Here is a 55266-nt window from a genome sequence, read left to right as displayed (position 1 = left end):
GGCGCTGGTGAACGGTGAGATCTGGGACCGTACGCGGGCCGCCAACGGCACCTGGGGCAATTCCACGAAGATCGACGCGGGCGGCGCCATCACGGACATCGCGTCCACCGCGCTGGCTGACGGGACCCTGCACGTGCAGGCGGTCGTGAACGGCGAGATCTGGAACCGTACGCGGGCCGCCAACGGCACCTGGGGCGGCAGCTCCCGCATCGACGCGGGCGGCGCCATCACGGACCTGTCCTCGGCTGCGGGGGCTGACGGGACCCTGCACGTGCAGGCACTCGTGAACGGTGAGATCTGGGACCGTGCCCGCGCCGCCAACGGCACCTGGGGCGGCAGCACGAAGATCGACGCCGGCGGCGCGGTGAAGCAGCTTTCCTCCGTCGGCCTGCCCAACGGTGACATCCACGTCCAGGCCGTCGTCAACGGCGATGTCTGGGACCGGGTCCTCAAGGGCACCACCGGCAACTGGTCCGTCAGCAGCCTGATCGACAACAACGGCGCGATCTTCGACACCTACGCCGCCGCCACCCCGAACGGCACGCTCCACGTCGGCACCAACGCCTGACGGCAGGTCAACTCCTGAGCGCCGTGAGGTGCTCGAACCATCACCCCGGTGCCCGGTACCGCCCGGGCACCGGGGTTTCCCATGCCGTTTTCACCCTCTTGGAGGCCTTCAGTGTCCACTCGCAGACTCACCGCCGCTCTCCTGGTGCCGGCCGCCGCCATGGCCCTGGCCACCGCGCTGCCGAGCCCGGCTCAGGCCGCCTCGGTCGCCACCTGGGACAAGGTCGCCGAGTGCGAGAGCGGCGGCAACTGGAGCATCAACACCGGCAACGGCTATTACGGCGGGCTGCAGTTCAGCCTCAGTACCTGGAACGCGTACGGCGGCGACGCCTACGCGACCTACCCGCACCTGGCGACCAAGAAGGAGCAGATACTGACCGGCGAGAAGGTCCTCGCGGGGCAGGGCGAGGGTGCCTGGCCGACGTGCGGGCCGCTGGCCGGGCTGGGCAGCGACCACGCCGACCCGTACCCGCCCTCCGCTCCGCAGGGCGGCCGGGTGTGGGACCGGACGCGACCCGACGGGGGCCCATGGGACGCCACCGCCGACCTGATCGACGAGGGCGGCGCCGTCAACATGATCTCCGCGGCCGGTCTGCCCAACGGCACGGTCCATGTCCAGACCCTGGCAGGCGGTCAGGTCTTCGACCGCACCCGCGCCGCGGGTGGCGCCTGGGGCAACGCGACGAAGGTCGACGGCAACGGCAACATCACCGACATCGCCTCCGCCGCCCTGCCCGATGGCACCCTGCACGTCCAGGTCGTCGTCAACGGTGAGATCTGGGACCGTACCCGGGCCGCCAACGGCACCTGGGGCGCCTCGTCGAAGATCGACGGGGGCGGCGCGGTCACCGACGTGGCCTCCGCTGCCCTCCCCAATGGCACTCTGCACGTCCAGGCCCTCGTGAACGGTGAGATCTGGGACCGTACCCGGGCCGCCAACGGCACCTGGGGCGGCAGCACGAAGATCGACGGCAACGGCAGCATCAAGGACCTGGCCTCCGCGGCGCTGCCCGACGGCAGCCTGCATGTGCAGGCCCTCGTCGCCGGTGAGGTCTGGGACCGTACCCGTTCCGAGAGCGGCGCGTGGAGCAACTCGACGAAGATCGACGCGGGTGGAGCGGTGAAGCAGATCTCCTCGGCCGGCCTGCCCAACGGTGACCTGCACGTCGAGGCCGTCGTCAACGGCGATGTCTGGGACCGCGTCCGCAAGGGCACCACCGGCAACTGGTCCGTCAGCAGCCTGGTCGACAACAACGGCGCCATCTTCGGCACCTACGCCACCGCCACTCCGGACGGCACCCTCCACGTCGGCACCAACGCCTGAGCCATCGCAGTCACGCGCTTCCGACCCGGCCGTGACCGGGTCGACCGTGGCCTTCTGCCAGTTCTGTGTGGCGAAGGAGATGTCGACCCGGCGGCCGTCCTCGTTGCGCTGGGCGTGCGCGAGCGCGCCCAGCACCTGCCGTCCTCCGACGTGGCGGTGAACCGAACCTTCTCGGCGAGATCGTGGTTGGCGCGGTGGGCGGAGACCTTCTCGATCTGCTCGTACTGCTCATGGCCATGACAGCGGTGGTGCCTTTGTGTGCGTTGATCGGATCGGTCGAGCGACCGCCCGATCAGCATGAGAGGTGACCACCGGGACTGTCGTCAAAGGTGAGTGCACTGCGACTTGGCAATGCGTCTAATCCCGCAGGGGTGACTCCTGGTGCCGGTACTCCCTCGGCGGGACCCCATAGGCGGCGCGGAAGGCACGGGTGAAGTCGGACGCGCGGGGCAGGCCCCAGCGGGCGGCGATCGTGTGGATCGGCGTGGCACCCTGCGTGGGGTCGGCCAAGTCGCCGCGGGCCCCCTCCAGCCGCAGGTGCCGGATCCAGGCCGCGACCGTCTCGCCCTGCGCCTGCTGCTGGAACAGCCGGTGCAGATAGCTGAGGGAGATGTGGTGAGCGGCGGCGATCACCGGCGGTGTCAGCCCCGGGTCGTGCAGGTTCTGCTGGATGAACGCCCGGATCTGTACGGTCAGGGCCTGCTGGCGGGTCTCCGGTGGCAGCGCGGCCTCCGCCTCCAGCGGTTGGGCGAACCAGACTGACACCAGGTCGAGCAGGATCCTGCTGAGGCGGGGTGTGTCGGAGGGCTGGAGGACGGCCGACTGCCGGTCCAGCCCGATCAGGAAATCCGTCAGCAGAGCGCCGCTCCCCTCGCGCCCCGACAGACGTCTGCCCAGCAGTCCCCGGACCTGGTCCGGGGACAGCGGCAGCGACGCCTTGGGTAACTCCACTGCCACCCCCGTGATGACGTGACGGCTCTCGTCCCTCGGCGGTCGTACGTCGTAGGGCCGTGAGCTGTCGGACACCCACAGATCGCATGGGCCGTACGTGTCGGTTCGCCCGACGTGGTCGAGGCCGAGCCCGCCTCCGAGCAGCAGTTGCAGGTGGTACTGCTCGGGGTCGGACTGCCGGATCAGTCTCGGGCTCCGTCGGTAGCGCGTCGGCAGGAGCCCCCCGGACCACACGATCACCGGACCCAGCTTCACCAGTCGCTGCTCCGCCCAGAAGTCGGCGGAGTGGTGGCTGCTGATCTCACTGGGTGCGATCGTCCGGCTCATCAACTCCCGCCAGTACTCGAACCGGTCCTCCGCCGCCACGTCCGTAGTCCGGAACACCGTTCTGATCATCCTGCTCCCCACACTGATTCCCCACCCGTGCTGTCGCCGGGCCACACCTCTGCATATGACTGCTTCCGCTTCCGCGTGGTTGCGTCGTGCGGGCAGTGATGGGAAGGGGAAAATCCGAGGCAGGGGCAGGGGCAGGGGCAGGGGGTGGTGTCAGGCGGTGGCGACCGTCTCGCCCGGCAGCGACAGGTCCAGGGCGACCGCGCTCTCGTCGCCCGTGTGGGTTGCCGACGAGGCGAGCGGCCCGTGGCCGGTGGCGCGGGCGGCCAGGACGTACGCGCCCTGGGCCGGGACCGCGAGGGCGTAACTGCCGTCCTCGTCGGAGAGCGTCGCGCCGGCCTGGCGGCCACGGCGGTCGATGAGGGTGACCTTGGCGCGGGGGACCGGGGCGCCCTCGGCGTCCAGGACCCGGCCGCGGAAACCGCGCAGGGCCTCCTCGGCGCGCGCCAGGTTGTCCTCCTCCTCGCTGCTCGCCCGCAGCTGGGGCGCACGGTTCGGCTTCGGCAGGAACAGGGCCATCAGCAGACCGACCGCCACCGCACCGGTCGCGATGAGGAAGGAGACGCGGAAACCGTGCATGGTCGGGATCGCGACCCCGTTCACGGTGTTCGCCGTGTTGGCCAGCACCATGCCGATGACGGCGCTCGACACCGACGTACCGATGGACCGCATCAGCGTGTTGAGACCGTTCGCCGCGCCCGTCTCCGAGGCCGGGACCGCGCCGACGATCAGGGCGGGGAGCGAGGAGTAGGCGAGGCCGATGCCCGCACCGAGGACGACGGCGATGACCAGGCTCTGCCAGGCGGCGCTCATGAGGCCCAGGCCCGCTCCGTAGCCGATCGCGATGATCAGCATGCCGAGGATGAGGGTGGTCTTGGGGCCGTACTTGGCGGAGAGGCGGGCGTAGACGGGCGCCGTGAACATCATCGTCAGGCCCAGCGGGGCGACCAGCAGGCCGGCGACGACCATCGACTGGCCCAGACCGTAGCCGGTGGCCTTCGGGAGCTGGAGGAGTTGGGGAAGGACCAGCGAGACGACGTAGAAGCTGACCCCGACCATGATCGACGCGAGGTTGGTGAAGAGGACCGCCGGGCGGGCCGTGGTACGCAGGTCGACGAGCGGCGCCTTGGTGCGCAGCTCGAAGACGCCCCACAGGAGCAGCACGAGGGCGGACGCGGCGAACAGGCCGAGCGTGGTGCCCGAGGTCCAGCCCCAGTCGCTGCCCTTGGTGATGGGCAGGAGGAAGAGGACCAGGCCGGTGGAGAGACCGAACGCGCCGAGCACGTCGAAGGAGCCCCCGGCGCGCATGGGGGATTCCGGTACGACGAGGAGGGTGAGGACGATGGAGAGCGCGCCGAGGCCCGCGGCACCGTAGAAGAGGGCGTGCCAGTCGGCGTGCTGGGCGATCAGGGCCGCGAGCGGCAGGGCGAGGCCGCCGCCGACGCCGATCGAGGAGCTCATCAGGGCCATCGCCGAGCCGAGCTTCTCGCGGGGCAGCATGTCGCGCATCAGACCGATACCGAGGGGTATCGCACCCATCGCGAAGCCCTGGAGGGTACGGCCGACGATCATGACGATCAGGTCGCTGGTGAGCGCGCTGACCAGCGCGCCGACCACCATCACGGACAGGCTGGCGATCAGCAGCCGGCGCTTGCCGTACAGGTCGCCGAGGCGGCCCATGATCGGCGTGGCCACGGCGCCCGAGAGAAGCGTGGAGGTCAGGACCCAGGTGGCGTTGCTGGGCTCGGTGTCGAGGAGCTGGGGCAGGTCCTTGATGACCGGGACGAGCAGGGTCTGCATCACCGCGACGACGATGCCCGCGAAGGCGAGCACCGGGACGAGGGCGCCGCTCGCCGGGCGGCTGGGCTGATCGGTCGGCGTAGATCTCATGTCAGTGGCCAACCCGGTGTGCTGGGGCAACTATTCCGATGCTTTGGCCAGCTAACGAATTCTTTATCTTCTCTTGAAGAAGAGGCAGGCCCAGGCCCAGGCCCGGCCTAGGTCCTCCTGCCGGGGCGGACTGGGCCGAAATCCCGATGCCGGGGGCATCCGGCGGTTGAGACCATGACGGCCATGCCGGAAGCCGCCGCAGTAACCCGCGCCCCCCGTCCACGCACGAAGCCTCCCGTCTGGCTGGTCGTGGCGCTCGCGTGCGCCGGACAGTTCCTCGTCGTGCTCGACATGTCCGTCGTCAACGTGGCACTGCCGTCGGTACGGGCCGATCTGGCCCTGAGCGAGCAGGGCCTCCAGTGGGTGGTGAACGCGTACGCGATCGCCTTCGCCGGGTTCATGCTGCTCGGCGGGCGGGCCGGCGACCTGTACGGGCGCAAGCGGATGTTCCTGGTCGGGCTCGGCCTGTTCACGCTCGCCTCGCTGGGCGGCGGACTGGCCCAGGACGGCTGGCAGCTGCTGGTCGCACGGGCCGTGCAGGGGCTGGGCGCGGCGGTGCTGGCGCCCTCGACGCTGACGATCGTCACGTCCGCGGTGCCCGAGGGGGCGGCACGCGCGCGTGCCATAGCGACCTGGACGGCGGTGGGCGCGGGCGGCGGAGCGGTCGGCGGGTTCGTCGGCGGGGTGCTGGTGGACGTGTGGTCGTGGCGCTGGACCCTGCTGGTCAACGTGCCGGTCGGCGCGGTCCTCCTCCTCGGCGCCCTGTGGTGGCTGACCGAGAACCGGGCCGGGGACGGGCGCCGGCTCGACCTGCCCGGCGCGGTGCTGGTGACGGCGGGACTGGCGGCTTCGGCGTACGGCATCTCGCAGACGGAGGCCGAGGGGTGGACGTCGGCGGCGACGGTGGTCCCGCTCATGGTCGGGGTGGCGCTGATCGGGGTGTTCCTGCTGGTGGAGGCGCGTACGGCGGCCCCGCTGATGCCGCTCGGACTGCTGCGGCGGCGCTCGGTGGCGTCCGCCAACGTGGCGATGTTCCTCAGCGGCTCCGCGATGTTCTGCATGTGGTTCTTCATGACGCTGTACGCCCAGAACGTGCTCGGCTACTCCCCGACCGAGGCCGGCCTCGCACTGGTGCCGAGCTCCCTGGCGATCGTGCTGGCATCGAAGGCGGCACCACGGTTCATGCGGGTGCTCGGCGAGCGGAACGTGGCGGTGCTGGGGACGCTCGTCGCGGTGTCCGGGTTCGCCTGGCAGTCGACGATGAGCGTGGACGGGGACTACGTCGTCACGATCATGATCCCCGGCATCCTGATGATGCTCGGAGCCGGTCTCGCCACGACACCCCTGGCCGCGCTGGCCACGTCCGGGGCGGCGCCCGGGGAGGCGGGACTGGTGTCGGGCCTGGTCAACACCTCCCGCACGATGGGCGGCTCACTGGGACTCGCGGTGATGTCGACGCTGGCGGCGGCACGGACGGCGGGGAGCACGGGGCGCGAGGCGCTGACGGAGGGGTACGCGCTGGTGTTCCGGACCGGGGCCGGGGTGTTGGTGGGTGGGGCGGTGGTGATGTTGGTGTGGCTGCCGCGGAGGGTTCCGGCGGCGGTGGCCGTTCCGGTGGTGGCTCCGGTGTCGGGGAAGGCGGAGGACGAGATGGGGGAGGGGTCAGTGGCGGAGGCGGAGGCGGGGGCAGAGGCGGAGACGGGTGGGAAGTTTTCCGGGGAGTGAGACGGGAGGCGGGAGCCCCCCGTCGGTGAAGGCCTCGAGGGCGGCGGCCAGGTGGGCGGTGGTTGCGGTGCGCAGGGCCCGCTCGGCGAGGGTCTCGGCCTCGTCGGCGTCGATCCACACCGTCTCGTGCGCCGGCCGGAGCAGTGCGCCCTCGCCGACCAGGTACGAGGAGGGGGTGCGGGCCGTCAGCTCCGGCTCCAGGGCGCGGCGGGCGGCGAGCGGGGCGACGCGGAGGCTGCCGAGGGCGGCGGGGGTGCCGGCCGTGTCGGCGTCGAGTCCGGCTCGGTCATCGGCCCCCGAGGGCCGGCACTCCGGCTCGGCGTCGGCGGCGGGGAGCGCGGGGTGGCGTGCCGGGGCGGCTCTTCCGGGGCCGGCGGGAGGATTCCGGCGGGCGAAAAGATTTCCGCCGACTGAGGCAACGGTCTGGGCGGCCCATGGACTCCTTTAGACATCTAGGAGGTGGGAGGTGCCCATGGGGGATCGCAAAGAGGCTCGGGACGAGGAGTTCCAGAGCTTCGTCATCGGCCGCTGGCCGCGGCTGATGCGGACGGCATTTCTCCTTACGGGGGAGCAGCACGGCGCGGAGGACCTGGTCCAGTCGACCCTGGAACAGGTCTACGTGGCCTGGCGCAGAGTCGGCTCGGCCGACGACCCGGAGGCGTATGTACGGCGGGTGATGATCAACGCACACGCACGAAAACACCGTCGACGGCTCCGGGAGTTCCTGGCGCCCAAGGACGACTCGGGCCTCGTGCGCGAGATCGCCGACACCGGCGACCGCATCGCCCAGGCCGAGGACCGCAACGCCTTGCTGAAGGCGTTGTCCCAGTTGCCGCCACGGCAGCGCGAGGCGGTCGTCCTGCGCTACTGGGAGGACCTCACCGAGACACAGACCGCCGAGGCGATGGGCTGTTCCGTCGGATCGGTGAAGAGCAACGCGGCCAAGGGAATCGCGAAACTCCGCGCCATACCGGGGCTGGCCGACGTCGTGACGCAGGGAGGGCGGAAGTGATGAACGCGGACCGGGAGACGAACCACGACATGACGAACGGTGACATCGCCTCCATGCTGGCCGGAGCCGCGGACGAGGTCGAGATCGGTATAGCCCCCTACGAGGCCGTCATCCGCGGCGGCCGTCGCCGCAAGGCCCGCCGCTGGGCGGTCGCCGCGGCCACGGCCCTGGTGCTCGCCGGTTCCTCGGCGACGCTCGCGGTGGCGGGACTGCCGGGCGGGGACGGGACGGTGGCACCGGCGGCGACCCAGTCGGCGACGCCGGCACCCGACCTTTTCACCCCCACCCGGACGACCCTCGCGACCGGCACGGAGGACGGCAAGGAGTGGCGGGTCGCCATCGATGTCTGGGCCGCGCCGCGGACCGAGGCGCAGGCTGCGGGTCAGTTTGCGGCGATGGGTGAGTACGGCGATGCGCCGGCCGGGACCAAGCCCTCCGAACTGATCGGCAAGAGGTCGTACGTCGTGTACTTCAGCAACGGCGACGAGCGGCGGAAGACGTTCGAGGACCTGTTCGGGAAGGACGACACGATGTCGGGCACGGACCTCCAGTCCGCCTCGACCCCCTTCGACGCCGACCCCGACGGTCCGGAACGCCTGGTCATCGGCATGGTCGGCAAGAACGCCCAGCAGGTCACCTGCGCCTGGAGGAACGGCACGGCGACCAAGGTCGACAGGGCCCCGCAGAACGAGGACACCAGCACCGATGTCCCGGCGATCCGCCCGGCGGAGGGCTCCCCGGTGGACTGGTTCGTCTGCCTGGCCCCGGAGGGCACGGCGGCGCAGTCGGCGGAGGTGACGAGGGTGAGGTAACGGGGCGCGGGGTGGGGGCGGTTCTGCCCAGCACCGGGTTTGGACGGGGGCAGCGGCGGTGGCGTGGGCGTCGAGGGACTCCCGTCACACCCACCCCTGCTGTCGCGCCTCCCGCAGTGCCTCCATCCGGTTGCGGGTGCCGGTCTTGCCGATGGCGGAGGAGAGGTAGTTGCGGACGGTGGACTCGGAGAGGTGGAGGGCGGCGGCGATGTCGGCGACCGTCGCCCCGTCCGCCGAGGCGCTCAGCACGTCGCACTCGCGGGAGGTGAGGGGGTTGGGGCCCGCGCTGAGGGCGGCCGCGGCGAGGGCGGAGTCGATGACCGTCTCGCCGGTCAGGACGCGGCGGATGGAGGAGGCCAGTTCCTCGACGGGGCCGTCCTTCACCAGGAAACCCGCGGCGCCGGCCTCCATGGCCCGGCGGAGATAGCCGGGGCGCCCGAAGGTGGTCAGGATCAGGACCCGGCAGTCGGGGGCCTCGTCACGGAGCTCGGCGGCGGCGTCGAGGCCGCTCTTGCCGGGCAGTTCGATGTCGAGGAGCGCGACGTCCGGGCGGTGGATCAGCGCCGCGTCCACGATCTCGTCACCGGCCCCCACCTGGGCCACGACCTCGATGTCCGCCTCCATGCCGAGCAGCAGCGCGAGCGCGCCCCGCATCATCCCCTGGTCCTCGGCGAGCAGAACCCTGATGGACTTGGCGGGCCGGTAATCCCGGGGCATCTCGTTCACGGCCCAAGGGTAGGGCGCGGGGGCCGGGTGCGCTCGGCGCGGAGTCGTGCGGGTGTGCCTTGCACCTAACATGCTCCAAGTGATGTCGGCAGATGACGTGTTGTCCGTGCTCGCCCTGCTGCGCCGGGCGCGTGTTGAGGTCTGGGTCGGTGGAGGCTGGGGCATCGACGCGCTGGTCGGTGAGCAGACCCGGGACCATCGCGACCTCGACCTGATGCACCGTCTGGAGCAGGAGCCCGCCGTCACGGCGGCCCTGTCCGAGGCCGGGTACGTGGAGAGCCTCGACCGGCGCCCCGTCCGCTTCGTCGTGACGGCCCCGGACGGCAGGGAGATCGATCTGCACCCCCTCGTCTTCGACGAGGACGGCTCCGCGACGCAGGCTTCCTTCGACCCGGAGAACCCCTTCCCCTACCCCGCCGACGCCTTCGTGACCGGCACCATCGGATCCACCCCGGTCCCCTGCCTCTCCGCCGCCCAGCAGGTCCACTTCCACCAGGGCTACGAGCCGACGCCCCGAGACCGCCACGACATGGCACAACTCCGCCGCGTCTTCGACATCCCCACGCACTTCTGACCCGCCCCACCCCGCAGATCGGCGACCGGCAGATCCGACCCGCCTCCAGCCCGCCCGACCTGCGCTTGTCCGCTCCAGGCCTGAGACACATCTGCCAATCACTTCCGTCCCCCGCCCGCCCTTCATCCCGGGCCGTCCCCTGGCCCGCCTTTCATTCCGGGCCGTCCGCTGGCCCGCCGTTCATTCCGGGCCGTCCCCTGGCCCGCCCTTCATCCCGGGCCGTCCCCCGGCCTGCCTTTCATTCCGGGCCGTCCCCCGGCCTGGCGTTTACCCCGGGCCCTCCCCCCCCCGGCCTGGCGTTTACCCCGGGCCGTCCCCGGGCCGGCGTTTACCCCGGGCCGCCCCCCCCGGCCCGGCGTTTACCCCGGGCCCTTCCCCCCGGGCCCTTCCCCCCGGGCCCTTCCCCCCGGGCCCTTCCCCCCGGGCCCCTCACCCCGGGCCCTTCGCCCCCGGCCCCTCACCCCACCGTCGCCACCTCCCGCTCCAGTGCCTCCACCGGGAGCTCCGCCGTCACCACGAACCCGCCCCTCGGGCCCGGGCCCGTCTCCAGTCGCCCGCCCGCCGCCGCGAGACGCTCCGCCAGGCCCTTCAGACCGGTGCCGGCGGAGCCCACCGCATCCACCGGTCCCCGCCCGTCGTCCACCACCCGCAGCCGCACCCGTTCCGCCGACCCCTCCACCGCGATCTCGCACCGTGAAGCCCCGCTGTGCCGTACCGCGTTGGTCACGGCCTCCCGTACGACCCAGCTCAGCAGCGTCTCCGTGTGGGCTGCCAGGGGTGGGCCGGAGTGGCGTACGACGGGTTCGATGGACGCGGCCTCCAGGGCCGAGCGGGCGCGGTCCAGCTCTGTGCTGAGGCTTCCCTCGCGGTAGCCCGTCACCGCCTCGCGGATCTCGGTGAGCGCCTGGCGGCCGACGGACTCGATGTCGGTGATCTGGGCGAGGGCCGCGTCCATGTCGCGGGGGGCCAGACGGCGGGCGGCCTCGGACTTGACCACGATCACGGACAGGGTGTGGCCGAGGAGGTCGTGGAGGTCGCGGGAGAAGCGCAGGCGTTCCTTCTCGACCGCGCGCCGGGCCAGTTCCTCGCGGGCGGCGCGCAGTTCCCGTACCGCCTCGGAGAGGGACAGGATCGCCGCGGTCACCATCGTCGACAGGAAGGTGGCGTACCCGATGTTCACCGCGTCCCAGCCGTCCTGGACCGCGGAGACGGCCACCGCGAGCGCGGTGAGGCCTAGCCCGGTCCGGCCGAGCCAGGGGCCCCGGGTCACGGCGCCCGTGGCAAGGCCGAGCAGCGGGAAGAAGAACAGCCAGTTACCGCCGTAGCCGATGGCCAGGGCGCAGGTGACCACGCCCATCAGGACGAGCGCGACCCGGGTCGAGCGGGCCTCGCGCTTGTCCTTCACGAAGGCGCGGAAGACAACGTAGATGTAGAGGGAGTTGAAGGCGAGCAGACCGAGGGCGCCCAGCCACGGCTGGGGCGTTCCGGCCTGGAAGATGTTGGAGAAGGCGCCCATTCCCATCAGCAGCCAGGGGAGGAGGGAGAAGCCGGTGGGCGGTGGGCCCGGGTTCTCGACCGGCACGCCGGTCCTGCGGGCGGTGCGCTGGTCGGCCTTGAAGCGTTCCATGTCCGACTTCCAGCCCGCCCGCGCCACCTGCCACGCGTCCATACGGCACGACGTCTTGCGCAACCACGACCCGTTCCCGCTGCCTTGTGTCATGGCTCCCACGCTACGAACCCGCCCACGTGCGCGGCAGAGGGACATGTACGGAATCCGGCAGTACAAATGTCATGGGCCCCAGCATCTGACATGCCGTCAGTAGTCTTCACAACTTCTGAGAGCTGGGCTATACAGGGGTCGCCGTACTGGAACGCGTTCTAGAACGAGCGCGGAGGCACGGACCCGTGAACGACCTCGGTGCGGCCGACGGTGCGGACGGCCGCACCGAGGTCTCTGAGCCCCCAGGAGCCCCATGCCCATCGACGCCGCAAAGGCAGTGGCCGCCGAACCCCGGATGGGCGAGATCGCCTGGAACTCCAAGGACGTGCAGCTCTACCACCTCGGCATCGGAGCAGGCGTCCCGGCGACGGACCCGGACGAACTGCGCTACACCCTCGAGTCACGACTGCACGTCCTGCCGAGCTTCGCCACCGTCGCCGGCTCCGGCTCGCCCGGCGTGATCAGCGGCCTGTCCATGCCCGGCATCGAGGTCGACCTCGCCAAGGTCCTGCACGGCGGCCAGTCGCTGACCATCCACCGCCCGCTGCCCGTCGCGGGCACCGCCACCGCCACCGGCCGTATCGCCGCGGTCCACGACAAGGGCAAGGCCGCCGTCCTCGTCATGCGCACCGAGGTCGCCGACGCCGACGGCCCGTTGTGGACCAACGACGCCCAGATCTTCGTGCGGGGAGAAGGGGGCTGGGGTGGTGACCGGGGGCCGTCCGGCCGTCTCGACCCGCCCTCCGGCGAGCCCGACCGGGTCGTCGAGCGGGCCGTCCGTGAGGACCAGGCCCTGCTCTACCGTCTCTCCGGCGACTGGAACCCGCTGCACGCCGACCCCGAGTTCGCCAAGGTCGCCGGGTTCGAGCGGCCCATCCTGCACGGGCTGTGCACCTACGGCATCACGCTCAAGGCGGTCGTCGACACCGTGCTGGGCGGGGACGTGACGCGGGTGCGGTCGTACGTCACCCGGTTCGCCGGGGTCGTGTACCCGGGGGAGACCCTGCGCATCCGGATGTGGGAACAGCAGGACGCCGTACGGGTCGCCGTGAGCGCCGTCGAGCGGGACGACGCGCCGGTCCTCGCCGACACCGTCGTCGAACACACCTGAGCACACCAGCCGTTGAGGGGAGCCGCACCATGCGCGCAGCCGTACTGCACGAGATCGGCCAGGACAAGCTGGAGGTCCTCGACGACGTCGAGGCGGTGGGGTTCGGTCCCGGAAGGGTCAGGATCAGGGTGCGGGCGGCGGGGCTGTGCCACTCGGACCTGTCCGGGATGAGCGGCGTACTGCCGCAGCCCGCGCCCTTCGTACCCGGTCACGAGGGCGCGGGCGAGATCCTGGAAGTCGGGGAGGGCGTCAACAACTTGAAGCCCGGTGACCGGGTCGTAGTCTGCTGGCTGCCCGCCTGTGGCGCGTGTCCGGCGTGCAAGCGCGGCCAGACCGAGCTGTGTCTGGCCGGGTTCATGAACGCCGGCACCCCCAACTTCAGGCGCCCCGCCGGAGACGTCTTCGGCATGGCCGGCACCGGCACCTTCACCGAGGAGGTCGTCGTCGACGCGGGCTGCGCGGTGCCGATCCCCGACGACGTGCCCTTCGACATCGCCGCACTGATCGGCTGCGGAGTCACCACGGGCCTCGGCGCCGCCCTCAACACCGCCGACGTACAGGCCGGTTCGTCCGTCGCCGTCATCGGCTGCGGCGGCGTCGGCATCTCCGCGATCCAGGGCGCCCGGCTCAAGGGCGCGGCGGAGATCGTGGCGGTCGACCCGGTGCTCTCCCGCCGGGAGTCCGCCCTCAAGTTCGGTGCCACCAGGGCCGTTTCACCCGACGAGCTGGCCGACGCCAAACAACAGGTCACCGCGGGCGAGGGCTTCGACTACGTCTTCGAGGTCGTCGGCAGGTCGGCCACGGCCCGCACCGCGTACGACAACACCCGCCGCGGCGGCACCCTGGTCGTCGTCGGCGCGGGCGCCATGGACGACAACCTCCAGCTCAACATGTTCGAGCTGTTCTTCGACGAGAAGCGGATCCTGCCGTCCATGTACGGCGGCGGTGACGTCCTGACCTCCTACGAGCGGACCATCGCCCTGTGGCGGGCGGGCCGCGTCGACCTGGCGGGCCTGATCACCCACCGCGTCCCGCTGGCCGACATCAACGAGGCCCTGGACCAGATGCGCACCGGCACCTCGCTGCGTACCTGCATAGAGATCTGAGGAACTCCGGGTATGTCACTGCCACTTGAGGGGCTCTCCGCGATCGTCACCGGCGCCGGACGCGGGCTCGGCCGGGCCGAGGCGCTCGAACTCGCCCGGCTCGGCGCCGCCGTCGTCGTCAACGACTACGGGCAGCCCGGCCGGGACGGCTCCGGCGAGGCCTCCGCGGGCCCCGCCGAGGAGGTCGCCGCCGAGATCCGCGCGGCGGGCGGCAAGGCGCTCGCCCACACCGGGGACGTCTCCGACTTTCCACAGGCCCAGCGGCTCGTCCAGTCGGCCGTCGAGGAGTTCGGCAAGCTCGACATCCTCGTCAACAACGCGGGCATCCTGCGCGACCGCATGGTCTTCTCCATGACCGAGCAGGAGTGGGACTCGGTGATCCGGGTCCATCTCAAGGGCCACTTCAACACCACCCGCTTCGCCGCCGCGCACTGGCGGGAGAGGTCCAAGGCGGTGGACGGGCCGGTGTACGGGCGGATCGTGAACACCTCGTCGGAGGCGTTCCTCGCGGGTTCGGCCGGACAGCCCAACTACGCCGCCGCGAAGGGCGGAATCGTCGGGCTCACCACCTCCACGGCCCTCGCCCTCGCCAAGTACGGCGTCACCGCGAACGTCATCTGCCCGCGCGCCCGCACCCGGATGACCGAGGACGTCTTCGCGGGCCTCGAAGCGCCCGATGCCGGGCTCGACCCGCTCGCCCCCGAGCATGTCGCCCCGCTCGTCGGCTACCTGGCCTCACCCGCCGCCGCACGCGTCAACGGCCAGCTGCTCGTCGTACACGGAGGGATGGTCGCTCTGGTGGAACGGCCCCGTGTGCAGGCCAAGTTCGACAGCAAGCAGGACACCTTCACCTACGACGAACTGGACGCGCTGCTCACCCCGCACTACGCCTCGCGGCCCTCGGGGGAGACGTTCGCGGCGGCGGAGGTGCTCGGGCTCAAGCGGGAGTAGACATACGGGAGCGGACATACGGAAGGGGTCCGCGTGTCGGCCGACACGCGGACCCCTTCGTCGTCGTACCGTCAGGCAGCCTTCTCGGCTTCCTCGACCGGCTTGCGGTGCCGGCCCCGAGGGGCCGAATCGCCGTCGTGAGCCGAGACCTGCCCCCGGTGCCGGCCGTGGCCGGACGTCTGCTGGACATCGGTGCGCGGCGGCTGAATCGTGCTTGCGTCGCTCATCGGAAGAACTCACCCCGTCAACATGATCTTTCTAACAGCCGGGCGAGTTTAACCAACCGACCACGGGGCGAATCCAGGCGGCCACACCAACCGGCACTAGTTCGTTACAAGACCGCCCAACGGCGTTTTCCCGAGGCTCTTCGACGCCACTTTCCCGAGCGCCTCCAACGGCGCCTTTCCGAGCGGCACCGGTCTCAGAACCGCGGGCTCCGGGGGATCCGGTTGCGACGGCCCGTCCGAGTCCGACGGCCTCCCCGGCGTCGACTCGTCGGCCGTCGCGTCCCGGACCGGATCCCCCGGGCCCGCGTCCCCCGTCCTTCCCCCGCCCCCCGATTCCCCCGTGGGCACCGTCAACGCCGCCACCCCGCACGGCACTTCGTCCGTCGCGTACGGCAGCCGCAGCACCCCGTCCCGTGTCCACAGCCCGGCGCCCGTCAACCACCCCATGGGCGCCGCGAGATGGTGCACCTGCCGCCCGTTCGGCCGCCACATGCCGACCCAGCTGCCCACCGGCCCGTCGATCCGCAGCGCCACCGCACAGTTCTCCGGCATCAGCACCTGCCCCGGCTGGACGGCGAACGGCGTCACCGCGCACTCGGGCAGCCGCAGGCTCTCCGGGAAACGCACCGGCAGCGTGCTGCCGAGCACCCCCCAGCCGAGCCGCTCCTCACCGGGCGCGTCCGAGCGGATCAGCAGCAGCCCGCTGTCCGGGTCGGCGAGCAGCAGCCGGTCGTCACTGCCGGCGGAGATCTGCAGCAGCGGCGACACCTCACCGCCCCGCTCCAGATCCACCACGATCGCCTTGGTGCACCCCCCGACCTCCCGGTCGAGGGCCAGCATCCGGCCCGCCCGGTCCAGCCACACCCCGCCCGAGCAGCGCCCCGGGATCTCCGCGAGATGCTCGGGCCCGAAGGCGCCCCCCGCCACCAGCCACACCGCGGTCGAGTGCCGGCCCACGGCGAGGGCGTACGCCTTCTCGCCCCCTGGCGCGGGCGGCAGCAGCCACAGCCGGGTGCCCTCCTCCGGGCACTCGACCGCCCCGAGCGGCAGCTCACCGGTGGCGGGACCTGTCGGGTAGAGCAGCGAGAAGTTGTGCCGCCCGTCCGCGAACCGCCTGATCAGAACCCGTCCGTCGCCCATCGGCTGCACCTCGGTGCCCGGCTCCTCCGGCTGGTTGCCGGGCAGCGGTACCGCGTACGGCTCGGGGCCGTCCAGTGTCCAGCGCTCCGGGAACCAGGAGTCGCCGTCCAGCGTGAGGCGGGCGGCGTACGCGCCGTCCGCGGTGATCGTGCAGCCAGCCTGCGGCGTACCGTCCTCGTCCGCCGCCGTGGGCTCGATCGCACAGGCCGTCATCGTTCGGTCACCTCCGGCCACGAAGCTAGTTTTCGTACGCACGGACGTGGGACGAGCCGACGGCCACTTCACACAAAGGGGTGGCCCAGGAACGATTCGCCTGAGGAAAACGGGACGATTGTGCTGGGCGGGGTCATCGGGAGCCGGACCGGTACATCGGCACAGACCAGCCAGGTAGCCTTTGCCCCGTGCCCCGTCTGTCTGAAGTCATCACCGCGCTGGAGAACCTGTGGCCCGCCGAGCGGGCCGAGTCCTGGGACGCGGTCGGTACCGTCGTGGGCGACCCCGACCAGGAGGTCTCGCGGGTCCTGTTCGCCGTCGACCCGGTCCAGGAGATCGTCGACGAGGCGGTGAAACTGGGCGCCGACCTGCTGGTCACCCACCACCCGCTCTATCTGCGCGGTACGACGACGGTCGCGGCGACCCACTTCAAGGGCCGAGTCGTCCACACGCTCATCAAGAACGACATCGCCCTGCACGTGGCGCACACGAACGCGGACACGGCGGACCCCGGGGTGAGCGACGCGCTCGCGGGCGCGCTGGACCTTCGGGTCGTACGACCGCTGGTGCCGGACCCCTCCGACAAGGAGGGCCGCCGAGGCCTCGGCCGGATCTGCGAGCTGGACCACCCCCTTTCGCTGAAGGACTTCGCCGCCCGGGCCGCCGCCCGGCTCCCCGCCACCGCGCAGGGCATCCGCGTCGCCGGCGACCCCGAGGCGGTCGTCCGCACGGTCGCCGTCAGCGGCGGCTCCGGCGACAGCCTCTTCGACGTCGTACGCGCCGCGGGCGTCGACGCCTTCCTCACCGCGGACCTCCGCCACCACCCGGCATCCGAGGCCCGAGCCCGAACCCCCCTCGCGCTGCTCGACGCCGCGCACTGGGCCACCGAATGGCCCTGGTGCGAGCTGGCCGCGACCCAGCTCGACGAGATCTCCGACCGCCACGGATGGGGCCTGCGGGTCCACGTCTCCAAGACGGTCACCGACCCCTGGACCGCCCACGCGGCGTCCACCACCGACACCACCGACTCACTGGGAGCCCCCAACTGAACGCCGCGCCCGCCGACCAGATCCGTCTCCTCGAGGTCCAGGGCCTCGACGTCCGCCTCCAGCAGCTCGCGCACAAGCGCAAGTCGCTGCCCGAGCACGCCGAGATCGAGTCGCTGACCAAGGACCACACCCAGCTGCGTGACCTGCTGGTCGCCGCGCAGACCGAGGAGAGCGACACCGCCCGCGAGCAGACCAAGGCCGAGCAGGACGTGGACCAGGTGCGTCAGCGCGCCACCCGCGACCAGCAGCGCCTGGACTCCGGGGCCGTCACCTCCCCGAAGGACCTGGAGAACCTCCAGCGCGAGATCACCTCCCTCGCCAAGCGCCAGGGCGACCTCGAGGACATCGTCCTTGAGGTCATGGAGCGCCGGGAGTCCGCGCAGGAGCGGGTCGTCGAGCTGACCGAGCGGGTCGGCGCGGTGCAGGGCAAGGTCGACGACGCGACGGCCCGCCGGGAGGCGGCGTTCGAGGGCATCGACGGCGAGGTCGCCACGGTCACCAAGGAGCGTGAGGTCATCGCGGGCACGATCCCCGCGGACCTGCTCAAGCTCTACGACAAGCTGCGCGAGCAGCAGGGCGGCATCGGTGCGGCGAAGCTGTACCAGCGGACCTGCCAGGGCTGCCGCCAGGAGCTGGCGATCACCGACATCAACGAGATCCGCGCGGCCGCGCCGGACACGGTCGTCCGCTGCGAGAACTGCCGCCGCATCCTGGTGCGTACGTCCGAGTCCGGCCTGTAAGGAGCGTTGCGCGTGCGGGAGTTCATCGTCGAGGCCGACGGCGGGTCCCGGGGCAATCCCGGACCCGCGGGCTACGGCTCCGTGGTCATCGACGCGGCGACCGGCGAGACGCTGGCGGAGCGGGCCGAGTACATCGGCGTCGCGACCAACAACGTCGCCGAGTACCGGGGCCTGGTGGCCGGCCTCCGCGCCGCGCACGAACTGGACCCCGCCGCCTCCGTCCATGTCCGCATGGACTCCAAGCTTGTCGTCGAGCAGATGTCGGGCCGCTGGAAGATCAAGCACCCGGACATGAAGCCGCTCGCGATGGAGGCGGGGCGGGTGCATCCGGCGGACCAGGTGACGTACGAGTGGATCCCGCGGGAGAGCAACAAGCACGCGGACCGGCTCGCCAACGAGGCGATGGATGCGGGGAAGCGGGGGGAGCAGTGGTCGGCGTCGGACTCGACGGCGGAACTGGACGCGGCCGCCTCTTCGTCCCGCCGCGGAGCGGTGGAGTTTTCGGGCGGCGGAGCCGCTGAGGCTGGGGCGGGTGTGGTGGCTGGGTCGCCGGGGGACGCGGTCGCTGGGGCGGCGAAGGTGCGTGCGGCGTTGGGTTCTGCTTCCGTCGGTGCGTCCAGCTCTGCCTCTGCCGCGTCTTCCTCCGCCGGCTCTTCCCGTCGCGGAGCGGTGGAGGTCTCGGGCGGCGGAGCCGCTGGGGCCGAGGCTGATGTGCGTGCCGCGAAGGTGGTGGCCAGCCCTGGGTGGGCGCCGGCCGACATGGGGGCGCCCGCGACCTTTGTGCTGCTGCGGCACGGGGAGACGCCGTTGACGCCTCAGAAGCGCTTCTCCGGTAGTGGAGGGACCGATCCGTCCCTGTCCGACGTCGGGCGTGAGCAGGCCGAGCGGGTCGCCGCCGCCCTTGCCCGGCGTGGCACGGTCCAGGAGATCCTCGCCTCGCCCCTCACCCGTACCCGGGAGACCGCCGCCGCCGTGGCCGAGCGGCTCGGGCTCGACGTGACCGTCGAGGACGGGCTGCGGGAGACCGACTTCGGGGCGTGGGAAGGGCTCACCTTCGCCGAGGTACGGGAGCGCTATCCCGACGACCTCAACACCTGGCTCTCCGACCCGGACGCCGAACCCACCGGCGGCGGTGAGAGCTTCGCGGCCACCGCCACCCGTATCGCGGCGACGAGGGACAAGCTGGTCGCGGCGTACGCGGGACGTACGGTCCTGCTCGTCACGCATGTCACGCCGATCAAGACGTTCGTACGACTCGCGCTCGGCGCCCCGCCGGAGTCCCTGTTCCGGATGGAACTGTCGGCCGCGTCCCTGTCCGCCGTGGCGTACTACGCCGACGGCAACGCGAGCGTGCGGCTCTTCAACGACACGTCCCACCTGCGTCCCTGAGCCCCGACGCCGCGCGGGCCAGCTCTTCGATCCGGTCCCAGTCCCGCGCGGCGACCGCATCCGCGGGCAGCATCCAAGTCCCGCCCACGCAACCGACGTTGGACAGGGACAGATACTCCGGCGCGTTCTCCGGACCGATACCCCCCGTCGGGCAGAACCGCGCCTGAGGCAGCGGCCCGGCCAGCGACTTCAGATACGCCGTCCCGCCCGCCGCCTGTGCCGGGAAGAACTTCATCTCCCGCACCCCGCGCTCCAGCAGCGCCACGACCTCCGACACCGTGGACACCCCTGGCAGGAACGGCACCCCGGACGCCCGCATCGCCGTCAGCAGTACGTCCGTCCAGCCCGGGCTGACCAGAAACCGCGCCCCGGCCCGCACGCACTGCGTCACCTGCTCCGGCGTGACGACCGTCCCCGCGCCGACCACCGCGCCCGGCACACCGTCCGAGATGGCCCGGATCGCCTCCAGCGCGACCGGCGTCCGCAAGGTCACCTCGATCGCCGGCAGCCCTCCGGCGACCAGCGCCCGCGCCATCGGCACGGCATCGGAGGCGTCCTCGATGACGACGACGGGCACGACGGGCGCGAGGTCGAGCACGGAGGCGTACGGCGAGGAGGGCAGCGGCGAGGTCATGGCCTCATCGTGCCCAGGGAGAGCGGTGTGCGCAACGGTCGTTGCGGAGGGTGCAATCGCTAGTGGATCTCGTCCACCAGCACATCCAGCGTCCACGCCTTACCGGCGCCCTTCGGCGGCTCGACCTCCACCACGTACCCGAGGTCCCGCAGCGCCTCCACCAGCTCGGCAGGCCCCGCCGGCGCGATGCCCGCCGACAGCAGACTCCGTACGATCCGCCCCTTGGTCGCCTTGTTGAAGTGGCTGACCACCTTCCGCGTCGGCGCGTGCAACACCCGCACACTCGCCGTCCGCCCGGCCACCTCACCCTTCGGCTTCCACGCCGCCGCGTACGCCGAGGACCGCAGATCCAGCACCAGCCCGTTCCCGGCGGCCTCGGGAAGCGCCGCCGCCATCGGCGTACGCCAGTGCGCGCCCAGCGCTCCGAGGCCGGGCAGCTTCACGCCCATGGAGCACCGGTACGAGGGGATCCGGTCGGCGACCCCGACGGCACCCCACAGCCCCGAGAAGACGAGAAGCTGACGGGCGGCCCGCTTCTTGGCGGCCGTGTCGAGGGAGGACAGCTCCAGAGCGTCGTACAGCACACCCGTGTAGATCTCCCCGGCGGGCCGTGCCCCGGCGGTCCGCAGCTCGGTGTTCTTGCCGACCTCGCCCCGCAGCCCCTCGCTCAGCCCGAGCACCTCACGCGCCTTGCCCTCGTCACCGGCGCACAGCTCGACGAGCTCGCCGAGAACGGCCTCACGGGCCTCGGTCAGCCCCGGCAGCGACAACGACTCCAGCTTCAGCGGGGCGCCACGACCGGAGGAGGCCTTGCCTTCGGACGGCGGCAGCAGGACAAGCACGGGCGGGATCTCCTTCGGTAGCGGCGGTAGCAGCTGTAACGGCTGTAGATCCTGTACAGCTCTGCGACAGCGTACGGCGTGCTCCTCGGGGTTCCCGGCCCTACGCTCGCTGTATGCCCCGCCGCCACATCCGCGTGACCGGCGCCCCCGAAGCCCCCCTCCGGGCCGCCCTCACAGCGCTGCGCACCGAATTGGGAGTGCCGGAGGCGTATCCGCCGGAGGCCTCGGCGGACGCCGGGACACCTCCCGTGCTCCCGTCCCACGACGCCACCGACATCCCCCTGTTCACGATCGACCCGCCCACCTCCACCGACCTCGACCAGGCGATGCACCTCTCCCGCCAGGGCACCGGCTACCGCGTCCGGTACGCCATCGCGGACGTCGCCGCCTTCGTCACCCCCGGATCGGCCCTCGACGCGGAGACGCACCGCCGCGTGATGACCCTCTACTTCCCGGACGAGAAGGTCCCCCTGCACCCGGTTTCCCTCAGCGAGGGCGCGGCCAGCCTGCTCCCGGACCGGACGCGCCCGGCCGCCCTGTGGACGATCGACCTCGACGCGGACGGCCGTACCGTCGCCGTCGACGTCCGCCGCGCCCTGGTCCGCAGCCGGGCCAAGCTGAACTACGAGGGCGTGCAGAAGGAGATCGACGCGAAGACGGCCGAGGAGCCACTGGCGCTGCTGGAGGTGATCGGACGGCTGCGGGAGGAGCTGGAGGTGGAGCGGGGCGGGATCTCGCTGAACGTCCCCGAACAGGAGATCGTCGAGCGGGACGGGACGTACGAACTGACGTACCGCGCCCCGCTGCCCGCCGACGGCTGGAACGCCCAGATCTCCCTCCTGACCGGGATGGCGGCGGCCGACCTGATGCTGGCGCACGGCACCGGCGTCCTGCGCACCCTCCCCGCCGCCCCCGACGGTGCGGTCGACCGCCTGCGCCGCACGGCCCACGCCCTGCACATCGACTGGCCGCACCACGTGTCGTACGCGGCGCTGGTCCGTTCCCTGGACCCGCACATCCCGCACCACTCGGCGTTCCTCCAGGAGTGCACGACGCTGCTGCGGGGCGCGGGTTACACGGTCTTCAGGGACGGCGTACTGCCCGACATCACCACCCACTCGGCGGTCGCCGCGCCCTACGCCCACTGCACGGCACCCCTGCGCCGCCTGGCCGACCGGTACGCGTCGGAGATCTGCCTCGCGGCGGTCGCGGGGGAGCCGGTGCCCGACTGGGTCCTGGCAGCGTTCGACGCGCTGCCTCGCGAAATGGCCGAGGGCGGCCGGCGCGCGGGCGCGGTGGAACGGGCCTGCGTGGACATCGTCGAGGCGGCCCTGCTGAAGGACCGGGTGGGGGAGGTGTTCGACGGGTGCGTGGTGGAGGTGGAGGAGCGTCGACCGACGGTGGGCGTGGTGCAGTTGGAGTCACCGGCGGTCATCGGCCGGGTTGAGGGCGCCGGTCTGTCTCTGGGCGACCGACTGCGGGTCCGCCTCGCACAGGCAGATCCGGCAGCTCCCGGGAAGGTGCGTTTCGTGCCTGCGTGACCGCTCGTACGAGCTCGCCGGGTTCGTCGGCGTGGAAGCGGACGAGGCGGATCTGCTTCGGGCGCCCGAGAAAGGTGAAGTGACGGACCGGCCGGGCCAGTTCGAGGGTGACGGTGGTCCGTGCGCCCATGGCGAGGTCGAGTTCGCCGTCGGCGCGCTGGTGGGTGGCGCGCAACTCGCGCCGTACGTCGGTGATCTGGTGCAGCGGTATGCGCAGGTCGACGTGCGCGGCGCGGCGGATCCGGAGGGAGTCGGCGTCGAGCACGTGGGGCCGTACGACGTTGGCCGCGTGCATACCGATGACGAGGACGACGGTGTAGACGTCCAGGACGAGAACGGGTGTGTGCACGGCCGGCAGATCCCGCAAGAGCACGGACATGGTCACCGACTCGATCACGCACACGAACGCGAGCCCGAACATCAACGGCCCCTCGCCACGGGCGTATCCGAATCCTTGTCCGTGGCGGGTCTGATGCGTCCGCCGGGTCACCCACAGCGCGAGGCTGACGAGCAGCCGCAGTTCATGCCGTACGAGGGCGGAGGCCGCTGTCTTCATGTCTCCTCCGTGAGGATGCGCATGGCGCGACGGATGGCCTCCGCCTGGGCCGGGGCGAAGTCGGCGTAGAAGGCGCGCAGGAAGCTGCTGCCGTGGTCCAGGGAGACGGCTTCGGGGAGCAGTTCGCGCGGTGTGCTCTCGGCGAGCTTGCGGGCGGCGTCGTCCACGCGAGGATCGTCGACGGAGGCCTCGGCGAGCGCGTCGAGGAGCGCGTAGGCCTCGTTGGCCCTGGCCACGCCTTCGGGCGAGGCGAGCACGGAGTTCACCGCCGACAGCATCCGCTCCCGTTCCTCCGGACCCGCGGCGGACTCGATGAGGGCGAGCACCTCACGGTCCTTGGCGGCCATGGGGGAGTCGGAGAGCGGGGCCATCTCGCTGAACAGCGCGGTGAGTTCGGGGGAGACGGGCCCTTCGGCGGGCAGCCCGTCGGCGTCCAGCAGCGCCCGCAGCCGCACCCGCCGCTCCCGGATCGCCGCCTCCTGCCGGGCGAGATCCGCGTCCAGTTCCTGGAGGATCTCGGTGAGCTCCTTCTCCGTGTCATCGGCCAGCACGTCCCGCACCTCCGCGAGCCCCAGCCCCAACTCGGTCAGCCGCCGGATCCGCGCGAGCACGACGGCGTGCCGCAGGGTGTAGTTCCGGTACCCGTTGCCCAGCCGCTCCGGCTCCGGCAGCAGCCCCTGATGGTGGTAGTGCCGCACGGTCCGCGTGGTGACGCCGACGGCGGCGGCGAGTTCTCCGATCCGCATGGGATCAGTAGAGACGTTGACGTTGCGGCAGGGTCAAGCGCGCGGTTCGGCGTGCCTGACGGTGGCCGGGATCGTGTGCCACGATCGAGGGAACGGTTTCCGATCTCACGGACAGGTGATCAGCCGATGTCCCACCCTGGCGAGCGACAGAAGGAGGGGCGTGACGTGACTGCCATGGCCCATGAGCCGCTCACGCAGGCGGACGTGCTGCTCGAGGGCTTTCTCGCCCTGGACGCTCCGGAGGGTTTCCGGGCCGAGCTGATCGAGGGGGAGATCGTCGTGACGCCGCCGCCGGACGGGGACCACGAGGACTACATCGGACTGATCGTGGAGCAGGTGCACCAGCAGTCCCGAACCAGGATGCAGTTCGCCGGAAACAAGGGGCTGAGGCTGGAGAGCAGGGGTGACTGCCCGAAAGACCGACTGATTCCCGACGGCACCTTCGCCCCCAGGGAACTGCGGCTCTACCGAGGCACCGACTCCTGGATGCCCTGCCAAGGGGTGGCCATGGTCCTTGAGGTGACGTCCACCAAGCCCAAGGCCGACCGCGAGGCCAAGCGCCGCTGCTACGCCCGCGGTGGCATCCCCCTGTATCTGCTGGTCGACCGTGAGGCCACCTCGATCACGCTCTTCAGCGACCCGGAGAAGGGTGACTACCGCGAGCAGTGCACCCGGCCTTTCGGGAAACCACTCGCGCTCCCCGAGCCGTTCTCCTTCGACCTCGAGACAGTGGACTTTCTCTGAGCACCCCGGCGTTGCACCCTGAGGACGACGGACAGGGGGCGGTGTGGTGGAGCAGGCGCTGTGGACCAGGGCGAGGCTGGGCCGTTGCGGTCCGCGCCTGGACCTCCTGACGGCCCGCTTCGACAAGCACGTCTACGCTCCGCACGCCCATGACGAGTTCACGGTCGGCGTCTGTGTGGACGGCTCGGAGATCATCGACTACCGGGGCGGGCACATACGGACGGGCCCGGGCTCGATCGTCGTACTGGCGCCCGGGGAGGTGCACACCGGCGGCCCTGGGAATGCGACCGACGGCTACGCGTACCGGGCGCTGTACGCGGAGACCTCCCTGCTGACGGAGGGAACGCTGGGTGGCGTCCCGCACTTCCGCGAGCCGCTGATAGACGACCCCGAACTGGCCGCGGCGATCCTCCTCACCCATACCGAACTGGGCGCCAGCCCCGACCCCCTGGAGACCGAGTCCCGCCTCCCCTGGCTGCTCACGGCCCTGGCACGCCGCCACTCCACGGCCCGGGCCACGACGGACACGATCCCGGGCGCGGACCGGCTCGCTCTTCTCGTACGGGACCGCCTGGCCGACGAACTCCTGGACCCCCCGTCCCTGGCCGACCTCGCGACCGACCTGGGCCTGTCCCGCTACCAACTTCTCCGCGCCTTCCGTACGACGATGGGGCTGCCGCCGTACGCCTGGCTGGCCCAGTACCGCGTCACCCGCGCCCGCCGCCTCCTGGACACGGGCCTGCGGCCGGCGGAGGTCGCGTCACTCGTCGGCTTCGCGGACCAGGCGCACCTCACCCGCTGGTTCCGCCGCGTCCTCGGCGTGACCCCGGCGGCGTACCGCAACAGCGTTCAAGACCTCAGGCCCTGATCCGGCCCAAGGTGTGCGCATGACTGCACGCGGCTGGTTCCTGTTCTCCCTGATGGGAGTGGTCTGGGGCATCCCCTACCTGATGATCAAGGTGGCGGTGGAGGCCCCGCTGTCCCCGTCGGTGGTGGTGTTCACGCGGTGTGCGCTGGGCGCGGCGCTGCTGCTGCCGTTCGCGGCGAGGGGCTTGGCGGGGACCGTCAGGTCGTTCTGGAAGCCGATGCTGGCCTTCGCGTGCATCGAGATCATCGGCCCGTGGTTCACGCTCACGGACGCCGAACGCCATCTGTCCAGCTCGACGGCGGGTCTGCTGATCGCCGGGGTGCCGATCGTGGGGGTGGCACTGGCCCGCTTCTTCGGTGACACGGAGCGGCTGGGGGCGCGGCGGCTGACGGGTCTGGGACTGGGCCTGGCGGGAGTGGGGGTCCTGACCGTCCCGCACCTGACGGGCGGGGACGCACGCTCGCTGGCGGAGGTGCTGGTGACGGTGGTGGGCTACGCGACGGCGCCCCTGATAGCGGCACGGCACCTGAGGAATGTCCCGTCCTTGCAGCTCACGGCGTCCTGCCTGGGCCTGGCAGCGTTGGTGTACGCGACGCCGGCCGCGATGACCTGGCCTGCCGCGGTGCCCTCGCCCACTGTCCTGCTGGCCCTGGCGGGCCTGGGCGTGATCTGCACGGGGGTGGCCTTCGTCGCCTTCCTGGAGCTGATCAAGGAGGTCGGCCCGACGCGCTCGACGGTGTTCACGTACGTCAACCCGGCGGTGGCGGTGGCGGCGGGCGCGCTGTTCCTGGGGGAGGAGCTGACCCTGGGCGTGGGGGCGGCGTTCACGTTGATCCTGGCGGGCTCGGTCCTGGCGACAGCGGCCGGTCCTGCGAGGGATGGGGGCCCGGTACCATGGTCGACACGGCAGACGAGCCGGGCGGACGGCCGCGTGGAGTCCCCTTGACGGGGGCTTCCCGAGGAACGTCCGGGCTCCACAGGGCAAGGTGGTGGCTAACGGCCACCCGGGGTGACCCGCGGGACAGTGCCACAGAAAACAGACCGCCGGGGACCTCGGTCCTCGGTAAGGGTGAAACGGTGGTGTAAGAGACCACCAGTGCCCAGGGTGACCTGGGCAGCTAGGTAAACCCCACCTGGAGCAAGGTCAAAAGGAGCGCCGTAAGAAGCGCTCTGCGGGGACGTTCGAGGGCTGCCCGCCCGAGTCCCTGGGTAGACCGCACGAGGCCGGTGGCAACACCGGCCCTAGATGGATGGCCGTCTCCCCGGCCGCCGCGAGGCGACCGGGCGACAGAACCCGGCGTACAGCCCGACTCGTCTGCCACTAAGGCCTCTGACCAGCGAAAGTAATGGTCAGAGGCCCTTTCTCGTAGATCCGGGGGTTTGGGCGGACCCCGCTCCGTACCGTTTCAAACAGGACCGCGCGGCTACGTTCGTAGCCACCAAGGTAGCCACGCTTCGCAGGGTCGAAGGTGGGCGTGGGCGGAGCTGGGGGAGGCGCTCCCCGGTCAAGATGCGCCCTGTTCCGAGGATCTTTGCTAGCCGGAGTGACGGGCGTCAGTTCTTGGTGACCAGCTCGTCGAGTAGCTGTTCCAACAGATTGTTGTCACCGAGGAAGCTCTTCACCGAGGCGTCCTCGTTGCGTTGAGGGTCTATGCCCGACCAGTTGAGGGCGTATCCCGCGTCGGCGCTGAGTTGGGCAAGGAACGCCCGCTGGGCACGGCCGTTGCCCTCGCGGAACGGGTGGAGGACGTTCAGGTCGCCGTACAACGTAGCCAGTTGGATGACGAATTCCTGCCGGGGGAGATTCTGAAGCCGGCCGGAGGAGGCGAGACGGCCGAAGACCTCTCCGGCGTAGGGCACCAGGTTTCTCGCCGGGCAGAATGGTGTGCGCTTGGCGATGTTCACGGTGCGTAACTCGCCTGCCCACGGATAGATGTCACCGAAGACCGCGGCATGGAACGCTTGGAGATGGCCGAGGTCGTACGCGCCGGGTAGCGGGCGTTCGGCGAGCATGACGAGGCGCGCCCGGGTGATGTCCGCCTCCGCTGCCGCGAGCAGCTGATGGTCGGTGATGCCGAGGTTGTTGCGCAGCACGCCGTTGGGCATGGCGTACGGATCGTTCACCCTGCCCGCCGCTCCGAAGTCTGTCGGTGGCGGGCGATCGCGCGCGCGACAAGGGTGTCCGCGTCGAGGTCGCCCTTCACGTACGCCTCGGTGTCGTGGTCTGAGACATTGGAGGCCTGGAGTCCCTCGGCCTCGATGGAGCCGGTGGCCGAGGCGACGGCCGCACGTCGTGCCGCTCGGCCGCTCAGGGCTTCGAATGCCTCGACGGACAGGAGGACGCCCTGGGGCTTGCGGTGGGCGCCGATCAGGACCGGGTCGGCATCCGCGCCGGACTCCGACAGGTCGGTCAGGATCCGCGAAAGTCTCGCGCGCGCGTCGCTTACGGTCACGACCTCAGGGATCTCCACGCTGTCTCCGTACCCGTATAGAGGCTTGATTCTGTACAGATTCTAGTACGGATTCCGGCAAGTGTCCCGCCTTGGGCGAGCCGTGGAGGTATCCCCGCCATCCCGTCCCGACGGCTGTCCCCATGGGCGGGGCGCCTCCTCGCATAGCCACCAACGTAGCCACGGAAACGCCCTCCCCGCACGTTCACGCAGGTCATAGCGCTGCGATGACTCTCCCCGGCGTACAGCCCGACTCGTCTGCCGTCGTGGTCCTGCCGGGCTTCAACCTGTGGAGCAAGACCCTCCAGAGCGGTGTTCTGACAACAGACGACCACCTTTTGCGCACGCGGGACTACACGAGCGCCGGCACCTCGGCTCCGGTCGCGGGATGGACGAGCGACCGCAGCTTCTCCCGCGTCTCCGCGTCCGTCGAGTAGAGGATCGTCCCGACCATTCCCCGAGTCAGCAGTACCTTGTACGTGGTGCGGATGAGACGGTCGACGTCGTCGTCCGGAGTCGCCTTGGTGAAAGACGGGTCCCGCTGTTCGGCGACGAGGACGAACTGCTCGCGGTCGCGGATCTCTGCCGCCGCCACGGACATCAGCTGCTTCGACGGCCGTACCTTGCCGCTGAGCAAGAGGTCCGCTGCCTGCGCGCCCGGCTTGGTGGCGAGCCTTGAGCGGAGGAAGTCGAGGAAGGCGCCGCGCTGTTCACCGGTGTACATCCGGCCCTGCTGGTCCTCCTTGACACCGCGCAGTCCGGCGATCCCGAACTCCGTCGCGTTGTGGAGGAAGGCCACGCCCGCCAGGGACTGGGGCATCCGCTCCAACGCCCCGTTGAACGACAGCAGATACTCGCAGTAGCCCCGTACCTGTTCGATTGGGTTGAGCACGGGCTGCGCGTAGGAATCGATACGGCACAGCAGCGGCTCGTCCTCCTCCGGGTAGGCCGAGCTCCACTGCTTCAACTCCACCACGACGTACGACGGTTCGCCCGTCCTGGGGTGTACGCCGACCAGCACGGCATCGGCTCGCTTGCTGGTGAGGGGCAAGTTGTACTCGATGAGGACCTCGACGTCGCCGAGGTCGGCCTCCATGAGTGCGTTGACGAGTGCCGGGAGGCTGCGTTCCCAGGACCGTATCTCCGCCCGTGCGGGCATCCGGCCGTGCTGGTGACGGAAGTTCTCGGTCAGATGCAGCGCCAGCGACCCTTCGAGGAGGCGGGCGGCTACGGACGCCGCGGACTCACGGAACAGCAAGAAAATGCCCCCAGGCAGCACGAAGAAGACTCGTGCGGGTGGGGGGCATGTCCTCCGGTGTCCGCGGAAGCGGATCAGGAAGCCCGTCGGGCCGCTGAGATGGATCTCGTCATCTTAGGTGGCTCTCCGGAAGTTCTGTCGGTGTTTGGTAGGCCGCCAGGGGCTGGTCGAGGGTGCGGCGGTGGTCAGGAGTCGGCCGGGTAGCGCTTGAGAACCCGCCGGACAGGGAGAAGGCGACGATCGGAGGGCTGGCTGGGTGGGCGTTTCGGCAGTGGGCGGCAGAGGGTCCGAGACGAACTACCCCCGCTGGGGAACGGCGTACACCCAGCCTTCCTCGGCCAGCAGGCCAAGCCCTCGCCGCACGGTTGTCCGCGCGATCCCTTCCGCTGCACGAACTGGGCTTCACTCGGCAGCATCCGTCCAGGCTGCCAGTCCCCGCGCTGGATCTGCGCACGCAGAATCTCGGCCAGCTGCCGGTACGGGGTCAGCGGCGCACCGTGATCGATCTCAGCGTCAGGGTTCAACTCGGCCCGCCGCAGCGGTCCATGACGATGCCTGAGACCCAGGTGTCGTATCTCTTCGTGGCTCGGCCGCCGACGGTCCGATGCGTGTCACCCTTGCTCGCCCGAGGGACGGACCAGTCCGGATTCGTAGGCGGCGATGACGAGTTGGGCGCGGTCGCGGGCCTCCAGTTTGGCCAGGAGCCGACCGATATGGGTCTTCACCGTGCCGTGGCTGAGATGCAGTCGGTCGGAGATCTCCGTGTTGGACAGGCCCGAGGCGATCAGCAGGAGCACCTCGCGTTCGCGCTCGGTGACCCGGTCGAGGCCACTGGATGCGGACGCGGACCTTCCCAGGCGTCCTTCGACTCGTCCTTCGAATCGTCCTTCACGATGCCCCTCAGGGCGTCGGCAGAACTCCGCGATCAGGCGCCGCGTCACTCCGGGGGCGAGCAGGGCGTCGCCGGCCGCGATGACGCGGATGGCGGTGAGGAGGTCGGCCGGCGGGGTGTCCTTGAGCAGAAAGCCGCTGGCCCCGGCGCGGAGGCCGTCGAAGACGTACTCGTCGATGTCGAACATGGTGAGGATGAGGACCCGTACCCCGGCGGTCACCGGTGATCCGCAGATCCGGCGGGTGGCCTCGATACCGTCCAGTTCGGGCATCCGGATGTCCATGAGGACGAGGTCGGGGTGTTCGCTGCGAGCCATGGCGACGGCCTGGGCGCCGGTGCCCGCCTCGCCCACAGTGATCAGATCCGGCTCGGAGTCGACCAGTACGCGGAAGCTGCCGCTCAGCAGGGCCTGGTCCTCGGCGATCAGGATCCGGGTCGCGGCGGAGGTCGTCACGGAGACTCCGGGGGCTTCGGTCGGGCGGGCAGGAACGGCAGGCACGCGGTCACCCGGAATCCGCCGTCGGGCTGCGGGCCGGCGGTGAGCGTGCCGTCGTACATCATGGCCCGTTCACGCATTCCGGGGATGCCGTGGCCGCCCCCCGACGTCCGCGTACGGCGTCGCTCCCGTTCCTTGTCCCTGTCCCGGGTCGGTGGTCCCTCATCGCGTACCTCCAGGCGCAGTTCGGACGCGGTCACCCCGATCCGGACGGTGCAGCGGGTCGGCGCGGCATGGGTCATCACATTGGTGAGGGCCTCCTGCACGATGCGGTAGCCCGCCAGGCCGATGCCGTCCGGCACCTGGACGTCGGGGTCCATGGCGAGGTCGACCCGTACGTCCGCGTGCTCGGCCCGCCGCAGCAGTGCGGGCAGGTCGGACAGGCCCGGTGTCGGGTCCAGGTCGGCCGGTTCGCCGTCCGGGTGGACGCGCAGGACGTGCAGGATGCCGCGCATCTCCGTCATGGCCTCCCTGCTGACGGCCTCGATCACCTTCAGCGCGTCATGCGCCTCCTCGGGGCGGGACGCCAACAGATGGTTGGCGATGCTCGCCTTGACGGTGATCAGCCCCATGCTGTGGGTGACGACGTCGTGGAGTTCGCGGGCGATACGCAGACGTTCGTGGTGCACGGCCTGCTCCTCGCGCCGCGCGGCCTCCACCCGCGCCAGTGTCCGCCGTCCCCGTACCGCGAAGCCCGCCGTCCACACCGCCCCGAGGACGGCGGCGCCGACCACGAGGAACCCGACCCCGTTCTGCCACGAACGGGGTGACCCCGCGACCGTTCCGGCCAGCACGACCGTCGCGCAGACCACGGCCACCGCGGGTGTCGGGACCAGACGCTGCGAGGAAGTCGTCAACGCCAGGGGATACAGGGCGAAAGCCGCGGCGACGAAGGGGTCCACGGCGATCCCGAGGGCCACCTGGGACAGGGTGGCGACCAGCACGAGGGCGAACACCTGACGCGGCCACCGTCGCCGTACCACGAGCGGGATCCCCGCCGCCGCGACCAGCGCGCACCGCACCCACAGAGGCGCCCCCGCCGCACCACCCCCGCGGACGATCGCCGGCGGCAGCAGGACCGTGAGATACGCGAGGGCGGCCGCCGCGTCCAGTCCGGTCAACTGGTGGTGGCTGAGCCGCTGGGGGAACCGTAGGGCCGGGTCGGAGATCGACACCCGGTCCAGGGTAGGGCCGACCCGTCGGAGGCCGCGTCGGACCGAGGGCATACGGTCGACAACAGGCCGAGGGCAGGTGGCCACAGGCATCCGACCACGGACATACGACCGTGGTCGGACCCCCGGTCACCGTCCGGACCGTGGTCCGATGTGGCGTGCACGGCCCCGCGACAGTCTGGGCGGCATGATCGAAGTCCAGGACCTGACGAAGCGGTACGGGACGGCCCTCGCCGTCGACCGGCTCTCCTTCCGGGCCGAACCCGGGCGCGTCACCGGCTTCCTCGGTCCGAACGGTGCCGGGAAGTCGACGACGATGCGGGCCATGGTCGGCCTGCACCGCCCGGACACCGGGCAGGTGTTGCTGAACGGACGCCGGTACGGCGAACTCCGCGACCCGCTGCGGACGGTGGGCGCCATGCTGGAGGCCAGGGCCGCGCACCCGGGACGTACCGCCTACCACCATCTGCGGTGTGTCGCCGAGAGCAACGGGCTGCCCAGGCGCCGGGTGGACGAGGTGCTCGCCCAGACCGGTCTGGAGAGCGCGGCGGGCCGCCGTACCGGCGGGTTCTCGCTCGGCATGGGGCAGCGGCTCGGCATCGCGACCGCGCTGCTCGGCGAACCGGACATTCTGCTGCTCGACGAGCCGGTCAACGGACTGGACCCGGACGGGGTGCGCTGGATCCGTACGCTGGTCAAGGAGTTGGTCGCCGAGGGACGCACCGTGTTCATGTCCAGCCATCTCATGAGCGAGATGGCCCAGACCGCCGATCACCTCGTCATCGTCGGCCAGGGCCGGCTCCTCGCCGACACCGACATGAACAGCTTCATCGAGGACCACTCCGTCTCCAGGGTCAGGGTCCGCACCCCGGAGCCGGAGCGGCTGCTGTCGCTGCTGAGGGCCAAGGGCATCAGCTCCCACAAGCAACTCGACGGAACCGTCATGGCCGCGGGCGTGGACGCGCCGACCGTCGGCTCCATCGCCGCCCATCAGGGGGTGACCGTCCATGAACTGGCCACCGAACACAGCTCATTGGAGGACGCGTTCATGCGACTGACCGCGCAGGCCGCCGAGTTCCGCACGGCGAGCTGGTGACCACGGCCATGATGATGACGAACTCGCTGACCGCGGTGCTCCGTTCCGAATGGACCAAGGCGCGCACCGTCCGCTCCACCTCCTGGACCCTGCTGCTCACCTTCGTGATCAGCGTCGGTATCGGCGTCGTCAACTGTCTCTCCGTCAAGAAGGCCATCGCCGAGGACAGCCCCCTGGTCCGGTCCGACTTCCACCCCGCCGACTCCGGGTTCGTCGGGGTGGGCGCGGGTCAGCTGGTCCTGGTGGTCTTCGCCGCCCTCCTCGTCTCCGGCGAACACTCCGGCGGCATGCTCCGCACCTCGCTGCTGGCCGTGCCCCGCCGCGGCCTGCTCTACGGGGCGAAGCTCACCGTCGGCGCGCTGCTGACGCTCGGGGTGTCAGCCGTCACCGTCCTCGTGTCCTTCCTCGCCTCGGAACGGGCCCTCGGCTCCATCGGCGTACCGCTGGACAGCCCCGGAGTGGCGAGCGCGCTGGTGGGCGCGGTCGTCCAGCTGACCCTCATCTGGCTCTTCAGCGCCGGTGTGGCGGTCGTCCTGCGCAGCCCGGCGATGTCTCTCGGCGTCCTGATCCCGTTCCACTTCGTCCTGCCGACCCTCATGCTCAACATCCCCGGCCTCAAGGTGATCGCGTACCACCTTCCCGTCCAGGCGGGCGCGCAGCTCATGGAGGTGGCCCAGCAGGGCGACTCGACCCTGTCCGCGGGGGTCGCGCTGGCCGTGCTGCTGGCGTGGACGACGGCGGCGACCATCGGTGGCCTCATCGCCCTGCGCTCCAGGGATGCGTGACGGGACGTACGGCCCGGTACGCGCCCCGGGACCGATCCGGTGCCCGCAGGGGGCTCCAAGGCACTGGAGGAGGGCAACCACGGCTGTGCGAACGTGCCCGCGCACCACCGCCCGTACTCGGCGGACTGGCTGGCCGGTGTCCTCTAGGAGGTACCCAGCGACCGTTCCATGACCCGGTTCAGATGCCGGTCGAAGACCTCCTTGGTGTCCGGCGTCAGCGTCCGCAGCGCCACCAGCGCCGTGATCACGACGTCGCACAGCTCGCTCTGGACGTCGTCCCAGGTGTGGGTCGTGCCCTTGCGAGGGTTGGTGCCCGTCACGCCGATCACCGCCTGGGCGACCTCGCCGACCTCCTCCGAGAGCTTCAACATCCGTACGAGCAGGGATTCCTGGCCGTCGAGGGTGCGGTTGGTGTCGAGCCAGGTTGCCAAGGCGTCGATGCCCTTCCAGATGTCGACGGGTGCTGCGGCGGTCGTGTCGTGGTCACTCATGGACGCAGCTTGGCATGCGCCACTGACAGCCCCCAGGCAGCCGGGGGAGGCCATGGACCTCCCCCGGCTCGGCACTTGGGTCAGTCCTTGCCGAGGAGGGTGTTCATCTCCTCGATCTCGGCCGTCTGTCCGGTGACGATGTCGTCGGCCATGGCGGTGGCGGGCTCGTACCGGCCCTTCGCCTTCTCCGTCCCGGCCATGTCGACCGCGCCCTCGTGGTGCTCGACCATCAGGTTCAGGAACAGGGCGTCGAACTTCTCGCCGGACGCCTTCTCCAGCTTCGTCATGTCCGCGTCGTCCATCATGCCGGGCATGCCGGACTGCGAGCCGTGGTCCATGCCGGGCATCGACGCGCCCGCCTCCGGGACCTCCTCGCCCCAGGACTTCAGCCAGCCGGACATGGTCTTGATCTCCGGGTCCTGCGCCTTCTCGACACGGGCCGCGAGGTCCTTCACCTCGGCGGACGAGGCCCGGTCGGTGGCGAGTTCCGCCATCTCCAGGGCCTGACGGTGGTGGGGGATCATGCCCTGCGCGAAGGAGACGTCCTGGGCGTTGTGGGAAGCGGCGGACGACGAGGGGGAGTTGTGGCCGCTCTCGTGACCGCTGTCGCTGTCGCTGTCGCCGCCGCCACAGGCCGCCAGGACGAGCGCGGCGGTGACGGTCGCCGCCATGAGGGCAGCGCGGCGTGTACGGGTGGTGCTCATGCTTGAACTCCTGCTGAGAGAAAGGGATCCGGACATGCCGATGCGCACACCGAGGTGTGCGGCGTGGTGTCTAGATCCGCAGGAGTTGGAGTTCCGCCAGGGACGGGGGCGCCCGGGCGCCTTCCGGGTCGGAGCCGGCGTACACGCGCGGTGATTCGTCTCGTACGACGATGGCGACCGGGTCGGGCACGAGCGCGGGCAGCGACGGCCCGCCGCTCACCGAGGCCGCCGAACAGGTCGTGTCGGCATGCGTGACGTGGCCTGAGCCGCAGTGGCCCTCTCCGGGACAGTCGCCGTGGGGCGCGGAGACGGAGACGGTGGCCATGGGCGGCGGGGTGTGCGGGTGCTCGTCGGCGACGGCCGCACCCGGAGCCAGGGCGTGCATGCCCATGAGCCCCGCCAGCAGAGCCAGCACGAGCAGCGCCCGCCACCGCCACCGGGGCGGTGATGCGGGGTGGTGCTCGGGGCCGTTCACGGGGGTCATCCTAGGCGGAAGCCGGGAAGTGACTGTGCGCGGGCTGCGCAACCCCACGTGATGGCGGCGAGCGAGATGGCTGGGCCTGCGTCGCCCTTCGGCCCGGCGATGCATCCTCCTCCGGGCCCGCCTCGTGCCCCGGCTCCGTGTCCCGACAGCCGCCTCGTGCCCCGGCTCCGTGTCCCGACAGCCGCCCCGTGCCGTCCCTACTCCCCGAACAACGCCTCCTGCGCATCGAGCTGCTCCGCCTGCTCCTCCCTCTCCTTCTCCTGAAGCCTGCGGTTGCGTGCCCCCACCACCACCGCCGTGGCCGCAGCCGTCACCGCGAGTGCCGTGGGGACCATCCACCCCCGGTCGAACACGTGCCCGATGGCGTGGTCGAGGGAGAGACGTCCCGGCCCCGCGATCGCGAGGCCCGTCGCCGCGAGGCCCAGCGTCGCCGCGTACTCGAAGCCGCCCTCGGCGTTGAAGAAGCCGTTGGGCGTGTGCACGGTGGACGCCCCCGCCATCGCACCGGCCGCCGCCGCACCCGCCGCCGGTGTCGCCAGGCCCAGTGCCAGCAGTGTGCCGCCGCCCGCCTCCGCGAGGCCCGCCGCGGTGGCGCTCGCCTTGCCGGGCGAGTAGCCGACGGACTCCATGAACTGGCCGGTCCCCTCGATGCCGTGGCCGCCGAACCAGCCGAACAGCTTCTGCGCGCCGTGCGCGGCCAGCACACCGCCGGTACCCAGCCGGAGCAACAGCAGGCCCAGATCGCGTCGGTCGTAGGAAGAGGCGTGTGAGGTCACGATGACTCCCGTAAGAGATGGACGAAACATCCCCCTCGCGTTTCCACCGTTGCACTCCTGACACCTCTCGGAGTCACCCGCGCCGCCGTTCGGGTGGCGGCCCCGGGGGAGCGGTGTGAGTCTGGCTGCCATGACGATTCAGACCGGCAAACTCAGCGACCCCGCGGTCCGCGCCTTCGTCAACGCCGTCAACGCGCACGACCGCGACGGCTTCATGGCCCTCCTCGCCCCCGGCGCGACCATGTCGGACGACGGCTCCGACCGTGACCTCGACGACTGGATCGACCGGGAGATCTTCTCCTCCCACGGTCACATGGAGGTCGACAACGAGTCCCGCGGCGGCCGCGTCCTCATCGCCCGCTACAGCAACGACACCTGGGGCGAGATGCGCACCAAGTGGCACTTCGAGGTCGACGGCGACAAGATCACCCGCTTCGAGACCGGGCAGGCCTGACGAGGCACGACAGGTTCCGTGAAAGTCCTTGCCCTGGAGTGCGCTCCAAGGCCTAGCGTCTCGATCCATGGAGACGAACAGGACTTTGGGTCGCAGTGGCATAGAGGTCAGCGCCCTCGGCTTCGGCTGCTGGGCCATCGGAGGTGAGTGGCAGGACCTGGGTGGGCAGCCGCTCGGCTGGGGCAAGGTCGACGACGACGAGTCCGTACGGGCGATCCACCGCGCCCTCGACCTCGGCGTGACCTTCTTCGACACCGCCGACGTCTACGGCACCGGGCACAGTGAGCGGATCCTCGGCCGCGCCCTCGGCAAGCGCCGCGCCGACGTGGTCGTCGCCACCAAGTGGGGCAACCTCTTCGACGAGGACGCCCGCGTCCTCAACGGGCAGGACACCTCCTCGGACCACGCCCGCGAGGCGCTGACCGCCTCCCTCACCCGCCTCGGCACGGACTACGTCGACCTCTACCAACTCCACCTCTCCGACGCCCACCCCGACCAGGGCGCCCGACTCCGCGACCTGTGCGAGGAGTTCGTACGCGAAGGCCTCATCCGCGCCTACGCCTGGAGCACCGACGACCCCGCCCGCGCCGCCGTCTTCGCGGAGGGCGAGCACTGTGCGGCCGTGCAGCACGCGCTGAATGTCATGCAGGACGCCCCTGAAATGCTGGCGCTGTGCGAGGAGTTGGGGCTCGCGAGCATCAACCGCAGCCCGTTGGCGATGGGGTTGTTGGCGGGCAAGCGCCAAGGGCCGCAGGACACAGGGGACATCCGCAGCAGGCCGCCGGCCTGGCTCCCGGGCTTCGGGGGCGGCTCCGAGGCCGACCCGAAGTGGCTCGCCCGGATCGACGCGCTCAAGGACATCCTCACCAGCGACGGCCGCACCCTCGCCCAGGGCGCCCTGGCCTGGATCTGGGCCCGCAGCCCGCGCACGATCCCGATCCCCGGCTTCCGCTCGGTGGCCCAGGCCGAACAGAACGCGGGCGCAATGGAGAAGGGGCCGCTGACCGCCGTTCAGCTGACCGAGATCGACCAGATCCTGGAACGGTGAGCGACCCCACCCAGGGGCGCGGGGCTGTATCGAAATGCGGCTCAGCCGCGTGGGCGCGACCAGCCCCGCACACCCGCGGACGAACGACGACTACCCCTGGCCGCCGAACTGCTGCGCATACTGCTGCCGTTGATCCGTCAGCGTGATCTGCCCCGCCTTGATGGTGGCCAGACGCGGGGACTTCTTCGCGATCGACGAGTCGTGGGTGACCATGATGAAGGTCAGCCCGTACTCGTGCCACAGCCCTTCCAGCAGCGCCATGATGTCGTCACGGGTGCCCTCGTCGAGGTTGCCCGTGGGCTCGTCGGCGAGGAGCACCTTCGGCTTCTTCACCAGCGCGCGGGCGATGGCGACCCGCTGCTGCTGACCACCGGACAGCTCGGACGGCGCGTGGCTGAGCCGCTCGCCGAGGCCGACCGAGCGCAGCGCCTCGGCCGCCCGCTCGCGCCGCTCGGCCGGCTTCACGCCGAGCGGGACCAGGGCCGTCTCGACGTTCTCCTGCGCGGTGAGCGTCGGGATGAGGTTGAAGGACTGGAAGATGATGCCGATCTTCTCCGCCCGCAGCCGGGTCAGCTTCGCCTCACTGATCTTCGCGAGGTCGACGCCGTCCAGCTCGACACTGCCCTCGGTCGGCCGGTCCAGGCCGCCGATCATCTGCAGCAGGGTGGACTTGCCGCCACCGGTGGGGCCCTGGATGACGAGCTGGTCGCCGTCCTCGATGGTGAGGTCGACGCCGCGCAGCGCCTCCACCGTGTCCTTGCCCCGCGAGTAGCGCTTGGTGACGCCGGTCAGTCTGTACATGGGGTGCTCTCCGTAAGTAAGGGGGGTGGGGTGCCGCGGCCCGGGGGGAACGGACGCGGCACCCCAGCTCGAAGGGGGCGGGATCCAGCCCTACGACACGCTGCGCAGCGCGTCCGCCGGCCGCATCCGGGACGCGCGCCAGCCGCCCATCGCGCCGGCGATCAGACCGCCGGTCACCGCCAGGCCCACCGCGAGGGCGATGGTGGTCAGCGAGACGGGCGCGGACAGCGCGATCTCCATGGTGTTCTGCGTGGACTGCTGGCCCGGACCGCCACCGCCGCCGGGGCCGCCGCCCATGCCGCCACCGCCGGAGCTGCCGAGCTGCGCGGTCAGCTTGGGGCTGATCGCGGTCACGGTGTACGCGGCCGCGAGACCGAGGCCGATACCGAGGGCGCCGCCGATCAGACCGTTCACCATCGACTCGCCGACGACCTGCCGGGTCACCCGGCGGCTCGGCCAGCCGAGCGCCTTCAGCGTGCCGAACTCACGCACCCGGCGGGACACCGCCGAGGAGGTCAGCAGCGCGGCCACCAGGAAGGCGGCGGCGAGCACCGCGATGGACAGCCACTTGCCGACGCTGGTCGCGAGGTTGGAGGCGGTGGACAGCGAGCCGGAGACGGTCTCCGCGAGATCGGCCGAGGTCGTCACCGTCGTACCGGAGATGTTCTTCTGGATCGTCGCCTTGACCGAGTCGATCTGCTTCGAGTCGGTCGCCTTGACGTAGATCGTGGTGACCTGGCTCTTGGCGTCGGCCAGCGTCTGGGCCTGCTTCAGCGGCAGGTAGACGTCGGTGGTGGACTCGCTGCTGGAGGCCGTCGCGATACCGATGATCGTGTACTTGGTGCCGGAGATCTTGAGGGTCTTGCCGACCTTGTACGAGTTCTCCTTGGCGTACGACTTGCTGAGCACCACGACCTTCGCGTTGGTCTGCGAGGCCGTGAAGGTCTTGCCGGAGGTGATCTCCATGCCGGCCAGCGGGCCGAGCGTCTGGTCGGTGACGTCGACGCCGGCGACCGAGTAGGAGTTCACGTCGAACGAGGCGCCGCCGCCCTGCACCTGGGGGGCCGCCGTGCTGTTGCCGCCGCTGCCGCCACCGGGGCCGCCCTGGCCCTGGGACTGGCCGCTGCCGGTCGTGGACTGCGCCTTGCCCTGGGTGAAGGAGCCGTCGACCTTGGTGACGTTGAGGGTGATCGCGCCGACCGCGTTCGCCACGCCTTCCTGCTTGGCGACCTTGGCGACGAGCGCGGCCTTGAGGGCCTGGCCGCCCTGCGTCATCACACGGTCGGAGCTCTGCTTGTCGTCGCTGTCGTTGGAACTGGCGTCGAATTCGAAGTTCGGTCTGCCCGAGCTGTTGTCGGTCGGCGCGGACCTGGCCTTGGTGACCGTCATGTCGGTGCCGAGGCCGTACAGCGACTTCAGGACCTTGTCCTGAGCCTGAGACATGCCGGCCGACACCGAGTTGACGGTGATGACCAGCGCGATACCGAGCGCCAGACCCAGTGCGATGACCAGGGCGGCCTTCTTGCGCCGGCCCAGTTCGCGCTTGAGATAGATGCCAAACATCCCGTTCCTCAGAGGTTCTTGGCGCCCGCTGTGGGCGCGGCCTCAAATTAGGGACGAACCTTTGACCGGGGCTGAGTAAAAGATGTGTAAGGACTGAGAAAGCGGGAGCTCGCCTCAGAAATGGGTAAGACAGCTGATTCCTAAGCTGCGGAGGGCGTATTGCCAGGAACCCGCTGTTGGGTGGGATCTCACTTCGCGAGGAGCGGTTCTTCTTTGAATTCCCTGTCCAGACGGTCCCTGCTGGCTCTGGCGGCGGCCGCCCCGCTGGTCACGGCCACTCCCGCGGCCGCTCTCCCGAGGAAACTCACCGCCCGCGCCTGGCTGGTCGCCGACCACGACAGCGGGGAGATCCTCGCCGCCCACCGCGCGCACCAGCGCCTCGCCCCGGCGTCCACGCTGAAAATGCTGTTCGCCGTCACAGTCCTGCCGAAATTCGCGCGCACCGAGCGCCACAGGGTGACCGCCGCCGACCTCGCCGGAATTCCGGACGGCTCCAGCCTCGTCGGCATCAAGGCCGGAATCACCTACACCGTCGAGCAGTTGTGGCAGGGCGTATTCCTGCGCTCCGGTAACGACGCCGTGCACGTCCTTGCCCACATGAACGGCGGCATCGCGAAGACGGTCGCGGAGATGCAGGCCGAGGCCGAGGATCTCCGGGCCCTGGACACCCACGTGGTCAGCCCCGAAGGCTACGACCACAAAGGGCAGTTGTCGTCCGCGTACGACCTCACGCTCTTCGCCCGGCACGGGCTCGGGGACGCCGACTTCCGTGCGTACTGCGCGACGAGGACCGCCGACTTCCCGGCATCGGCGAGCGGCGGGAAGACCTTCCAGATCCAGAACACCGACCGTCTGCTGACGGGTTCGTACGGGGTGGAGACGTATGACGGCCTCATCGGCGTGAAGAACGGTTACACGAGCAACGCCGGCAACACCTTCACCGGTGCCGCCACCCGCGACGGCCGCACCCTCCTGGTGACGGTCATGCACCCCGACAGCGGCGGCAACGCCGTGTACGAGGAGACGGCGCGGCTGCTCGACTGGGGCTTCGGGAAAGGGAGTTCGGCGAAAGCGGTCGGGCGGTTGGCGGAGCCGGTGAGCGAGACGAGTCCGTCGCCGGCGAGCAAGGCCGTGCAGGGCGCCGCGGGGGCGGCCGGAGCGGCGGGTGTCGCGGCGGACGGTCCCGCGCCGTGGCCGCTGCTCGAAGGGGCGGCCGGGACGCTGGTGTTGGCCGCGGGCGGGGCCTACGCGCTGCGCAGGCGCCGGCGTTGACGTGCACGGCAGCCGTTCCACCCACCGGCGCGTACCCCGCGGTCCCACGCGGAGCCCACCCCCATCCGGTGTGGTGGAACGACTGCCGTCTCCCCCCTCGGTTTGGTCTGCGGAAGCTCACTGCTCCAAGTGTGAAGTTCTGATGGAGGAGATGTAGAGCATAAGTCTGCCACCGGCATGGATGGAGCGGATGTTCATATTCCGGTTGTGTAGATTGAGCCCTCAACCGCGTCCGACGTACGGCATCGCCGTCGCCAGCACGGTCGCGAACTGCACATTCGCCGCCAGCGGCAGCTCCGCCATGTGCCGCACCGTGCGCGCGACATCCGCGACGTCCATCACGGGCTCGGGCGCGACCTCTCCGTTGGCCTGCAACGCACCGGTCTGCATCCGCGCGGTCATGTCGGTCGCCGCGTTCCCGATGTCGATCTGCCCGACCGCGATGCCGTACGGCCGCCCGTCCAGGGACAGCGACTTGGTGAGGCCGGTCAGGGCGTGCTTGGTCGCGGTGTAGGCGACGGAGTGCGGACGCGGCGTATGGGCGGAGATGGAGCCGTTGTTGATGATCCGCCCGCCCTGCGGATCCTGCGCCTTCATCTGCCGGTAAGCCGCCTGCGCGCACAGGAACGCCCCGTTGAGGTTGGTGTCCACCACGTGCCGCCACGCGTCGTACGGCAGCTCCTCGACGGGCACCCCGCCGGGACCGAACGTCCCCGCGTTGTTGAACAGCAGGTCCACCCGCCCGAACCGCTCCACGGTCGCGGCGAACAGCGCGGCCACGTCGTCGGGTTGCGCGACATCGGCGCGTACGGCCAGGGCGGCGCCCTCGGGCACGAGCGCCGCCGTCTCCTGAAGCGTCCCGGGGCGGCGCCCCGCCAGCGCCACGGACCAGCCGGCCCGCAGCAGTTCCACGGCGACGGCCCGCCCGATGCCCGAGCCGGCGCCGGTCACGACGGCGATCTTCGATCCACGTTCAGTCATGACACGGAGCGTACGAGGTCTATCCGCAATGTGGAATCAATAGTCCGCCATGCGGATGTCTCACTCCCCCGGGTAGCGGACCCCGACGCGCTCCCGGACCGTGTCCATCGTCCGCATCACCGCGAGCGTGCCGTCGAGCGGGACGAGCGGCGACTCGGTCTCGCCGGCCCGCAGCGCCCGCATCACCTCGACGGCCTCGTGCTTGAGGCTGTTGCGGGGACCGGCCTCGGCCTTGAACTCCTCGGGGTCACGGCCGTCCCGGTGCAGCACGAACCGGTCCGGGAAGAAGAAGCCGTTCGGCACGTCGATACGGCCCAGCGAACCGGTGACCGACGCCGTGGTCGCCGTACCGCCGATGATCGAGCAGTGCACCGAGGCGAGCGCGCCGCTGTCGTAGGAGAGCAGGGCTCCCGTCTGGAGATCGACGCCCTCGTCGGAGAGCGTCGCGCGGGCCGCGATGTCCGACGGCTCCCCGAGCAGCAGCTGGGCGAACGACACCGGGTACACGCCGAGGTCAAGGAGCGCGCCGCCGCCCTGTGCCGGGTCGCGCAGACGGTGGCTGGGCGGGAAGGGGCCGGCCAGCCCGAAGTCGGCCTGGACGCTGCGCACTTCGCCGATCGCGCCGTCGTCCACCAGCGCCTTGAGCCGCCGTATCAGGGGATTGCAGTACATCCACATGGCTTCCATCAGGAAGCTCCCGCGCTCCCGCGCGAGTCCGACCAGCTCCTGCGCCTCGCGCGCGTTCAGCGTGAACGCCTTCTCGCACAGCACGTTCCGCCCGGCCTCCAGGCACAGACCGGCGGCCGCCCGGTGTGCCGAGTGCGGGGTGGCGACGTAGACGACATCGATGTCCGCGTCCTCGGCCAGCGCGCCCCACTCGCCGTACGCCCGCTCGATCCCGAACCGCTCCGCGAATGCCTTCGCCGACTCCTCGCTCCGCGAGGCCACCGCCACGACCTCCGCGTCCGGCAGATCCACCAGATCCGCCGTGAACGCCGCCGCGATCCCACCCGTCGCCAGGATTCCCCAGCGCACCCTCTGCTCCGTCATCCCCGCGCCCATCCTCGCTCGCGTGACACTCGCCACTGTGTACGAGCTGAGAGCATAGGTGGCGGATCGGACTCAGAGGGAGGGGCACATGCCCGACAGCGGGGCATCGACATCGAACCTGGAACAGGCGGCTGCGGCACCGGCGCAGCCGCCCACTCGTGCCACGCGCCGCACCGGCTGGGTCGTCACCCTCACCCTCGGCGGCCTGACCGCCACGCCTCCGCTGGCGATGGACATGTACCTCCCCTCGCTCCCGGAGGTCACCGACTCCCTGCACGCGCCCGCCGCGACCGTCCAGCTCACCCTCACCGCCTGTCTGCTCGGCATGGCCCTCGGCCAGCTCGTGGTCGGCCCGATGAGCGACCGCTGGGGCCGCCGGCGGCCGCTGCTCGTCGGCCTGGTGGTCTACGTCCTCGCCACCGCCCTGTGCGCCCTGGCGCCCACCGTCGAGACCCTGGTCGCCTTCCGGCTGACGCAGGGGCTGGCGGGCGCGGCCGGGATAGTGATCGCGCGGGCCGTCGTACGCGATCTCTACGACGGTGTGGCCATGGCCCGCTTCTTCTCCACCCTCATGCTGATCGGCGGGGTCGCCCCGATCGTCGCGCCCGTCATCGGCGGCCAGATCCTGCGGGTGACCGACTGGCGGGGCGTGTTCGTGGTGCTGACGGTCGTCGGCGCGCTGCTGGCCGTGCTGGTGTGGGCCCGGCTGCCCGAGACCCTCCCGGTGGAGCGGCGTCACGTCGGCGGGGTCGGTGAGGCCCTGCGGTCCATGGGCACCCTGCTCGCCGACCTCCCCTTCACCGGCTTCATGCTCGCGGGCGGCTTCGCCTTCGCCGCGCTGTTCGCGTACATCTCGGCCTCGCCGTTCGTGATCCAGGAGATCTACGGGGCCTCGCCGCAGACCTTCAGCCTGCTCTTCGGGCTGAACTCGGTGGGCCTGGTCGTCGTCGGCCAGATCAACGGCAAGGTGCTGGTCGGCCGGGTCAGCCTGGAGAAGGTGCTGGGCGCGGGGCTCGCGATCGTCATCGCCGCCGCGATCGCACTGCTGCTGATGTCCCTGGGCGTGTTCGGCGAGCCCGGCCTGGTGGCCGTGGCCGCCGCCCTCTTCGTCCTGATGTCCGCGATGGGCATCACCCTGCCCAACGCCCAGTCCCTCGCCCTCCTGCGCACCAAGCACTCCGCGGGCTCCGCCTCCGCCCTGCTCGGCACCTCCTCCTTCCTCATCGGGGCCATCGCCTCCCCGCTGGTCGGGGTCGCCGGGGAGGACACCGCCGTACCGATGGCCGTGGTCCAAGTCGTGTCGGCACTGGTAGCGCTTGCCTGTTTCATGGGAATGTGCCGTCCTTGGAACAGACGTGCGAGCGTGGAGGGAGCAGAGAGCTGAGCGCGCCGAGACTGCGCAGCGACACACCGGAACGGGCCGGACTCGACCCCGGGGAACTCGAACACCTCGCCCAGGAGGTCCACGACCTCACCACCGGCGAGCGCCCCTGGGCGGCCGGCACCGTCGTGGTCGCCGGACGCGGCCCGGTGATCGCCGTCGAGGAGGCGGCGGGCTGGGCGGTCCGGTACACCTCCTACGATCCCGAGGCCGACGTGGGCGTGGAACTGCCGCGCAGGGCACGCGTCCCGATGACGGTCGCGACCCCCTTCGACCTCGCCTCCCTCACCAAGCTGTTCACCGCGGTCGCCACGATGCAGCAGATCGAACGCGGCACGCTCGGTATCGACGCCCGGGTGGGCGCGTATCTGCCGGACTTCCGGGCGGCGGCCGAGCACGGGGTGACGGTACGGGAGCTGCTCACGCACACCTCCGGACTCCGCCCCGAACTCCCGCTGTACGACTGCGCGGACGACGCGGAACGGCTGGAGCTGCTGCGGTCCGAGCCCCCGATCGGTGTACCCGGCACCTATACGTACTCGGATGTGAACCTGCTCCTCCTCCAGCACGTCCTGGAACGCATCACCGGCCGGGGCCTCGACACCCTCGTCCACGACGGCATCACACGGCCGCTGGGGATGACGGCGACCGGGTTCGGGCCGTGCCCCGGGGCGGCGGCGACCGAGTACCAGCGGCGGCCCTGGGCCAAGGCGGACCGGGGGATGCTGCGAGGTGTCGTCCACGACGAGAACGCGTGGGCGCTGGGCGGGGTGGCGGGCCACGCCGGTCTCTTCTCCACCGGCCGTGACCTGGCCGTCTTCTGCCGCGCCCTGCTGGCGGGCGGCTCCTACGGCCCCGCCCGCATCCTCGGCCCCGACTTCGTCGAACTCATGCTGACCCCACCGGGCCTGGGCTTCGGCATCGACCAGCCGTGGTTCATGGGCGAGCTGGCGGGACGGGGGGCCGCGGGCCATACCGGGTTCACCGGAACCTCCCTGGTCCTGGACCGGGAGACGGACACGTTCCTGGTGCTGCTGTCGAACGCGGTCCACCCCCGAAGACGGCCACCGGACAGCGGACCGAGAGCGGCGGGGGCCACCCGTCTGGCGCGCGCGGTCCGCCCCACCAGCCTGTCCGGTGTGTGAGGACGGGGGCGTTCAGGGCGGGTTCCCGGCGACCTAGAATCGCCGGGTGAACGCCCCCGTATCCCCGGCCGAGACCCTTCGCGCCACCCTTGCCACCGTCCTCGACGGACTGCCCCCGAAGCAGGCCGCGCAGGCCGTCGACCGGCTGATCGCCACCTACCGCGGGGCCACCCCGACCGACGCGCCCATCCTCCGGGACCGGGCGGACGTCGCCGCGTACGCCGCGTACCGGATGCCGGCCACCTTCGAGGCGGTGCGCTCGGCGCTGGACGCGTTCGCGGACGCGGTGCCGCAGTGGGTGCCGGCGAGTCATGTGGACGTCGGCGGGGGGACCGGGGCGGCGACCTGGGCGGTCAGTGCCACCTGGGCCGGTGCGCGGTCGGTCACGGTCCTCGACTGGGCGGAGCCCGCGCTGGCCCTCGGCCGGGAGATCGCCGTGGCGAACCCGGCGCTGGAAGGTGCGAGTTGGCGGCGCTCGCGGATCGGATCCTCCCTCGCGCTCGAGAGCACGGACCTCGTCACGGTGTCCTACGTCCTGAACGAACTCACTCCCGCCGACCGCACCGCCCTCGTCGACGCCGCCGCGGACGCCGCGCAGGCCGTGCTGATCGTCGAGGCCGGTACACCGGACGGGTACGCCCGGGTGATCGAGGCGCGGGACCGTCTGATCGCGGCCGGTTTCCAGGTGGCGGCTCCCTGCCCCCACAGCGCTGCCTGTCCCATCGTCCCCGGCGAGGACTGGTGCCACTTCTCGACGCGGGTCAGCCGCTCGTCCCTGCACCGGCAGGTCAAGGGCGGCTCCCTGCCCTACGAGGACGAGAAGTTCAGCTACGTCGCCGCGGCCCGCTTCCCGGTCACCCCGGCTGTGTCCCGAGTCATCCGCCGCCCCCAGATCCGCAAGGGCCAGGTCCTGCTGGACCTCTGCGAAACGGACGAGCAACTGTCCCGTACGACGGTGACGAAGCGGCACGGTGACCTGTACAAGGCGGCGAGGGACGCGGCCTGGGGCGACCCCTGGCCCCCGCTGCCGTAGCGCGGCACTTTCCTCGCCCCCGCCGCCCCTACCCGTCCCATCCCTGAGGGCTGCGCCCCCGGACCCCCGCTGTCGGCCCTGAACGGGCCTCGTCCTCAAACGCCGGACGGGCTGAGATGCCCGGACCGGCGTGCATTGCAGCCCTCCTGGCGGCACGCCCTGCTCGGCGAGACGGGGCGTCTCACTCGGCTGCTACCGTCGGGTCATGGTCAAGCAGCCCGTTCCCGACACCGCTCGCCGCAGCGAGAAGTCCCGTCGCGCCATCTATGACGCCGCCCTCGCGCTCGTCGGGGAGGTCGGTTACCCCAAGACCACCATCGAGGGCATCGCGGCCCGCGCAGGCGTCGGCAAGCAGACGATCTACCGGTGGTGGTCGTCGAAGGCGGAGGTGCTGATGGAGGCCTTCCTCGACCTCGGTGAACAGTCCGCACGCGAGGCCGGCCAGGAGTCGTACGCCTTCCCGGACACGGGTGACCTCGCCGCCGACCTCAAGGCCGTACTGCGCGCCACGGTCGACGAGCTGAGGGACCCCCGTTTCGAGGTACCGTCCCGTGCACTGGCCGCGGAGGGCGTCGTCAACGAGCAGCTCGGCCGGGAACTCGTAGCCAAGCTGCTCGAGCCCTCGCTCCAGCTCTACGTCGACCGGCTGCGCTCCGCACAGGACACCGGCGACGTACGTCCGGACATCGACCCGCGCATCGCCCTGGAGCTCGTCGTCTCGCCCCTGGCCCAGCGCTGGCTCCAGCACACCGGCCCGATCGACCACGCGTACACCGACACCCTCGTCGACTACGCCCTCTACGGTCTCGCCCCGCGCTGAGGAGCCCGCGCCAGCCGCCCCGGCGTATCCGTGATCACCCCGTCGCAGCCCAGCCCCAGCACCCGGTCCCGCTGCGCCGACGTCACCACGGTGTGCGCCCACACCCGCCGGACACCGGAGTTCACCGCCCGGACCAGGTCCGCGTCACGCGCCTTGTAGTCGACGTCCAGGACGTCCACGAAGGACCGCCACCGCTCGGGCCGGTCGGTGCGCAGCTGCTGCGCCGAGCGCCACAGGCCGGTCAGCAGACCCATGCGATGGGCCCGCCGGGCCAGTGCCGGGTCGTTGGAGTTCACGAAGACCGAGCGGGTCAGGCCCCGGGAGCGGAGCAGTGCCGCCAGCGGGGCCACGCTCCGGGGATCCTTCGCCTCCAGCATCAGCACGACCCGCCCGCCCAGCAGATCCAGCACCTGGGCCACGGTGGGCGGCCGCTCGGACCGCCAGCTGCCGGGGAGGGAGGCCTTGGGGCGCACCCGTACGCCCTGCCACTCCCGCACGTTCAGCTTGTGCACCTCGCCGCCCAGATACGTCGTGCGGTTCAGCAGCGGATCGTGCATCACGACGAGCGTGCCGTCGCTCAGCATGCGGGTGTCGAAGTCCAGTACGTGGGCCGTACCGCGCCCATAGGCGGCCATGAGCCCCGACAGACTGTTCTCGGGCACCTCACGGGCGCCGCCGCGATGAGCGACGTATGTCACACGCGGCAGCGAGTCCACTGTGAGCGGTCCGGGCCCCCACTCCAGCGGGATCGTCGGTCCCAGCAGCGAGACCAGGGAAGCCGCCGAAGCCAGGCCCGTCAGCGCGATCCTCGTGACCATGACGACCACGGTAGGGGCGCCGGGGGTCTAAATCCTGTCAAAGCGGATGATTTCACCCGATCCTCCTCCCCGGTACGCCCTGTCCCGCCCACCCCGGTTGTCGGCTCCGGCCACCGGAAGCGCAGGATGGTGGGACCATAGAGCATGCTGTCCGCACTACAGCGAGGCGAGGCGATACATGAGCCAGGAGTTCGGCGGCCGGACCGGCCTGCAGGGGAAACTCACCCAGTGGCTGCGTGGACGCCGCCCGAAGGACGCCGCCGACGACGGCGTTCGTGAGGCCCTGCTGGTGGCCGCCGCCGGGGCGGGACTGCCCCTCGCGCCCGCCGCGCACCCGGCCGGCTACCGCTGTTCCTGCGACCGCGTCGGCTGTCCCACCCCCGCCCGGCACCCCGTCTCCTTCGCCTGGCAGACGCAGTCCACCACCGACCGCGCCCAGATCGAGCGCTGGGCCCGGCACCAGCCGCAGGCCAACTTCATCACCGCCACCGGCATGGTGCACGACGTCCTGGACATGCCCCTCGACGCCGGCCGCGAGGCCCTGGAGCGGCTGCTCGCCTCCGGTATCGAGGTCGGCCCGGTCGCCGAGACCGACGGTCGGCTGATGTTCTTCACCCTCACCCGCGGCACCCCCGAGGACGAGGACGAGTGGTGGCCGTGCGAGCTGGACTGCCACCCCGAGACGATGGACGAGCATCCGGGGCTTCGCTGGCACTGCCGCGGCTCCTACGTCCTCGTACCGCCCGCCCGGCTGCCCGGTGACGGACGGTCCGTGCACTGGGTACGCGGACCGGAGCACCCCCTGCCCGACCCGCTGAGCCTGCTGGAGATCCTCACCGACGCCGGCGCCCGCTGGGCCGGCGAGGACCGGGACCACGCCTCCGCGGCCTGGCCCTCGCGCGGCTGAGGCACCTCCTCCTCAGAAGAAGCTCTCAGAAGAAGAGCCACCTCCTCATGCAGCGAGGGGGCTACTCGCCCTTCGCCGCCGTCAGTCCCTGGATCCGCCCCAGCACCGACACCTGCCCGCCGTCCGCGCCCTTCGCCGGGTCCAGGGCGACCTCGTTGGAGACGAACTCCATCGTCAGCGACTGTTTGACCTCGCCGGTCGTCAGAGCGTCGACGGCCGCGTTCTGGTCGGGGAGCGTGGTGCCCGCGTAGGCGGTCTGCTTCATGAAGTGCCGCGTCGTGAAGAACACCAGAGCGCCGCCGTCCTTCGTGCGCAGCGCCAGCGGGGCGTAGTCACCGCTCGTCAGCGACTCGTCGATGTACTGCGTGGCCCGTCCCGGCTTCTTGGCGTCCTTCGTGCGCTGCGTGCGCCATCCGCTGGTGTGGGCGCCCGCCGCGAAGGTCTTCCCCTCGCCGCTCTCCAGATACGTCGCGTAGTCCTGGCTCAACTGCCGCGGAGCGACGGACAGTTCCGTCGAGTTCGCGGGGACGGCCTCCGCCCAGCCGTCCGTGTCCGTCTTGAACTCCGGTACGTCGTCCGGTGCGACCAGCGTCAGATACGCCACCTGGAACGGCTCGTCCAGGCCGTCGCGCGTGAACACGAACAGCCAGCGCGCGGTGCCGCCCTTGTTCGCGGCGGTGTCGGCGACGAACCAGCGCGGCCAGCCCGCCTTCTTGGGGATGGTGTACTTCGCGTCGGACAGCTTCAGCGGGGTGTGCGCCGTGTTGCCCTGCGGGCTGTTGGCCCTGCCCGCCTTCAGCCGCGCCGCGTCGATGTCGGCGAGGGGGCCGGTGACGTGGTCCGCGTCCAGGGAACTGTCGTAGGCCTTGTCGGCCTTGTTGTACGCGGTCGTGAACTCCCGGAGCGCCTCGGCGGCTTCGGCCCTGGTCGTCGCGGGGAGCACCTCGCGCTCCCCGTGGACCACCACGCACCCGCTCGCCGTCAGCGACAAAGCGGTCACCGAGGCCGCTGTCAGCACCCTTCGGTCAAGATTGCGGAGCCTTCGAGGGCTGCGATTCCTGCTCATCGGATGCCTTCACCTTCCCCTTCCCGGAGGCGAACCCTACCGGGGCGAGGAACAGCGCGAGCGTCGGGACCAGGTACAGCAGCCACACCGTGACCTGGAGCACGGTCGGGTCCGGCTGGAAGTTGAAGACGCCCTTCAGCAGGGTGCCGTACCAACTGTCCGGCGGGATGGCCCCGGAGATGTCGAAGGCCTTGTCGTTCAGGCCCGGCAGCCAGTCGGCCTCCTGGAGATCATGGAAGCCGTACGCCAGCACACCCGCCGCCACGACGACCAGCATGCCGCCGGTCCACGTGAAGAACTTGGCGAGGTTGATCTTCAACGCGCCCCGGTAGAACAGCCAGCCCAGCACGACCGCCGTGGCGATGCCGAGCCCCACACCGATCAGCGGGCGCGGCGTCCCGTCACCGGCCGCGTGCACCGACGCCCACACGAACAGGGACGTCTCCAGACCCTCCCGGCCGACCGCGAGGAACGCGGTGGCGACGAGCGCGCCGGTGCCCATCTGAAGGGCCGCGTCCAGCTTGCCGTGCAGCTCCGCCTTCAGATGCCGGGCGGTGCGCCGCATCCAGAAGACCATCCACGTCACCAGGACGACCGCGAGGATCGACAGGGAGCCGCCGAGCGCCTCCTGCGCCTTGAACGTCAGCTCCTGGGAGCCGAATTCGAGCGCGCAGCCGAAACCGAGCGCGATCGCGACCGCGACCGCGATGCCGATCCAGATGGGCTTCAGCGCGTCCCTGCGGTCCGTCTTCACCAGATAGGCGATGAGGATGCAGACGACGAGAGAGGCCTCCAGGCCCTCGCGCAGACCGATCAGATAGTTGCTGAACACGGCTACGCCTCCTTGGAGAACAGCGTGCTGCCCCACCAGTCGTCCTTGTCACGGACGCCGGGCGGGACGGCGAAGACCGCCGAACCCACGTGCTGGATGTACTCGTTGAGCGCGTCCGGGGCGAGGTTGCGCTGGATCTGCACGAACCCCTTGCGCACATCGCGCTGGTACGCGAGGAAGAACAGCCCGGCGTCGAGCCGCCCGAGCCCGTCCGTGCCGTCGGTGAAGGAGTAGCCGCGGCGCAGGATCGTCGCCCCGTGGTTGGAGTCGGGGTGCGCGAGCCGGACATGCGCGTCGGGCAGCATCGCCTTCAGGAACGGCTTGTCGCGCTCTTTGGCCTTGCCGACCGGGGCGCCCTCGCCCTTGTCGCGGCCGAAGATGTCCTCCTGCTCCTGCAAAGAGGTGCGGTCCCAGGTCTCGATGTGCATCCGGATCCGGCGGGCGACGAGATAGGACCCGCCGACCATCCAGTCGGGCCCTTCCTGGCCGGAGACCCACACGAACTTCTTCAGCCGGTCCGTCTCGGTCCCCGCGATGTTGCGGGTGCCGTCCTTGAACCCCATGAGGTTGCGCGGGGTCTGCTCCTCCGGCGTCGTGGAAGAGGTCTTCCCGAAGCCGAGCTGCGACCAGCGGATGACGACCTTGCCGAAGCCGATACGGGCCAGGTTGCGGACGGCGTGCACGGCGACCTGCGGGTCGTCCGCACAGGCCTGGATGCACAGGTCGCCGCCGCTGCGGTTCTTGTCGAGGGCGTCCCCGGCGAACTTGGGCAGCTCGAAGAGCCCCTCGGGCTGTTCGCCTTCGAGCCCGAACTTCCGGAACAGCGACGGCCCGAAGCCGATGGTGAGGGTGAGCCGCGAGGGCTTGAGCCCCAGCGCCTCACCGGTGTCGTCCGGCGGCGCCTCGGCCAGTCCGCCGAACGCGCCCTCGCCGACCGCCTGCCCGCCGGTCATCCGCCGCGCGGCCGCCGTCCAGTCCTTGAGCATCTGCACGAACTCGGCGCGGTCCTCGGTCTTCACGTCGAACGCGGCGAAGTGCAGCCGGTCCTGGACCGGGGTCGAGATACCGGCCTGGTGGCCGCCGTGGAACTCGACGGCGGCCCCCGCCTCGGCGCCCGCGGGGTCCACGTCGTTGCCGGTCCGGGTCATCGCCACCGCCCCGCCGGCCGCGGCGGCACCGAGCGCGAGCCCGGCACCGCCCCAGCCGATCAGCGAACGGCGGGAAGGAGAGGGCGAGGTCTCGTCGGTGGAGGTCTCGCCCGTGGAGGTCTCGGTCATGAGGGCTCCCCCTGCTTCACTTCGCGACGACGGCGGCGGCGAGCTTGGACAACGGCTCCGCGAGGGCGTTCACCGCGTCCGACAGCTCCTTGCGGTCGGCCTCGCCGACCTTCTCGTACGAGGTGAAGTCGTAGGACGTCTTGTCCGCGCGGTACTTGTCCAGCAGCGTGTTCAGCGCGGCGAACTGCTTGTCGAGCTCGGTGGTGAGGGCCGCGTCGTTCTCCTTGGCGACCGCCTTCAGCAGCTCGTACGACTTCTCCGCGCCCTCCACATTGGCCTTGAAGTCGACGAGGTCGGTGTGCGAGTAGCGCTCCTCCTCGCCGGTGACCTTGCCGGTGGCGACCTCGTCGAGGAGCTCCTTGGCGCCGTTGGCCATGGAGGTCGGCGTGATCTCGGCCTTGCCGACCCGGTTCTGCCAGTCCTTGAGGTCGGTGATCAGCTGGTCGGCGAGCTCGGAGTCACGGGCGGTGAGCTTCTTGTCCTTCCAGAGCGAACGCTCCAGACGGTGCCAGCCGGTCCAGTCCTTCTCCGGGTCCTGGCCCTCCTCCAGACCGTCCTCGCGGACGTCGACCTTCGGGTCGATGTCACCGAAGGACTCCGCGACCGGCTCGGTGCGCTCCCAGCCGATACGGGAGGGGGCGTAGGCCTTCTTCGCGGCCTCGATGTCCCCGTCCTTGACCGCCTTGGCGAAGGTCTCGGCGAGCGGCAGCGTCTCGTCGGCCTGCGCCTGCACGTATGTGCGGTAGGCGGCGACGGCCTTGTCGAGGCGGGGGTCGCGCTTGGCGGCGGTGCCGCCGGTGGCCTTGACGTCCTGGCGGATGCCGTCGCCCTTCATCCCGGGCTTGCAGGCGATCGTGTAGTCGCCGGCCTTCACCTCGGCGGTGACGGTCTGCTTGGTGCCCGGGCCGATGTTCTCGCGCTCGGTGACGACCCGGTCGTCCGGGAAGAGGATGTAGACCTCGGTGACCTTGGAGCCCTTGTTCTCGATGGCGAGCTCGACGTGACCGGCCGGGAACTCCTTCTTCGACACGTCGCACTTGCTGTCGGTGGCGGTCACGTTGATGACCCGGTCGCCGCTCTCCGAACCTTTCTCGGTGCACCCGGTGAGGGCGGTCAAGGCCGCCACGGTGGCGGTGGCGGTGACTGCGGAGAGTCTGGCGGCGCGCATGCGGGCTCCCGGGCGATGGCTGAAAAATCACGTGACAGGGCTCACACGGTTCGGTGAGGCTCGCCTAACTTATCCGAGCCTTACCTGCGTGATACCCCGCCGTTCCGTGATTCACCTCTCATAGACGGTGTAAGAGCACGACCCGATCACGGTGACTCAAAACGGACCCCAAGTGACAGTCAAAGGAGATTCAAAGGTTCCGCTCAGGGTTTACGAGCAGAGCCCCCGTCCGAGGGTGCGGAAACACCTCCACGGGCTGGTCGTACACCTCCGACAACAGCCGCTCGTCGAAGATCTCCGCCGGCGCCCCGTCGGCGGCGACCCGCCCGGCGCGCAGGATCGCGACCCGGTGCGCGTACGCGGCGGCGAGCCCCAGATCGTGCAGTACGACAACGACGGCGTCCCCCTCACGCGCCCGCTCCCGGCACACCCGCAGCACCAGCTCCTGATGCCTGAGATCGAGAGCCGCGGTCGGCTCGTCCAACAGCAACAGGGGAGCCCGCTGCGCAAGCACCCGAGCGAGCGCGACCCTGGCCCGCTCTCCGCCGCTCAGCGCGCCGAAGGGGCGGGACGCGAAGGCGGCGACCTCGGTCTGCGCCATCGCCTCGGCAACGGCCCGGTCATCGTCGTCGGGCGCGGTGGCGGCCCAGGGGGCCCGTCCCATCCGTACGACGTCCTCGACGGCAAAGGGGAAGGAGAGGGAGGCCGACTGGGGAAGGACAGCCCTCCGCAGGGCGAGTTCGGGCGCGGACCACTCCGTGGCGGGACGGCTGTGGATGCGTACGACTCCGTCGGCGGCCGGGATATCGGCGGCGAGCGCACCGAGGAGGGTGGACTTCCCCGCCCCATTGGGCCCGACGAGCGCGAGAACCTCCCCGGCACGGACGGCGATGTCGATGCCTCGCAGCACTTCGCGGGGTCCGAGACGGACGTGTAGCCCTTCAGCCGTGGCAAGCACATCTCCGGGCTCGGCGGGGGCCGGGGGAGCGGGGCGATTACGGCGGAGTCTCATGACGGGGGTCCTTGGAGGTCGATGGCTGAGGAGACTTCGGCACCGCCGAGGGGCGCGGTGGGGAGCGGGGCGAGCGGGTATGAGAGGGCTGAGCTGGTATCCGAGGGCCGAACGACGGCCGAGGCGGCAAGGCCGGTGCAGGTGACGTCCCGAGGGGTGCGGGGAACTGTGCGACCAGGCCCCGCTCGCCCGCACTTGCCGTGCAGCGGAAGGGGCTGAGTCTGATGTCGGGCGGTGAGTCCAACTCCCCCAGGGGTGCGGGGAACTGTGCGACCAGGCCCCGCTCGCCCGCACTTGCCGTGCAGCGGAAGGGGCTGAGTCTGATGTCGGGCGGTGAGTCCAACTCCCCCAGGGGTGCGGGGAACTGTGCGACCAGGCCCCGCTCGCCCGCACCTGCCGTGCAGCGGAAGGGGCTGAGTCTGATGTCGGGCGGTGAGTCCAACTCCCCCAGGGGTGCGGGGAACTGTGCGACCAGGCCCCGCC

55 protein-coding genes, 1 other RNA gene and 2 pseudogenes (1 of these 58 only partly in view) are annotated in these 55266 nt (G+C 70.8%); 28 read left to right on the top strand and 30 right to left on the bottom strand.

Features of this window, described 5'->3' with window-relative positions; all coding sequences use genetic code 11:
• Positions 1-568 carry the 3' end of a hypothetical protein gene (locus ACWD3I_RS09910; protein ID WP_365398150.1) on the top strand. Its footprint begins 893 nt before the window's first position, so the window shows 568 of its 1461 coding nt (coding positions 894-1461); its start codon lies beyond the left edge, outside the window; the stop codon is at positions 566-568.
• A gap of 111 nt (positions 569-679) precedes the next feature.
• Positions 680-1891 carry a transglycosylase family protein gene (locus ACWD3I_RS09905; RefSeq protein ID WP_365398147.1) on the top strand — a complete coding sequence of 404 codons (1212 nt, stop codon included), beginning with the start codon at positions 680-682 and terminating at the stop codon, positions 1889-1891.
• A 357-nt stretch (positions 1892-2248) separates the two neighbouring features.
• Here ACWD3I_RS09905 and ACWD3I_RS09900 read toward each other — a convergent pair whose 3' ends face one another.
• On the bottom strand, positions 2249-3238 hold the full coding sequence (locus ACWD3I_RS09900) for an AraC family transcriptional regulator (protein WP_365398144.1): 990 nt from the start codon (positions 3236-3238) through the stop codon (positions 2249-2251).
• 150 nt (positions 3239-3388) lie between these two features.
• On the bottom strand, positions 3389-5125 hold the full coding sequence (locus tag ACWD3I_RS09895; RefSeq protein WP_365398141.1) for an MFS transporter: 1737 nt from the start codon (positions 5123-5125) through the stop codon (positions 3389-3391).
• A 174-nt stretch (positions 5126-5299) separates the two neighbouring features.
• Between ACWD3I_RS09895 and ACWD3I_RS09890 the strand changes: the two genes are divergently transcribed.
• From ACWD3I_RS09890 to ACWD3I_RS09875, 4 genes are read left to right on the top strand one after another with little or no spacing between them, the layout of a single operon-like run.
• Entirely contained in the window at positions 5300-6850 is a 1551-nt protein-coding gene (locus ACWD3I_RS09890) for an MFS transporter (protein WP_365398138.1), read from the top strand.
• Between the two features lie 51 nt (positions 6851-6901).
• A complete protein-coding gene (locus tag ACWD3I_RS09885; RefSeq protein ID WP_451084061.1) occupies positions 6902-7264 on the top strand; it encodes a hypothetical protein in 363 nt (120 codons plus the stop codon).
• A 58-nt stretch (positions 7265-7322) separates the two neighbouring features.
• Complete coding sequence (locus ACWD3I_RS09880; protein WP_266893200.1) at positions 7323-7862, top strand: SigE family RNA polymerase sigma factor; 540 nt, start codon at positions 7323-7325, stop codon at positions 7860-7862.
• Entirely contained in the window at positions 7862-8674 is an 813-nt protein-coding gene (locus tag ACWD3I_RS09875) for a hypothetical protein (protein ID WP_365406280.1), read from the top strand. Before ACWD3I_RS09880 ends, ACWD3I_RS09875 begins: the two co-directional genes overlap by 1 nt.
• 84 nt (positions 8675-8758) lie before the next feature.
• Here ACWD3I_RS09875 and ACWD3I_RS09870 read toward each other — a convergent pair whose 3' ends face one another.
• Positions 8759-9391 carry a response regulator transcription factor gene (locus tag ACWD3I_RS09870; RefSeq protein ID WP_365406292.1) on the bottom strand — a complete coding sequence of 211 codons (633 nt, stop codon included), beginning with the start codon at positions 9389-9391 and terminating at the stop codon, positions 8759-8761.
• Positions 9392-9482: 91 nt separating this feature from the next.
• Here ACWD3I_RS09870 and ACWD3I_RS09865 point away from each other — a divergent pair, with 91 nt between their 5' ends.
• Positions 9483-9974, top strand: a complete 492-nt coding sequence (locus ACWD3I_RS09865) for a nucleotidyltransferase domain-containing protein (RefSeq protein WP_365406277.1) — start codon at positions 9483-9485, stop codon at positions 9972-9974.
• A gap of 457 nt (positions 9975-10431) precedes the next feature.
• Here ACWD3I_RS09865 and ACWD3I_RS09860 read toward each other — a convergent pair whose 3' ends face one another.
• On the bottom strand, positions 10432-11694 hold the full coding sequence (locus ACWD3I_RS09860) for a sensor histidine kinase (RefSeq protein ID WP_451084060.1): 1263 nt from the start codon (positions 11692-11694) through the stop codon (positions 10432-10434).
• Between the two features lie 253 nt (positions 11695-11947).
• On the opposite strand from ACWD3I_RS09860, the gene ACWD3I_RS09855 reads away from it, so the two are divergent.
• From ACWD3I_RS09855 to ACWD3I_RS09845, 3 genes are read left to right on the top strand one after another with little or no spacing between them, the layout of a single operon-like run.
• Positions 11948-12805, top strand: a complete 858-nt coding sequence (locus tag ACWD3I_RS09855) for a MaoC/PaaZ C-terminal domain-containing protein (protein WP_365406274.1) — start codon at positions 11948-11950, stop codon at positions 12803-12805.
• A 29-nt stretch (positions 12806-12834) separates the two neighbouring features.
• Positions 12835-13911, top strand: a complete 1077-nt coding sequence (locus ACWD3I_RS09850; protein ID WP_365406271.1) for a Zn-dependent alcohol dehydrogenase — start codon at positions 12835-12837, stop codon at positions 13909-13911.
• Between the two features lie 12 nt (positions 13912-13923).
• A complete protein-coding gene (locus ACWD3I_RS09845; RefSeq protein ID WP_365406268.1) occupies positions 13924-14862 on the top strand; it encodes a 3-oxoacyl-ACP reductase in 939 nt (312 codons plus the stop codon).
• 71 nt (positions 14863-14933) lie between these two features.
• Here the strand turns inward: ACWD3I_RS09845 and ACWD3I_RS09840 are convergent, their stop codons facing one another.
• Both ACWD3I_RS09840 and ACWD3I_RS09835 read right to left on the bottom strand, forming a co-directional pair.
• The gene (locus tag ACWD3I_RS09840; protein WP_095046382.1) at positions 14934-15089 is read right to left on the bottom strand and encodes a hypothetical protein; all 156 of its coding nucleotides are present in this window, start codon (positions 15087-15089) and stop codon (positions 14934-14936) included.
• Positions 15090-15185: 96 nt separating this feature from the next.
• Positions 15186-16442, bottom strand: coding sequence for a hypothetical protein (locus ACWD3I_RS09835; RefSeq protein ID WP_365406265.1), 1257 nt, complete (start codon positions 16440-16442; stop codon positions 15186-15188).
• Positions 16443-16630: 188 nt separating this feature from the next.
• Here ACWD3I_RS09835 and ACWD3I_RS09830 point away from each other — a divergent pair, with 188 nt between their 5' ends.
• Genes ACWD3I_RS09830 through ACWD3I_RS09820 form a run of 3 tightly spaced genes read left to right on the top strand, consistent with a single transcriptional unit; the run spans position 16631 to position 19620 of the window.
• Positions 16631-17491, top strand: coding sequence for a Nif3-like dinuclear metal center hexameric protein (locus ACWD3I_RS09830; protein ID WP_365406262.1), 861 nt, complete (start codon positions 16631-16633; stop codon positions 17489-17491).
• Positions 17488-18231 carry a zinc ribbon domain-containing protein gene (locus ACWD3I_RS09825; protein WP_365406286.1) on the top strand — a complete coding sequence of 248 codons (744 nt, stop codon included), beginning with the start codon at positions 17488-17490 and terminating at the stop codon, positions 18229-18231. Before ACWD3I_RS09830 ends, ACWD3I_RS09825 begins: the two co-directional genes overlap by 4 nt.
• Positions 18232-18243: 12 nt before the next feature.
• The gene (locus ACWD3I_RS09820; RefSeq protein WP_365406259.1) at positions 18244-19620 is read left to right on the top strand and encodes a bifunctional RNase H/acid phosphatase; all 1377 of its coding nucleotides are present in this window, start codon (positions 18244-18246) and stop codon (positions 19618-19620) included.
• Here the strand turns inward: ACWD3I_RS09820 and ACWD3I_RS09815 are convergent.
• On the bottom strand, positions 19592-20254 hold the full coding sequence (locus tag ACWD3I_RS09815; RefSeq protein ID WP_365406256.1) for a bifunctional 4-hydroxy-2-oxoglutarate aldolase/2-dehydro-3-deoxy-phosphogluconate aldolase: 663 nt from the start codon (positions 20252-20254) through the stop codon (positions 19592-19594). The two genes, ACWD3I_RS09820 and ACWD3I_RS09815, sit on opposite strands and share 29 nt — an antisense overlap.
• Before the next feature lie 59 nt (positions 20255-20313).
• Complete coding sequence (yaaA, locus tag ACWD3I_RS09810) at positions 20314-21096, bottom strand: peroxide stress protein YaaA (protein ID WP_365406254.1); 783 nt, start codon at positions 21094-21096, stop codon at positions 20314-20316.
• 113 nt (positions 21097-21209) lie between these two features.
• Here yaaA and ACWD3I_RS09805 point away from each other — a divergent pair, with 113 nt between their 5' ends.
• Positions 21210-22637, top strand: coding sequence for an RNB domain-containing ribonuclease (locus tag ACWD3I_RS09805; protein WP_365406251.1), 1428 nt, complete (start codon positions 21210-21212; stop codon positions 22635-22637).
• Here the strand turns inward: ACWD3I_RS09805 and ACWD3I_RS09800 are convergent.
• Positions 22528-23193 carry a hypothetical protein gene (locus ACWD3I_RS09800; RefSeq protein WP_365406249.1) on the bottom strand — a complete coding sequence of 222 codons (666 nt, stop codon included), beginning with the start codon at positions 23191-23193 and terminating at the stop codon, positions 22528-22530. The two genes, ACWD3I_RS09805 and ACWD3I_RS09800, sit on opposite strands and share 110 nt — an antisense overlap.
• Positions 23190-23939, bottom strand: a complete 750-nt coding sequence (locus tag ACWD3I_RS09795) for a MerR family transcriptional regulator (RefSeq protein WP_365406246.1) — start codon at positions 23937-23939, stop codon at positions 23190-23192. The genes ACWD3I_RS09800 and ACWD3I_RS09795 overlap by 4 nt, the downstream gene beginning before the upstream one ends.
• A 174-nt stretch (positions 23940-24113) precedes the next feature.
• On the opposite strand from ACWD3I_RS09795, the gene ACWD3I_RS09790 reads away from it, so the two are divergent.
• From ACWD3I_RS09790 to rnpB, 4 genes and pseudogenes are all read left to right on the top strand, one after another.
• Positions 24114-24683 carry a Uma2 family endonuclease gene (locus tag ACWD3I_RS09790; protein WP_365406283.1) on the top strand — a complete coding sequence of 190 codons (570 nt, stop codon included), beginning with the start codon at positions 24114-24116 and terminating at the stop codon, positions 24681-24683.
• Positions 24684-24726: 43 nt separating this feature from the next.
• The gene (locus ACWD3I_RS09785) at positions 24727-25551 is read left to right on the top strand and encodes a helix-turn-helix domain-containing protein (RefSeq protein WP_365406243.1); all 825 of its coding nucleotides are present in this window, start codon (positions 24727-24729) and stop codon (positions 25549-25551) included.
• 19 nt (positions 25552-25570) lie between these two features.
• Positions 25571-26347: pseudogene (locus ACWD3I_RS09780) on the top strand (DMT family transporter); the annotation flags it as partial.
• Between the two features lie 115 nt (positions 26348-26462).
• Positions 26463-26869: RNase P RNA component class A (gene rnpB, locus ACWD3I_RS09775), an RNA gene on the top strand.
• 236 nt (positions 26870-27105) lie between these two features.
• Here rnpB and ACWD3I_RS09770 read toward each other — a convergent pair.
• The 6 genes and pseudogenes from ACWD3I_RS09770 to ACWD3I_RS09745 all read right to left on the bottom strand — a co-directional run bounded on the left by ACWD3I_RS09770 (position 27106) and on the right by ACWD3I_RS09745 (position 31822).
• On the bottom strand, positions 27106-27675 hold the full coding sequence (locus ACWD3I_RS09770) for a Fic/DOC family protein (RefSeq protein WP_365406241.1): 570 nt from the start codon (positions 27673-27675) through the stop codon (positions 27106-27108).
• Positions 27672-28022: an antitoxin VbhA family protein gene (locus ACWD3I_RS09765; RefSeq protein WP_365406238.1), complete on the bottom strand. Its 351-nt coding sequence runs from the start codon at positions 28020-28022 to the stop codon at positions 27672-27674. The genes ACWD3I_RS09770 and ACWD3I_RS09765 overlap by 4 nt, the downstream gene beginning before the upstream one ends.
• Before the next feature lie 331 nt (positions 28023-28353).
• The gene (locus tag ACWD3I_RS09760) at positions 28354-29259 is read right to left on the bottom strand and encodes a DNA/RNA helicase domain-containing protein (RefSeq protein WP_365406235.1); all 906 of its coding nucleotides are present in this window, start codon (positions 29257-29259) and stop codon (positions 28354-28356) included.
• A gap of 297 nt (positions 29260-29556) precedes the next feature.
• Positions 29557-29783, bottom strand: a pseudogene (locus ACWD3I_RS09755) (winged helix-turn-helix domain-containing protein).
• Between the two features lie 87 nt (positions 29784-29870).
• Positions 29871-30605 carry a response regulator transcription factor gene (locus tag ACWD3I_RS09750; RefSeq protein ID WP_365406232.1) on the bottom strand — a complete coding sequence of 245 codons (735 nt, stop codon included), beginning with the start codon at positions 30603-30605 and terminating at the stop codon, positions 29871-29873.
• Positions 30602-31822, bottom strand: coding sequence for a sensor histidine kinase (locus tag ACWD3I_RS09745; protein WP_365406229.1), 1221 nt, complete (start codon positions 31820-31822; stop codon positions 30602-30604). Before ACWD3I_RS09745 ends, ACWD3I_RS09750 begins: the two co-directional genes overlap by 4 nt.
• A 184-nt stretch (positions 31823-32006) precedes the next feature.
• Here ACWD3I_RS09745 and ACWD3I_RS09740 point away from each other — a divergent pair, with 184 nt between their 5' ends.
• Positions 32007-32915, top strand: coding sequence for an ATP-binding cassette domain-containing protein (locus ACWD3I_RS09740; RefSeq protein WP_365406226.1), 909 nt, complete (start codon positions 32007-32009; stop codon positions 32913-32915).
• The gene (locus tag ACWD3I_RS09735; RefSeq protein ID WP_365406224.1) at positions 32912-33700 is read left to right on the top strand and encodes an ABC transporter permease; all 789 of its coding nucleotides are present in this window, start codon (positions 32912-32914) and stop codon (positions 33698-33700) included. The genes ACWD3I_RS09740 and ACWD3I_RS09735 overlap by 4 nt, the downstream gene beginning before the upstream one ends.
• A 143-nt stretch (positions 33701-33843) precedes the next feature.
• On the opposite strand, the gene ACWD3I_RS09730 is transcribed toward ACWD3I_RS09735, so the two are convergent.
• From ACWD3I_RS09730 to ACWD3I_RS09715, 4 genes are all read right to left on the bottom strand, one after another.
• A complete protein-coding gene (locus tag ACWD3I_RS09730; RefSeq protein ID WP_365406222.1) occupies positions 33844-34191 on the bottom strand; it encodes a MazG-like family protein in 348 nt (115 codons plus the stop codon).
• Between the two features lie 80 nt (positions 34192-34271).
• Positions 34272-34895, bottom strand: a complete 624-nt coding sequence (locus ACWD3I_RS09725) for a DUF305 domain-containing protein (RefSeq protein ID WP_365406219.1) — start codon at positions 34893-34895, stop codon at positions 34272-34274.
• Positions 34896-34965: 70 nt separating this feature from the next.
• Positions 34966-35379 (bottom strand): DUF6153 family protein, encoded by a 414-nt coding sequence (locus ACWD3I_RS09720; protein WP_451084059.1) that lies wholly within the window; start codon positions 35377-35379, stop codon positions 34966-34968.
• Between the two features lie 197 nt (positions 35380-35576).
• Entirely contained in the window at positions 35577-36185 is a 609-nt protein-coding gene (locus ACWD3I_RS09715; RefSeq protein ID WP_266893261.1) for a DoxX family membrane protein, read from the bottom strand.
• A gap of 100 nt (positions 36186-36285) precedes the next feature.
• Between ACWD3I_RS09715 and ACWD3I_RS09710 the strand changes: the two genes are divergently transcribed.
• Both ACWD3I_RS09710 and ACWD3I_RS09705 read left to right on the top strand, forming a co-directional pair.
• Entirely contained in the window at positions 36286-36609 is a 324-nt protein-coding gene (locus ACWD3I_RS09710) for a nuclear transport factor 2 family protein (RefSeq protein WP_365406213.1), read from the top strand.
• Positions 36610-36676: 67 nt separating this feature from the next.
• Positions 36677-37657: an aldo/keto reductase gene (locus tag ACWD3I_RS09705; protein WP_365406210.1), complete on the top strand. Its 981-nt coding sequence runs from the start codon at positions 36677-36679 to the stop codon at positions 37655-37657.
• A gap of 90 nt (positions 37658-37747) precedes the next feature.
• On the opposite strand, the gene ACWD3I_RS09700 is transcribed toward ACWD3I_RS09705, so the two are convergent.
• Both ACWD3I_RS09700 and ACWD3I_RS09695 read right to left on the bottom strand, forming a co-directional pair.
• A complete protein-coding gene (locus tag ACWD3I_RS09700; RefSeq protein WP_365406207.1) occupies positions 37748-38458 on the bottom strand; it encodes an ABC transporter ATP-binding protein in 711 nt (236 codons plus the stop codon).
• Positions 38459-38548: 90 nt separating this feature from the next.
• A complete protein-coding gene (locus ACWD3I_RS09695; RefSeq protein ID WP_365406204.1) occupies positions 38549-40021 on the bottom strand; it encodes an ABC transporter permease in 1473 nt (490 codons plus the stop codon).
• 222 nt (positions 40022-40243) lie between these two features.
• On the opposite strand from ACWD3I_RS09695, the gene ACWD3I_RS09690 reads away from it, so the two are divergent.
• A complete protein-coding gene (locus ACWD3I_RS09690; protein WP_451084069.1) occupies positions 40244-41293 on the top strand; it encodes a D-alanyl-D-alanine carboxypeptidase family protein in 1050 nt (349 codons plus the stop codon).
• Positions 41294-41515: 222 nt separating this feature from the next.
• Here ACWD3I_RS09690 and ACWD3I_RS09685 read toward each other — a convergent pair whose 3' ends face one another.
• Positions 41516-42274 (bottom strand): SDR family oxidoreductase, encoded by a 759-nt coding sequence (locus ACWD3I_RS09685; protein WP_365406198.1) that lies wholly within the window; start codon positions 42272-42274, stop codon positions 41516-41518.
• Positions 42275-42334: 60 nt separating this feature from the next.
• Positions 42335-43324 (bottom strand): Gfo/Idh/MocA family protein, encoded by a 990-nt coding sequence (locus tag ACWD3I_RS09680; protein ID WP_365406196.1) that lies wholly within the window; start codon positions 43322-43324, stop codon positions 42335-42337.
• A gap of 88 nt (positions 43325-43412) precedes the next feature.
• Here ACWD3I_RS09680 and ACWD3I_RS09675 point away from each other — a divergent pair, with 88 nt between their 5' ends.
• The 4 genes from ACWD3I_RS09675 (at position 43413) to ACWD3I_RS09660 (ending at position 47703) form a co-directional block, all read left to right on the top strand.
• Positions 43413-44708, top strand: coding sequence for a multidrug effflux MFS transporter (locus ACWD3I_RS09675; protein ID WP_365406193.1), 1296 nt, complete (start codon positions 43413-43415; stop codon positions 44706-44708).
• The gene (locus ACWD3I_RS09670) at positions 44660-45850 is read left to right on the top strand and encodes a serine hydrolase domain-containing protein (RefSeq protein WP_365406190.1); all 1191 of its coding nucleotides are present in this window, start codon (positions 44660-44662) and stop codon (positions 45848-45850) included. Before ACWD3I_RS09675 ends, ACWD3I_RS09670 begins: the two co-directional genes overlap by 49 nt.
• A gap of 46 nt (positions 45851-45896) precedes the next feature.
• The gene (locus ACWD3I_RS09665) at positions 45897-46883 is read left to right on the top strand and encodes a small ribosomal subunit Rsm22 family protein (protein WP_365406187.1); all 987 of its coding nucleotides are present in this window, start codon (positions 45897-45899) and stop codon (positions 46881-46883) included.
• Between the two features lie 205 nt (positions 46884-47088).
• Positions 47089-47703: a TetR/AcrR family transcriptional regulator gene (locus tag ACWD3I_RS09660; RefSeq protein ID WP_365406184.1), complete on the top strand. Its 615-nt coding sequence runs from the start codon at positions 47089-47091 to the stop codon at positions 47701-47703.
• On the opposite strand, the gene ACWD3I_RS09655 is transcribed toward ACWD3I_RS09660, so the two are convergent.
• Entirely contained in the window at positions 47682-48521 is an 840-nt protein-coding gene (locus ACWD3I_RS09655) for a glycerophosphodiester phosphodiesterase (protein WP_365406181.1), read from the bottom strand. The genes ACWD3I_RS09660 and ACWD3I_RS09655 overlap by 22 nt on opposite strands.
• 178 nt (positions 48522-48699) lie before the next feature.
• Between ACWD3I_RS09655 and ACWD3I_RS09650 the strand changes: the two genes are divergently transcribed.
• Complete coding sequence (locus ACWD3I_RS09650; RefSeq protein ID WP_365406178.1) at positions 48700-49428, top strand: bifunctional DNA primase/polymerase; 729 nt, start codon at positions 48700-48702, stop codon at positions 49426-49428.
• 61 nt (positions 49429-49489) lie between these two features.
• Here the strand turns inward: ACWD3I_RS09650 and ACWD3I_RS09645 are convergent, their stop codons facing one another.
• The 5 genes from ACWD3I_RS09645 to ACWD3I_RS09625 form a co-directional block, all read right to left on the bottom strand.
• Positions 49490-50494: a hypothetical protein gene (locus ACWD3I_RS09645; RefSeq protein WP_365406175.1), complete on the bottom strand. Its 1005-nt coding sequence runs from the start codon at positions 50492-50494 to the stop codon at positions 49490-49492.
• Positions 50454-51326 carry an iron uptake transporter permease EfeU gene (efeU, locus tag ACWD3I_RS09640; protein ID WP_365406172.1) on the bottom strand — a complete coding sequence of 291 codons (873 nt, stop codon included), beginning with the start codon at positions 51324-51326 and terminating at the stop codon, positions 50454-50456. The genes ACWD3I_RS09645 and efeU overlap by 41 nt, the downstream gene beginning before the upstream one ends.
• A gap of 2 nt (positions 51327-51328) precedes the next feature.
• Entirely contained in the window at positions 51329-52603 is a 1275-nt protein-coding gene (gene efeB / locus ACWD3I_RS09635) for an iron uptake transporter deferrochelatase/peroxidase subunit (RefSeq protein ID WP_365406169.1), read from the bottom strand.
• A gap of 16 nt (positions 52604-52619) precedes the next feature.
• Positions 52620-53771, bottom strand: coding sequence for an iron uptake system protein EfeO (gene efeO, locus ACWD3I_RS09630; RefSeq protein WP_365406166.1), 1152 nt, complete (start codon positions 53769-53771; stop codon positions 52620-52622).
• Between the two features lie 190 nt (positions 53772-53961).
• On the bottom strand, positions 53962-54783 hold the full coding sequence (locus tag ACWD3I_RS09625; RefSeq protein WP_365406163.1) for a heme ABC transporter ATP-binding protein: 822 nt from the start codon (positions 54781-54783) through the stop codon (positions 53962-53964).
• Positions 54784-55266: the final 483 nt, after the last annotated feature.

This window comes from Streptomyces sp. NPDC002817 (assembly GCF_053592055.1).
This window is presented reverse-complemented; position numbering and strand designations above follow the sequence as displayed.

Excerpts from the sequence above, each read along its gene's own strand:
- ACWD3I_RS09900 (WP_365398144.1), bottom strand. The coding sequence starts at position 3,238 with ATGATCAGAACGGTGTTCCGGACTACGGACGTGGCGGCGGAGGACCGG.
- ACWD3I_RS09895 (WP_365398141.1), bottom strand. The coding sequence starts at position 5,125 with ATGAGATCTACGCCGACCGATCAGCCCAGCCGCCCGGCGAGCGGCGCC.
- ACWD3I_RS09890 (WP_365398138.1), top strand. The coding sequence starts at position 5,300 with ATGACGGCCATGCCGGAAGCCGCCGCAGTAACCCGCGCCCCCCGTCCA.
- ACWD3I_RS09880 (WP_266893200.1), top strand. The coding sequence starts at position 7,323 with ATGGGGGATCGCAAAGAGGCTCGGGACGAGGAGTTCCAGAGCTTCGTC.
- ACWD3I_RS09875 (WP_365406280.1), top strand. The coding sequence starts at position 7,862 with ATGAACGCGGACCGGGAGACGAACCACGACATGACGAACGGTGACATC.
- ACWD3I_RS09870 (WP_365406292.1), bottom strand. The coding sequence starts at position 9,391 with ATGCCCCGGGATTACCGGCCCGCCAAGTCCATCAGGGTTCTGCTCGCC.
- ACWD3I_RS09865 (WP_365406277.1), top strand. The coding sequence starts at position 9,483 with ATGTCGGCAGATGACGTGTTGTCCGTGCTCGCCCTGCTGCGCCGGGCG.
- ACWD3I_RS09860 (WP_451084060.1), bottom strand. The coding sequence starts at position 11,694 with ATGACACAAGGCAGCGGGAACGGGTCGTGGTTGCGCAAGACGTCGTGC.
- ACWD3I_RS09855 (WP_365406274.1), top strand. The coding sequence starts at position 11,948 with ATGCCCATCGACGCCGCAAAGGCAGTGGCCGCCGAACCCCGGATGGGC.
- ACWD3I_RS09850 (WP_365406271.1), top strand. The coding sequence starts at position 12,835 with ATGCGCGCAGCCGTACTGCACGAGATCGGCCAGGACAAGCTGGAGGTC.
- ACWD3I_RS09845 (WP_365406268.1), top strand. The coding sequence starts at position 13,924 with ATGTCACTGCCACTTGAGGGGCTCTCCGCGATCGTCACCGGCGCCGGA.
- ACWD3I_RS09840 (WP_095046382.1), bottom strand. The coding sequence starts at position 15,089 with ATGAGCGACGCAAGCACGATTCAGCCGCCGCGCACCGATGTCCAGCAG.
- ACWD3I_RS09835 (WP_365406265.1), bottom strand. The coding sequence starts at position 16,442 with ATGACGGCCTGTGCGATCGAGCCCACGGCGGCGGACGAGGACGGTACG.
- ACWD3I_RS09815 (WP_365406256.1), bottom strand. The coding sequence starts at position 20,254 with ATGACCTCGCCGCTGCCCTCCTCGCCGTACGCCTCCGTGCTCGACCTC.
- ACWD3I_RS09805 (WP_365406251.1), top strand. The coding sequence starts at position 21,210 with ATGCCCCGCCGCCACATCCGCGTGACCGGCGCCCCCGAAGCCCCCCTC.
- ACWD3I_RS09800 (WP_365406249.1), bottom strand. The coding sequence starts at position 23,193 with ATGAAGACAGCGGCCTCCGCCCTCGTACGGCATGAACTGCGGCTGCTC.
- ACWD3I_RS09795 (WP_365406246.1), bottom strand. The coding sequence starts at position 23,939 with ATGCGGATCGGAGAACTCGCCGCCGCCGTCGGCGTCACCACGCGGACC.
- ACWD3I_RS09790 (WP_365406283.1), top strand. The coding sequence starts at position 24,114 with ATGGCCCATGAGCCGCTCACGCAGGCGGACGTGCTGCTCGAGGGCTTT.
- ACWD3I_RS09740 (WP_365406226.1), top strand. The coding sequence starts at position 32,007 with ATGATCGAAGTCCAGGACCTGACGAAGCGGTACGGGACGGCCCTCGCC.
- ACWD3I_RS09730 (WP_365406222.1), bottom strand. The coding sequence starts at position 34,191 with ATGAGTGACCACGACACGACCGCCGCAGCACCCGTCGACATCTGGAAG.
- ACWD3I_RS09725 (WP_365406219.1), bottom strand. The coding sequence starts at position 34,895 with ATGAGCACCACCCGTACACGCCGCGCTGCCCTCATGGCGGCGACCGTC.
- ACWD3I_RS09720 (WP_451084059.1), bottom strand. The coding sequence starts at position 35,379 with ATGACCCCCGTGAACGGCCCCGAGCACCACCCCGCATCACCGCCCCGG.
- ACWD3I_RS09715 (WP_266893261.1), bottom strand. The coding sequence starts at position 36,185 with ATGTTTCGTCCATCTCTTACGGGAGTCATCGTGACCTCACACGCCTCT.
- ACWD3I_RS09710 (WP_365406213.1), top strand. The coding sequence starts at position 36,286 with ATGACGATTCAGACCGGCAAACTCAGCGACCCCGCGGTCCGCGCCTTC.
- ACWD3I_RS09705 (WP_365406210.1), top strand. The coding sequence starts at position 36,677 with ATGGAGACGAACAGGACTTTGGGTCGCAGTGGCATAGAGGTCAGCGCC.
- ACWD3I_RS09700 (WP_365406207.1), bottom strand. The coding sequence starts at position 38,458 with ATGTACAGACTGACCGGCGTCACCAAGCGCTACTCGCGGGGCAAGGAC.
- ACWD3I_RS09695 (WP_365406204.1), bottom strand. The coding sequence starts at position 40,021 with ATGTTTGGCATCTATCTCAAGCGCGAACTGGGCCGGCGCAAGAAGGCC.
- ACWD3I_RS09685 (WP_365406198.1), bottom strand. The coding sequence starts at position 42,274 with ATGACTGAACGTGGATCGAAGATCGCCGTCGTGACCGGCGCCGGCTCG.
- ACWD3I_RS09680 (WP_365406196.1), bottom strand. The coding sequence starts at position 43,324 with ATGACGGAGCAGAGGGTGCGCTGGGGAATCCTGGCGACGGGTGGGATC.
- ACWD3I_RS09675 (WP_365406193.1), top strand. The coding sequence starts at position 43,413 with ATGCCCGACAGCGGGGCATCGACATCGAACCTGGAACAGGCGGCTGCG.
- ACWD3I_RS09660 (WP_365406184.1), top strand. The coding sequence starts at position 47,089 with ATGGTCAAGCAGCCCGTTCCCGACACCGCTCGCCGCAGCGAGAAGTCC.
- ACWD3I_RS09655 (WP_365406181.1), bottom strand. The coding sequence starts at position 48,521 with ATGGTCACGAGGATCGCGCTGACGGGCCTGGCTTCGGCGGCTTCCCTG.
- ACWD3I_RS09650 (WP_365406178.1), top strand. The coding sequence starts at position 48,700 with ATGAGCCAGGAGTTCGGCGGCCGGACCGGCCTGCAGGGGAAACTCACC.
- ACWD3I_RS09645 (WP_365406175.1), bottom strand. The coding sequence starts at position 50,494 with ATGAGCAGGAATCGCAGCCCTCGAAGGCTCCGCAATCTTGACCGAAGG.
- efeB (WP_365406169.1), bottom strand. The coding sequence starts at position 52,603 with ATGACCGAGACCTCCACGGGCGAGACCTCCACCGACGAGACCTCGCCC.
- efeO (WP_365406166.1), bottom strand. The coding sequence starts at position 53,771 with ATGCGCGCCGCCAGACTCTCCGCAGTCACCGCCACCGCCACCGTGGCG.
- ACWD3I_RS09625 (WP_365406163.1), bottom strand. The coding sequence starts at position 54,783 with ATGAGACTCCGCCGTAATCGCCCCGCTCCCCCGGCCCCCGCCGAGCCC.